Source organism: Mesorhizobium captivum, assembly GCF_033977165.1.
Taxonomy (GTDB): domain Bacteria; phylum Pseudomonadota; class Alphaproteobacteria; order Rhizobiales; family Rhizobiaceae; genus Mesorhizobium; species Mesorhizobium captivum.
Genome location: NZ_JAVIJB010000040.1, coordinates 1 through 57,671, shown reverse-complemented (window position 1 = coordinate 57,671; position 57,671 = coordinate 1). Strand labels below are relative to the sequence as shown.

The following is a 57,671-nucleotide window of genomic DNA, read 5'->3' as shown; positions in this document are numbered from 1 at the left end:
ATGATGGGTTTTGAGGCCGACCGCATGCGCAACCTCGTCCTCACCGACGACGTCATCAAGACCGAGCGCGACGTGGTTCTCGAGGAGCGCCGCTCGCGCATTGAAAATAATCCGCAGGCGGTGCTCACAGAGGAGCTTGATGCGACGCTCTGGCAGAATCAGCCTTATCGCATCTCGGTGGTCGGCTGGATGCAGGAAATACAACAGCTCAACCGAGAGGACGCGAAGGCGTTTTACGACGCCTACTACCACCCAAATAACGCGGTGCTGGTGGTGGTGGGCGATGTCGATCCCGACGCCGTGAAGGCGATGGCCGAAAGGACCTACGGCAAGATCGCGCGTGGACCGGATCTGCCGCCGCGCATCCGTCCGGTCGAACCCGAGCAGAACACCAAGCGCACGGTGACGCTCGCCGACGCGCGGGTTTCGGTGCCGAGCTTTTCCACGCAATGGGTGGTGCCGTCCTATCACACGGCCAAGCCCGGCGAAGCGGAGGCGCTCGACCTGCTGGCCGAGATCCTGGGCGGCGACAACCACAGCCGGCTTTACCAGGAGCTCGTCGTCAAGCAGGGGATCGCCTCTGACGCGGCCGCCTACTTCCAGGGCACCATGCTCGATGCCACCAACTTCACCGTTTATGGCGCGCCGCGCGGCGACGCCAGGCTTGCCGATGTCGAGGCGGCCATCGATGCCGAGATCGCCCGCGTCGTCAAGGACGGCGTGACCGAAGACGAGCTGGAGCGGGCCAAGACCCGCTTTGTTCGTTCGATGATCTTCACCCGCGACAAGCAGGACGAAATGGCCAAGATGTACGGCTCGACGCTCGCCACCGGCGGCAATGTGAAGGATGTGCAGGAATGGCCCGACCGCATCCGCAAAGTGACAGCCGCAGAGGTCAAGGCGGTTGCCGCCCGCTACCTCGTGCTCGACCACTCGACCACCGGCTATCTTCTGCCGCAGCAACAGGCGGGGAACTGATGATGAGCCTGGTCCTTGAACGGATGAGCAGCGTTCTTTCCCCCGCAAGGGGAGAAGAAAAGGTGGCGCGCGCCATCGCCACTCTGTGCATTGCCCTGTTCTTCCTGTCGCTGCCGGCGCTTGACGCGCGCGCCGAGATGAACATCCAGGAGGTGAAGTCGAAGAAGGGCATCACCGCCTGGCTGGTGGAAGACCATTCGATCCCGCTGGCCGCCATCCGCTTTGTCTTCGACGGCGGCAGCGCGCAGGATCCCGCCGGCAAGGACGGTCTGGTCAATCTGATGACCGGCCTGTTCGACGAAGGCGCCGGCGACCTCGACAGCGATGCCTTCCAGCTGAAGCTCGACGATGCCGGCGCCGAGATGAGTTTTGAGGCGGCGCGCGACGGCACCTATGGCTCGATGCGCATGCTGTCCGACCAGATGGACGAGGCGTTCGGCCTGCTGAAGCTGGCGGTGAACAGCCCGCGCTTCGACCAGGCGCCGATCGATCGCATCCGCGCCCAGGTGCTCTCCGGCATCCTCGCCAACGAGCGCGACCCCCACACGGTGGCGCAGCAGCGCTGGCTGCGCGCGATCTATGGCGGGCATCCCTATGCGCGGCCGTACCAGGGCACCAAGGAGAGCCTCGCCACCATCACCGCTGACGACCTCAAGGCCTTCCGCAAGGCGACTTTCGCCCGCAGCGGCCTGCATGTGGCGGTGGTGGGCGATATCGACGCCGCGACGCTGAGCGGCAAGCTGGACGAGGTGTTTGGCGACCTGCCGGACAAGCAGACGCTGGCTCCCGTGGCCGACGTCAAACCCAAGCTCGGCCAGCAGCTCGAGATCAATTATGACCTGCCGCAGACCTCGCTGCAGCTTGCCTGGCCCGGCGTGAAACTGAACGCGCCAGATTTCTTCGCTGCCGCGCTGCTGAATGAGATCCTCGGCGGCTCGACCTTCACCTCACGTCTCTTCGAGGAGGTGCGCGAGAAGCGCGGCCTTGCCTATGGCGTCAGCTCGAAGCTCGTCGATCATGAGCATTCCAACGCGCTGCTGGTGACGACCGCGACGCGCTCCGATCGGGCCGCCGAGACGCTTTCGATCGTGCGCAAGGTGGTGAAGGAGATGGCTAAGAACGGGCCGACCGAGGAGGAGCTCGCGACGACCAAGAAATACCTGATCGGCTCGTTTGCGATTAAGTACCTCAAGTCTTCGGATTCGATTGCGGCGACACTGGTCAGGCTGCAGCGCGGCAATCTGGGCATTGACTATATCAAGCGCCGAGCCGCGCTGATCGACGCGGTGACTCTGGAGGATGTCAGCACGGAGGCGAGGAAGCTTCTGTCGGCTGATCCGACCGTCATGATCGTCGGGCCGCCGCTCAACCGATATTAAAGGATGAGCGGCAGCTTCCTTGCTGGTTAGCAAGGCATCGCTTCAGCTTGCATCACCTGCCTCCTGGCGCTAATGCCGCCCTCTTGCTGCGGCGTATGCCTACGACAAAAAATGCGGGCGCACGCGATCCGCGCGGCCCGCAATGATAAATCGAGCTGGGGCGTCTAAGCTGACGCCTCAACATCGTAGATCGGCCACTTCCCATTGCTAGGAACCGAGGCACAGCCGTCCCGGCGTCGGCTTGCCGCGCCAGCATTGACTGACTTTGAGATTCTGAGCGCGCTGATTCCTCCCCGGCCAGCCGCGCCAGCTTCTACGATCCCGAGATCAATCGCAGCTACGGCATGATGGCATCCCATTATGGCGTCGGCGTTCTTCCAGCACGGCCGCATTAACGCGACCCAGGATCAGACCGAAACTGGCCGCTTTCAAATCGGAACGGCGGCCGGAATGAAATCGGAATGACTGGCCGGCTTCAAATCGGAATCGATGGCCGGCTTCGTCGGAATACGCATCCAGGCCTGCCTTCGGCCCCATTTGGTCGATGAGCTTCAGCGCCGAATTGATTGTCAATTCCGGCAGGGACGACTCCTAGGCCGCTTTTTTGGATACCCACGATCGCGCGACGCCGCAGTGAGCCGCGCGACGTCGCGGTGTGCAAGGAGAGTTGGTCGGCGGGAGTGGATGCGTTGCTCTGGAATCAACCGCTCTCGATTGTTGTGCTCTTATGAATCTCAGACATAGACGCGTGGAACGTGGTCCCGGAGCTGAGCATACAGCCCGACGATGTCGGTGCCCCACCAGGTGGCGACCTCATGCTGTGTGATGGTCTGGTCTCCCTGCTGCCCGAGCAAGAGCACCTGATCGCCGAAACAAGCATCGGGGATGTCCGTGAGGTCGATACGGAGATGTTCTAAATGAACCGGCGGCAGCAGAGGCGCACGCCGGCCTCTCACCAGTGCCTCAGCGCCGGGCGGGAGCTGACGTGGCAGCCCGTCTCCCCAACCGATACCGAGCACTCCGACGACCATTCCTTGCTGGTAGCCAGGCAGGCTCGGCGCCGTCCCGAGCGAGGAGTCGGTCCGCTTGATTGAAACCAGAGAGCTCGAAATGGCTTTAAGAGCCGGCCGCAGGGCGACAGGCCGGGTGGAGTGATCCGTGTCGGAGACACCAATGAACAAGGCGCCGGGATCGACAGCATCGAAATCCATCTCAGGGTATCGAAGCACACCCACCGTGCTCGCCACCATCGCAATGGGAGGTCGTGTCCCAGAAGCATTGGCCGATTGAAGAATCTGCTGCAAACGGGAGCGCTGTTCGCTTACATGGAAGGGCGTCTCCGAAGGCAGTTCGCTGAGATGCGCATAAAGCCCTTCGACATCGACATCGTCATAAGCATGGCCGGCCGCGAGCAATGCGCTGACAGCCGACGGCGCTGCCCCCGACCTGTAAAAGCCAAGATCAACCTTTACAAAGACCCGCGTGCTGTCCATTGCGGCACGCCAGCGTTCCAGTTCCTCGAGGCTGGAGATCGTGACTGTAAGCCCGAGCCGTTCGATGATGTCGGCCGATGACGGCAGAGGTCCTGGATAGAGCAGGATTGGAAGCTCGACTCCCATATGCCTTATCGCGACCGCATCCGGCAGCGCAGCGACGCCGAAGCCGTCAACCCCCTCTGCAGCCAGAGCTGAAGCCACCGGTCCGGCGCCGCACCCATAACCGTTGCGCTTCAGGCACGCGAAAATCCGTACTGCCGCGGGCAGGTGTGCGCGAAGCTGGCGATAATTGTGCCTGATCGCGTCTAGGTCGATCTCGTACCAGCTGCCGCGCAGCGGCGTGCGGTGGGGGTCAGAGGCGGCGGGTGGACCGCAATTTGTCAGTGTCTGATAGTCAAGCTGCATGACAAAAAAACAATGAAAACAATCCCGAGAACCGTCGATTTATCAAGTTTTCCGATACCGTCCAAGTGTTGGTGATAGGTGGGTTCCTAACCGCGTTCGGGAGCATTCCACCCTCAAGGAGGCAATTTAACCATCAGAGGGCAAGGCCATCAGTGTTGGCAAGCCCGCATGCCCTCAGGGAGCTTGCGGGCCTCTCTTAGCGAGCGCCGCTTTTGCTTGTCAGGTAGCCTTGCGGCCAAGTCCCATTGACTTGGCAAGCGAAGAACGGGCGGCGGCGTAGTTCGGGGCCACCATCGGATAGTCAGCCGGCAGGCCCCATTTGGCGCGGTATTCGTCCGGCGTCAGGCCATAGTGAACGGAAAGATGCCGCTTCAGCGACTTGAACTTCTTCCCGTCCTCCAAGCTGATGATGTAGTCCGGCGTGACGGACTTCCTGATGGGCACCGCTGGCGTGAGAGCTTCCGGCTTTTCCGCCGCGTCGCCGCCGGCGCTCTTCAACGCTCCATGCACTCGATCGATCAGGGCCGGGAGATCTCCGACCGGGACTGGATTGTTCGAGACATAGGCTGAGACCACCTCGGCGGTCAGCTCGATAAGGGCGCTGGTGTTGTCGTCGGTTTCTTCCATCGCGGTGCACTCCTTGCCTGAAGCAATGTCGCCGAAGCTCTCGTTTTTAATGGTGGCGTGGCGTGAACGCAACGAAGTCCGCGGGTAACGGGGTCAAGTTGAAAGTCCACGGAGGCTTTTTGCCACCGACAGGTCCCGGAATCGCGGGACTATCGCCGCCCTCGCGGGCTCAACAAGGCCATGAAGTTTATCCGACCTCTAGGTCCGCTTGATCATGGTGTCGGGTTGCGCGATTGTCGGCGCTGTGGACACAGGTGAGCGATGCGCCAGACGAAGAAGGCATGCCTTTCGTGCCGAGCGAATTTCACACTTCGACAGTCAAGGATTCCACGTGATTGGCATTCTCTCGATTCACACCACGGAAGGCCTGTTGGATATCGCGCTCGACGCGCACGCTGCCTACGCGATCCTGAAGGCCATCCGTTCGAACCGGTCGAAACTGGGCCTGCATAAAAGGAGGCCCGGTCGTAAGCCGGGCCCAGGAGTTAAACGGGAACGTACCCGTGAAGTGGTTCCAACGGCACCAAGGGATTGGGATTTATCCAACCTGATAGCGGCGGCCATGACGTGTTTGTTCACATTTCCGCTGTCGGCGCAGGCCTAAAGAGCCTCATTGATGGCCAGAAGATCAACTATGAGATCGAGCAGGACCGCCGCACTATTCTTCGCGGAATGCGCGATTGATCTGGTCAGACAGTGGCTTGAGAAAATAGGAAAGCGCTGTCCGCTGGCCCGCCTGGATCATAGCTTCGGCCGGCATGCCTGGGATCAGTGTCAGATCCTTGATCTTCGTCAGTTCAACACGCGGAACTGACAGGCGCACCAGGTAGTAAGAAGTGCCGTTTTTTTCATTCGTCGTCAGATCGGCCGCTATCCAGCTTACATACCCGTTCAACTCAGGTGTGGTTCTCAAGTTGAAGGCCGACATCCGCAACACGGCTTGTTGACCAAGGCGTATCTGGTCGATGTCCTTCGGAGAGATCTGTACTTCCAGCAGAAGATCGTCGCCATCAGGAACAATCAGCATGATCGGATCGGCGGGTCTGATCACGCCACCAACCGTATGGACAGCAAGCTGTTGGATGATTCCTGAGTGCGGCGCGACGATATCGATTCGCCGAAGCTCATCCTCAGCAGCTACCTTGCGTTCTAGGAATTCCTCCACTTGGGCCTGGACCTGTGCGAGTTCCCTGCCGACTTCCGCCTTGAGATCTTGATCAATCTGCAGGATTTGCAGACGAGTTTCGGCAATACGGGCCGCCGTCTGTGCCTGGTTCGCGACCGTTTCACCACGTTGACCGCTTAAGGTGGCAACCTGCGACTTGAGGCTGTTTAAGCGTTGGTCCGAGACAATGCCTTGTTCGCGCAGCCTACTCAAAACAGCAATTTCATGTCCGAGAATGTCAATACCTTTCTCATATGCAATCTGCTGCGCTTTGAGGCCCTCGATCTCATGCTTGTATTGCGTGATCCGCTCGGCCAGCTGCGACTTTTTTCCTTCGCGGGATTGCCTGCGAAATTCGAATAACTTCCGCTCACCGAGTATCGCGGAGGCAGCCGATGGAATATCTCGGCGCTTGAGCAGCCATTCCGGCAAGACGATCTCTGCCAGATCGTCACGCTCGGCTTCGAGCCGTGTTAGCCGAGACGCCAACTCATCGAGTCGCTTAATGATGATGGCTAGATTGGCGCGTGGCTGAGTGGCATCAAGTCGCATGATAACGTCGCCTGTCTTGACTCTATCGCCCTCACGCACGAGGATTTCTTTCACCACCCCACCGGTCGGGTGCTGCACTTTTTTAATGTATGAATCGACGACAAAGTGTCCGGGCGCGACAACCGCACCAGACAGATTCGTCACTGAAGCCCAGGCTCCCGCCCCTCCGAGAACGGCGACGCTCAAAAAAAGTGCTGTCAGTAAGTTTCGGCGAATAGAACGGGAAGCGTCGGCTTTCGTGTCAATTTCGGACATCGCAATCCTCGAATCAGGGTAGCCCTAGGTCTTTTTATGTGGACACAGCGCCCTTGGACGCAGACTGGGCAATCCCCTGAGCAGACGTCTTCCCAACATCGATCGCAGACACATCCTTGGATTCAGCTCGTGGCGTCGTCGCTGCTCTCTGCAAGACAGTGGAAAGCACTTCATCACGCGGACCGAAGGCTCTCTGTCGCCCACCTTCGAGCATCAATATGCAATCGACGGCCGCGATGGCGCTGGGGCGATGTGCGACGACAACGGCAATGCCGTTGCGCTCACGAACGGAATTGATCGCCTCGACCACGGCGACCTCGCCTTCCGCATCGAGGTTGGCATTGGGTTCATCAAACACGACTAGGAAGGGATCGCGATAAAGAGCACGGGCAAGACCGATACGCTGACGCTGCCCGGCGGAAAGTGCCGAGCCAGCTTCACCGATCTGAGTTTCATAGCCATGTTCAAATCTGAGGATCAGTTCGTGTGCGCCCGCTGCTTTTGCCGCAGCCACGATAGCCTCAGAATCAGGATTGTCGTCAAAACGAGAGATGTTTTCGCCGATGGTTCCGTCAAACAATTCAACGCCCTGAGGCAAATAACCGAGATGGCGGCCCAGTGCTTCTCGGTTCCATTGATCGAGGCCCGCGCCGTCGATGCAAACCTTTCCGGCGGACGGCCCCCAGGCGCCGACGATGGCGCGTGCGAGAGTTGACTTGCCAGAACCCGATGGACCGATGACCCCGAGTGCGCTTCCCGCTCGAACGGCAAACGCAAGGCCCGCCACAGTCGGTTTCTTCTCGCCGGGTGGAACGATCATCACGCCTTCGACGCGCAGTTCGCGTTCAGGTGCGGGCAATGGCATGACTGGAGCGGTTTGAGGCATCTTGGCCATGAGGTCCTTCAGCCGTGCCCAACTCTGGCGCGCCAGAAACAAAGTTTTCCAGCTTGAAATCGCCAAATCGACTGGAGCCAAGGCACGGCCCATCATAATAGAGCTGGCAATCATCACCCCAGCGGTAGCTTCACGTGCGATCACGAGGTAGGCGGCAACGGCGAGGATCGCCGATTGCAGCATCATGCGTAGCGACTTTGAAATCCCGCCTAGCCCAGCTGCCACATCTCCGGCTTTGCGATTGGCAGCAAGATATTTGGTATTCACCTTGTGCCATCGGGACGCGATCTGGCTTCTGAGGCCGAGAGCCTCTATGATTTCGGCATTGCGGCGCGCTGCTTCCAGTAGGCCGTTGCGGACCATGTTGTGGTTGATGGCATCGCGTGTGGCCCGTCGGGAGCATGCGTTTGTTAGAGCCGTTAGGGAAACCAGGACGACCACCCCGACAAGCGCCGTCATGCCAATCCAGAAGTGAAAAAGGAAGCAAATGCCGAGATAAAGCGGCATCCATGGGAGATCGAAGAACGCCGTGGGGCCGTTTCCGGCTAGAAACCCGCGAATATTGTCGAGGTCGCGAAGCGGCTGCAAGCCGTCGCCCGGTCTGCGTGTTAAAAGGGGCAGGCGAACAATTGCCTCATGAACGCGTCCGGAAAACTCCCCGTCGAAACGCTCGCCGATCCGCAGCAGTACGCGTGCGCGCAGAATGTCGAGCAGGGATTGGAATGCATAAAGTCCCACAGTAAGCACGACGAGCCCCAGCAACGTCGGTACGCTGCCGCTCGCCAGAACGCGGTCATACACCTGCAGCATGAACAGTGGCGAAGTCAGCGCAAGCAAGTTGATCACGCCACTGATTGAGAAAATTGCCCAAATGGTGGCCGTTAGGGCGAAAGGCCTCGAGGGGGACTGCTCTTTGTTCGCTGAAATTTTCAAGAAGGGACCCCCTAGGAAAGGCCTTCGTTCATAAGCACCGTCGGGGCTGGGATCTGCCACTTTTTGGGCCCGCAAAACCGGCCTACGTCACCGGCGACACCAACTCCTGACACACGGCGACTGCTCAGCGCGGGAATGCTTAGTCCTGGCGTCTTGGAGGAGACGAAGGTGAAGTCGGACCCAGTCAGATGCGGCGCCTCAATGTCTGCTACACTGTTAACAGCGCTCGGTCGTCATGCTCCATGCGAAGTTCATTTCGACCGTCGCCGAAATGATAATTAAGCCCTCTCCACCGAAGACTTTGTCGTTGTCCGCGCCGCCGAAGGCTCGGTCGACGCCCCCATCGGCCGAGATGGAGTCTTTGCCAGCACGGCCGTCGATCCGAGTATTACCTTGGAGAAATCTAAGATTAAGTCGTCACCGCTACTGCCGTACGGGGTATTGGCTGCGGGCCCAGCTTCGATAGGCGTTGCCACCGCATATACTCCTCACGATTGATTTCATAGCACTCTTGTGTCGCTGCACGAATTTGTAAAATCGATTGATTGGATAGAATGCATTCACTCTCTGGATGTCCTCCGGGTAGCGCGCCGCATCACACCCTCGAAGCTGGATTGGCTCTACGCCCCGCTGCCCCGTGGGACACAACGGAACGGCAGCTTGTGATGAGCTTTGCCCCGAAAGCAGCCGCCCGCTTTCAGCCCTGGACTACGTCACTTAGCAATACCCACTTGTTTGCACTTTCATGATTCCTGCGCGAGGCGTCGTTTATCGATACCGCGCAAGAAATCGGCCGGGCATCCATGCGGACACCCGACCGAGTTGCCTGAGCTGATAAGCCCATTCGCAATCCAGGAAGCACAAAGCACTTTTCCCGGATCTGCTCTCCAGGGCTATTTCTTGACCGCTGCCGAGAGTTCCTGGTTTGCTCCAAGATCAAGGCAGCGACGACGACTCACTTCACGATTGGCCGCAACCAATATCGTCACTGATCCAAACAATCACGCCGCCTTGATAGCCAACACCGCATTGGTGCCCGCGAACGCAAAACTATTGGAAAGCGTCACCTTGACTTTCCGCTCCCGCGCCACGTTGGGGGTAACGTCTAGATCGCAATCTGGATCTGGTTCGTCATAGTTGGCGGTAGGCGGTACGATCCCATGCCGAATTGCCATCACGCAGGCGATCAGCTCCAGTGCACCCGAGGCCCCGAGGCAGTGGGCATGCATCGATTTGGTCGAGGATACCGACATTCGATAGGCGTGGTCGCCGAACGCTCGCTTGATTGCTGCGGTCTCGATCTGATCGTTTGGCTTAGTGCCGGTGCCGTGAGCGTTCAGGTAATCGACCTCCTCCGGGACCAGACCCGCGTCGGCTAGACAAGCGCGGATCGCCGCCTCGGGACCCTCAATGGTCTGTGCCGCGATGTCGAAAGCGTCGGCTGAAAGGCCCGCACCGGCCAATTCCGCCAATATTTCAGCGCCTCTAGCGCGGGCATGGTCGTAACTTTCCAAGACTATCATGCCTGCGCCTTCGCCGAGAACAGCGCCCTGCCTGTTCGCGGAAAAAGGCCGGCAAGTGTCGGGCGATAGCACTCGCATAGCCTCCCACGATTTCACTACTCCCCAAACCAATGGCGCATCGGCGCCACCTGCCACCATCACATCAGCGCGGCCCCACCTAATCTGGTCGACGGCGGAGGCAATGGCATGGTTAGAGGAGGAACAAGCCGAAGTGATGCCGTAGACGGGACCGCGCAGTCCAAGGTCCATGCTGACATGTCCAGCAGCGGCGCCCGGCATGACCTTGGGCGCGGTGAAGGCCCCGGTCCTCTTTCTGCCGTGGAGCAACATAGCCCGGTAATCTTGCTCAATCGCCTCCCATCCGCAGACGCCCACACCGACCGTCGCACCCAGGCGATAGCGGTTTTTGTCAGACGCGGTCAGCCCTGCTTGCTGGACTGCTTCGCGAGCGGCAAGCACTGCAAGCACGCTGAACCGATCCATCGAAAGAACTTGCTTACGCTCGATCTCATGCTGAGGAAGATTGCGGATGGCGCATCCCGTGCGCGCGGTGATGTCGTGCAGCGAGGGACCGCTCAACACGCCGATTGCTGAACGGCCGTCGCACATGGCGGCCCAAATATCGGCAGCACAGCTGCCGAGCCCACAAATCCCGCCTATGCCGGTGATAACAACGCGCTTGTTCATTGTCAGTGCTCATTAAGCGCACGGACGGCTTCGACCACGCTGCCCACGTTCTGCAAATCGCTCCAGGCCTCAGTAATGTCCGTTTCGATCTGGATCCCGTATTTCGTCTCAAGATCAAACAGGATGTCCGCCATTTCCAGCGGATGGATGCCCAAATCAGTCAGCTTCGTCTCAAGAGTGATCGGATTCCCATCCGGTTCAGCGTGCTTGCAGATCTCCGCCAGGATTTCGGCCGTAAGCTGGTTAGTCATGCCTTTCACCTCCCGTCTGGCGGCCGACCATGAATCTCGGTGACGCGAAAGATTCACCGATCAGCATTGTTGTGATGCAAAATTTCGCGCTATTGGGGAAATTGATATTTTGGATAAGAATCATTCAAGCAATGGATGGTGTGCCTATAGCCCAGAGGCGGACTCCGAACTATTTGTTTGCGACCGGCGTCGGGTTGGAATAGCCGCCCAGCATCACCGGAATACTCATTTTGAAGGGCGTCGTTCACAAATCGCATTTTTCCTGTACATAGTGATGTGCTAGAATTTCAGGACGCCGGAAATAGCATCGCTAGTCGATCCGGGTACACGCAGTCATATTGCGCTTTCGCTTGAGCCGCCTTTGCACCCGGCTCAACGTACCCTTATCGACGTCGCGGTCGACCCGAATGCACAGCGACCAACCAGCTCGATCTCGATTCCGGCCATCCCGCGCCGGCAGGCGTGCCGACGGCAGTTCCCCGATCTGCTCGTCGCTGGCCTCACAGGCAGCAACGGCAGCAGGACTGGCTCCATTCGGCGGGAGGGCTCTTACGCCAGCGAAACGGCTGGCTCGTACTGATCTGCGGCCCGCGCCGGGCAGGGAACCGGAGTGTCCAGTTGCGCCTCCTGGCGGAGATGACAGGCGGCCACTCGCCGCAAAGCACACCGCCGAAACGCTGAGCAGATCCAAAGTTGTGCAAATCATACCGCAGCCTTCGGCTATGGCACCAGGCGAGATGCCTCCTCCAACAAAATCTTCCGCATCCAGATGCTTGCCGGATCGCCATTCTGAAGCGCAGGCCACTGCATCGCCAGAGTGAACACCGGCAACGAGAGCGGAAGTTCGACGACGCGCAGCGGTAGTGTTTTTGCGAAATGCTCAACCAGCCTCAAGGGCATGGTCCCAATGCGACTGGTGCCCGGTAGCATCAGAGGGATCATGCTGAACCCCTGCACGACCACCTCGGCCCGCCTCTTGAGGCCATGCTCGATCAAAAACCACTCGTCAATGGATGGCTTGAGCGAACGTCCAAATCTGGCCATTACGTGACCCATTGACATATATTTTTCGAACGTGAGCTTTCTCGACAGTTCCTTGTTTGTCCGACAGCCCACACAGGCGAGTGTATCGTCGAAAAGCTTCGCTTTTGGATGCCCGCTTAACAGGAACATTTCAGGGAGTATCAGAAAATCGGCGTCACCGCGCCGGAAAATTTCTTCCATATCGTCAGCGAGAGGCAGGAGTTCGAAGCTGACGAAAGGGGCTTCTCGCGCAACACGGTCAATGACCCCCTGAAAGAAAACGATCGTCATGTAATCGGAAAGGATGACCCTAAAACAGCGATCGGATTTCCGCGGATTAAATTCCTCCCAGGAAATAACCGAGAGCTGTATATGCAGCAGCGCCTCGCGGACCGGCGAGGCGAGCGCCTCGGCTCGCGGTGTCGGGATGAGTTCACGGCCTTTCATTGTAAAAAGCTCATCACCAAAATAGCCGCGCAGCCGGGCGACAGCCGCGCTCATGGCTGGTTGGCTAAGGTGGATACTGCGAGCCGCCGCTGTGAGGTTACGCTCAATCATCAAAGCGTCGAGCGCGACGAGGAGATTCAGATCAAGGCCTTTAAACCGCATTTCAATTCCAATCTAGCGCATGGATGCATTTCATCCGAGCAATAGATTTCACCAATGTCACGAGACACCACATTTGAAAAGTGTCTTTATATGCAAATCGGGGAGGCAAAATGAAGCAGCCGACCGCCCGGGAGCTCATTAGCTCTGGCCCGAGATGTGCTGCAAGAGTCCTGCGCCCCAGCGGCCGCGTCAGGATCGGGACGGCACGTCTTTGAGCAAAGGGCTTTGAATCCAGGTTAACGAGCGAGTTCTCCGATGATTGAGGCGAGATAGTCGGGGTTCCATCCGGCGACTTTTCGTCGACGCTTGATGGATCGCTTGTCGGAGAGGGCTCTGACCAGATTGAGGGCGAAGTGGCGAACGACGGCGCTGTTGTGTGCGCCATGGCCTTTCGGAGCCGCGATTGATCGTCGTTGAAGACGACGTCGAGGGTCCAGTGCAGGGCGTTCTCGATCAGCCAGTGACCACCACGCACGGCCGAGGCGGCCTGCTCGGCGCCGAGCCGTGCTAAAGACATGAAGTATCTGGTCGTGGCGGCAGCGATCCTTAAGTTCGGTGCGGTTTTTCACGCGGATGATGGTTTTGGCCTCGGGCAAGCGCAGTTCGTCGGGAAAGCGGCGCGAGCCCGCCAGCCAGTCGGCCTCGCAAGAGACGGTGACGCGCCGTTCCTCGATGTCGGTGACGCGGTCGAGTTCAGCGGCAGGTGCATCAGCAAAGCAGGCTTCGACCTCAGCGCACAAGGTGGGCTGGTTAGCATTGATGGCGAGCAGATAGTCGGCGCCGACATTGCGGATTGCCGTGGCGATCGTTGCGTTGGTAGCGATGGCATCGATGGAGACGATCGCTCCCTTGAGGCCGTCATTTGCGCCCAGACGCTCCAGATGTGCCGCAAGTGCGGTGGTCTCGCCGCTCTTGTCGGGCACCGCCCCCTGGCCGGGCACCAGCCGAGACGTCGCGGCGAAGGCGGAGACTAGATGCAGCGGAGCCTTGTCGGCACTGCGGTCATGGCTGCGGCGCGAGGTGGCCACGAAGTCGGGCTTGTCCGGCGATGTCTGGCGCATCCAAGCGGTGAACGCATCGACAAACAGCGCAGGATTGATGCGGTTCATGAGGATGGTCGGCCATCCGCCGCAAATGCCCTCGTAGATAGCAGCGGTCAAAGCGCGGAGTTAGCCAGCGGTGCGTTTCAATCAAAATGCGGAAGCGAGCGGATTTGAAATCCGCGCTCAAGTAAAGCTGGGATTAGACGGGATACCGCCGTGACGGTCTGATCGCGCAGACCTGCACCAGATACGGCTAGCAACTCGTCGGGAGGAAACCCGTCATGCAAGCGGACGATTGCCCCGGGCTTGGCCGATTCCAGGACCGCATCGACGATCGTGTCCACCCCGGGGCGAGACCAGTCGCGCGGATCAACCGACCATTTGATAGCTGCCAGTTCAGCGATGGCGGACGCGGCAAAGACCTCTTCGGTCCAGTTCCCGTATGGCGCGCGCAAGTGCCGAACTGACGCTTGAGGGCAAGCCATCATAATAGCCGCATTAGCGTCAAATATTTCACGCTGCACCTCGTCGAACCCGCATCTAGACAGGTCCGGATGAGTCATCGTGTGGTTGCCTACCTCGTGCCCTTCCGCGACCATTCTTTGAATTAGCTCCGGCTGGCCCAAGGCATAGGCGCCAATGACGAAGAACGTCGCCGGGACCCGATGTTCCGCGAGCAGATTCAAGATCTGCGGTGTACAAAGCGGGTGAGGACCGTCGTCAAAAGTCAAATATATACTGCGGCGGCCGATGCAGTCGTCGCACTCACTGCGCAGGTCCCATAACCAGTCGGAATGTATCATTGGCTCTGGTCCGTTCCGGTCGATTGTCGCTCCGGCCGGCCAATCGGACGTTGAACATTCAACCGGTGTAACAGCGACAGCTGCGTTTTCCGTGCGCTTTGGGGCAAATCGGGTAGCGCATTGTGAAGGGTTGACCCCGACGTCGAATTGAGCGCCATCTTGTTCCAGGCGTGCCTGCATGGGGGTGCGATTATACTTCGGTCACAAGTGGGTCGAAGGCGCCAAACTTAGTGAAATGGCAAAGCAATCTGGTACATGTCAGTGTTGATGTGATTTGGCAAGGACTCTTAAGAGCCGCTTTTTTCCCAGGCTCCGGTTTGTACCTCGCTCAATTTGCGTTGATGTCCGATCATGAATGCAGGACTCAAGCAAATCAGTCAAATTGATTGATTGGATAAATCCCATCCGTATTGATACCACGCCCGGGGTCCAGTAAACCTCGCCTCGCACGGCGGTCGGCAGTTCTCCGAGACGTATTCCGGCGCGAGCGTAAACATCGGCGGCTCACTATTCTTGCGCGCTCCTGGGCTTGCGCGATAGCGGGTCGACCCGGTGCCTTTCACGGCAGAGACGCGGATCGGTTGAGAAGTCTTAGTCTAGCTTCCACCGCATAACCGCTCAGTGCTCGACCACCCCGGCAAAACCCAGGTCACGGCGTGTCACGGAGAGCAGGAACTCGTGTTCCGCCTCCTCATGGGACCACAACGGGCGCTCCTGCGGCCCCGGCACTGGAAGCCTCCTGTCGCATTTTCGGCGGGCGAGGCATGGATTCGCGAGCACAACGCACAGTGCCATCGGCATCGTGGCCATGCCCTCGGTGGCGGGGCTGAGCGTGTCGATTTCCACCGCCGGTTCAACGCGGTCTCGATCAAATCTGCTCTTCGCGCGCAGTCCTATTGGCTGCGGGGGAACCTGACCGCGACGGCGCACAGCACCAACTTCGGCCAGCCGATCATGAGCGGTCAGGACCCTTGGAACGCATAGATCCTAACATCCACCGATCGAATATCAACCATCCAAACAATCGATTTTACCAATCGATGGCGGTGCTGCATTAGGAACCCGAAATGAAGGGTTTGGCTCAGGAAGGACGGCAAGTTTGAGAGATCCCATCAGCGCTGGAACCCAGTCGTACGAGGTTCTGCCAGTTCAATTGGCTAGTATCGCGATCTCCGACGGCAGCGTCTGAACTCGCACCAGATCACGCGGCGTCGAACGCGTGATGCGTGCCCTCGGGAAGTATCAAAAAAGGAGTCTTTGTATGCGCTCTCAGGTGCGGTGGAAGCTGTGCTGGGAAAACGAGTTGCAACTTTCCGACCATATCGAACTCGCCGAATTCTTTCGAAGGACCTACGGACCGACCGGCGCCTTCAATGCCAAGCCGTTCGAAGGCAGCCGAAGTTGGGCCGGAGCTAGACCTGAGTTCCGTGCGATCGCGTATGACTCGAGCGGTATTGCGGCACACATGGGCATACTGCGTCGATTCATCAAAATCGATGGGGCTGATCTGCTAGTGGCTGAACTCGGATTGTACGGGATTCGTCGGGATCTCGAGGGGCTCGGAATCAGCAGTTCATTCCGCGTCGTGCTTCCCGTGTTGCAGGAACTCGCGGTTCCATTCGGCTTCGGCACGGTTCGGCCAGCGTTGCATAAACACGTTGCAAGATTGGGGCGAGGCGGTCTGCTGGTCGTCAAGTCGGGCGTTCGCGTGCGCTCCACCCTTAGAGACGCGCTTCTCGACAAACCGCCCACGCGCATAGACGACGCACTCGTCGTTGTCTTGCCAGTTGGGCGTCCGATAACCGATTGGCCCGCCGGCGAGATGATTGATCGGAACGGAGCAGAGCTTTGAGCCACCTCGACTGCTTGTCCGAAGTGTACAGCGAGTGCGCTAACGGTGCCGGCCAACCTAGCGTTTATTTGACGTTTGACGACGGCCCTCATCCGTTTTGCACACCGAAGGTGCTCGACGTGCTGGCGCAACACCGTGTGTCGGCGACTTTCTTCGTCATTGGCGCGTACGCGGCAGACCAGCCAGCACTAATCCAACGAATGATCACGGAAGGGCACGAGGTTGCTAACCATACGATGACCCACCCTGATCTGTCCGAATGCGAACCCGGCGTAGTGCAGCGTGAGATCTTCGAGGCGAACAGAGCCATCAAAGCGGCCTGCCCTGGAGCCTCGGTGCGGTACATGCGCGCTCCTTATGGCATCTGGACCGAACAAGTGATCGCCTCTGCGGCCAGTATTGGGCTGTCGGCTGTCCACTGGTCGGCAGATCCGCAAGACTGGTCTAGTCCCGGTGTCAATGCAATCGTCGATGCAGTGCTGGCCTCCGTCCGGCCGGGCGCAATCGTGCTCTTGCACGACGGGTGCCCTCCTAGCGAGATGAAGCCGGGCAGTGACGCCGGCTTGCGAAGCCAAACCATCCTGGCCCTCTCGCGCATAATTCCAGCATTGCACGACCGCGGCTTTGTAATGCGCTCGCTTCCCCAACAACACTAAACGAACCAAAGATCTCATGGACCTTCTTGGCACAGTCAGCACTGTCACCATCTCGTGTTATGCGCTGCTCTCGACCACATATAAGAGCATGCAAGCCGCTTATGCCGGCACGGCAAGCGTTTCATTGGTCTCGGACAACCTAGCCAGTCCCGATCTTTGGCCGAGCGTGGACGTCATCATTCCTTGCTACAACGAGGACCCCCGCACACTCTTCGAGTGCCTCACGTCGATTGCAAACCAGGACTACGCCGGAAGACTGCAAGTCTATGTAGTTGATGACGGTTCTGGAAACCGGGACGCCGTTGCGCCCGTTCACCAGAGCTTCGCGGGCCACCCGAACTTCAACTTCATTCTGCTCCCCAAAAATGCCGGAAAGCGCAAGGCACAGATCGCCGCGATACGCCGATCATCTGGAGATTTGGTGCTCAATGTCGACTCGGACACGATGCTAGCGTCCGATGTCGTCACAAAGCTTGCGCTGAAGATGCAAGATCCCGGGATCGGCGCAGCCATGGGTCAGTTGACAGCCAGCAACCGGAGCGACACTTGGCTGACCCGGTTGATCGATATGGAATACTGGCTGGCTTGCAACGAGGAACGCGCAGCGCAGGCTCGCTTCGGCGCCGTAATGTGCTGCTGCGGCCCGTGTGCCATGTACCGTCGATCCGCACTCCTTTTGCTGCTGGATCAGTATGAGACCCAAACATTTCGGGGAAAGCCAAGCGACTTCGGTGAAGATCGCCATCTTACGATCCTAATGCTGAAAGCAGGCCTTCGAACTGAGTACATCCCGGACGCCATCGCGGCAACAGTCGTTCCAGATAGCCTAGGGCCTTATCTGCGCCAACAACTCCGGTGGGCACGCAGCACTTTCCGGGACACCTGGCTTGCACTGAATCTGCTACCGGGCCTCAACCGCTTTCTAACATTGGACGTGGTGGGACAGAATCTCGGGCCGCTACTACTCGCCGTATCGGTGCTAACAGGCCTCGTGCAGTTCGCACTGATGGGCACCGTGCCATGGTGGACAATCCTGATGATTGTATTCATGACCATCGTTCGCTGCAGCGTGGTGGCGCTTCGTGCTCGCCAACTTCGATTTATAGGCTTCGCTGTCCACACATTCATCAACGTCTTTCTCTTGCTCCCCCTGAAAGCCTATGCGTTGTGTACGTTGAGCAACAGCGATTGGCTGTCGCGCAGCTTCGCTGCCACCGTGGCAGTCAATGATGGGAAACAGGCTCCCGTCCAGAACCTGACCACTGAATCAAGCACTACAAAATTGTCGGAAGATGCGGTGCCGAATCGTATGCGCCATCTTGCGCGGGACTGTTCGGTGCTGGTGACTTCCGATGAGTGATGGTTGCGTAATCGAGGTAGACGAATTTTGAAGTTGGACAATAATCATCGATTGTTGGATCGGGAATTGGCCGCCGACGATCCGTGGCTGCTCGATGCCAATTCGTTCGAGCGGGAGCGTCACACGCAAATGCTGCGGCTGTCGCTTTTGCATGGATCCATCACAAATGCACTTGAAGTCGGGTGTGCGGCAGGCGCGTTCACGGAAAGGCTAGCGCCCCATTGCCAACGGCTTACAGTAATCGATGTCGTGCCGCGCGCGATTGATCGAACGCGCAGACGGATGAAGGAGCTACCGCACATCACCTGGGTAGTCTCCGATGTTCAACAGTTCTCGACTGAGGAGCCGTTCGATCTGATCGTCGTGGCGGAGGTTCTTTATTACCTCAACGGCATAGCCGAGATGCGCGCTGCCATCCGCAACCTTGCGCGGATGCTTGCGCCAGGGGGGCACCTGGTATTCGGATCGGCGCGTGATGCCACTTGCCGGCGCTGGGGTCACGCCGCTGGTGCCGAGACTGTCATGGCAATGCTGAACGAGACGTTGATCGCTGTCGATCATCTGCAGTGCCAGGGTGAAACCCCCAACCAAGACTGCTTGCTCGCCCGTTTTCGGAGTCCGGTTCGGCCTCCGGATCTGTCGAATTGCCTGCGTTAGACGAGGAAAGTATTATGCGCATTTGTGGTATCAAGCTGACGCATGACGGGGCGGTCGCCCTTGTCGAGGACGGACAACTCGTCTTTTGCCTTGAACAGGAGAAGCGGGACAATAACCGACGATATCAAGCCATCGACCATCTGGAGTCAGTTGTCTCCGCCTTGGCGGAGCACGGTCTGGATCCGCGGGACGTAGATCAGTTCGTTATCGACGGCTGGGACGGTGATTTGGAGTCGCAGTTCCAGGTCCTTAGCGGGGCGGGTCCGATCACTCTCAAAGGGGCGCCCTACGTCGAACGCCATGCCGAGGGCCTCCTCACTTCGCTCGACGGCTCCGGCCTGATGCTCGGTGGCCGGCTTTTCTCTTATAGAAGCTACCCGCATGTTACCGGCCATGTGACCTCGGCGTACTGCACTAGCCCTTTCGCCAAAACCGGACAGCCCGCATTCTGCTTAATCTGGGACGGGTGCATCTTTCCACGCCTCTATTATGTAGAACGCCGCGGCGCCCGGTTCCTAGAATGCCTATTCCCAGTGATAGGCCATGTTTACGCAGCTGCGGGCCATCACTTCGGGCCTTATAAGCGGGCGGGTCGCGGCGACTGGGATCTAGGTGTTGCCGGCAAGCTGATGGCCTACATCGCACTCGGGTCGGTCGATGAAGACATCGTGGCAGTGTTTCAGGAACTCTACCAGGAGCGCTTTGCGGGCGACACAGAGCTAGCCAGGCATTACCGTGCGGATATCAACAGCGCGGAGCCCTTGCTTGCGCGCGTGCATGACTTCTTCGAAGCCAGTGCGCTCCGACTGGGGGATCAGGCACCCGAAGATGTGCTTGCATCCTTTCATCTTTTTCTCGAGCGTCTCCTTGTCAGCGAAACGGCGACCGCTGTGGAGCGGCACGCACATCTTTCCGGGGCGCGAAATTTGTGCATCGCCGGCGGCTGCGGTCTCAATATTAAATGGAACAGTGCCTTACGCGAGGCGGGTCTCTTCGATGCTGTCTGGGTGCCGCCATTTCCGAATGACAGCGGCTCGGCAATCGGTGCCGCTTGCAGCGCAATGGTTGTGCAAGATGGCTTCGTTCCTCTGGATTGGTCGGTTTACAGCGGCCCGGCCCTGCTAGATGGCCAACTGCCTTCGGGATGGAACTCCGAACCGTGCAGCATGCGAAAACTCGCTTCCATTCTCGCCAGCAATAAGCCCGTCATTTTCCTTACAGGGCGCGCCGAGCTCGGACCACGGGCACTGGGTGGCAGAAGCATTCTCGCGGCCGCGACTTCGCCCGAAATGAAGGATTATCTCAACGACGTCAAACTTCGCGAACACTTCCGCCCCGTGGCGCCGATCTGCCTTGAGGACCGCGCGCCGGAAATATTCAGCCCAGGAACGCCGGATCCTTACATGTTGTTCGACCATCAGACACGGGCGGAATGGCGGGACAAAGTCCCCGCTGTCGTGCATCTCGACGGTTCTGCGCGACTGCAGACCATTTCCAGAACCTCTGAGCACAAGGTGGCCGAGCTACTCATCGAATATGAAAAACTCACGGGCATTCCGCTGCTTTGCAATACGAGTGCCAACCACCATGGACGTGGGTTCTTTCCGGGTGCCGCCGCAGCCTGCGGCTGGGGAAAAATTGAACACATATGGTCCGATGGTGTGCTGTTGACCAAAATTCCCGAAACTGAACTATCGCCGGTCGACGGCGCCCTTACGCTGGTTTGAGTGCGCGACCATGGTGGCAATCGACTTTGTCGGCGTGACGAAATCATATGGCAAAAGGGTCGTTGTCGACGGCATGTCATTCACCGTTGCACCGGGAGAGTGCTTAGGGCTGCTGGGGCCGAACGGCGCGGGCAAAAGCACGATCACACGGCTGCTCCTCGGTATGGCAACGCCTAACGCAGGCAAGATCACGGTGTTCGGCGTGCCAGTGCCGGCACGTGCCCGTTTGGCACGTGGACGCATCGGCGTGGTCCCGCAGTTCGACAACCTTGATCATAGGTTCACGGTACGTGAAAACTTGCTGGTGTTCGGGCGATACTTTGGCATGAGCAAACGCGAGGTCGAAGCGGTCAGCCCATCGCTGCTCGAGTTCGCCCGCCTCGAGAACAAGGCGGATGCGCGCGTCGCCGAACTGTCCGGCGGCATGAAGCGACGCCTGACGATGGCCCGTGCGCTGATTAATGACCCGCAACTCTTGGTCATGGACGAGCCGACCACTGGCCTCGATCCACAGGCGCGCCACCTGATCTGGGAACGCCTGCGTTCCTTGTTGGCGCGGGGCAAGACGATACTTCTGACCACTCACTTCATGGAGGAGGCCGAGCGGTTGTGCGACCGGCTGTGTGTGCTCGAGCATGGGCGCAAGATCGCCGAAGGGCGACCACACGCGTTGATCGACGAGCAGATCGGCTGCCAGGTGGTCGAAGTCTATGGCGGCAATCCACAAGAACTGAGATCGCTGGTCAAGCCGTACGCGCAACGCATCGAGCTGAGCGGCGAAACCCTCTTTTGCTATGCGCCCGATCCCGAGCAGGTGCTCAGGCAGCTGCGTGGGGTTGCTGGTCTGCGCCTTTTGCAGCGTCCGCCGAATCTCGAGGATGTCTTCTTGCGGCTGACCGGGCGCGAGATGAAGGACTGAACAATGATCGAAGGTTATATGGCCGTTATGCCCGCCAATGCCTGGAATTGGGTTGCAGTGTGGCGCCGCAATTATTTGGCTTGGAAGAAAATTGCCCTTGCGGCGGTTCTCGGGAACCTCGCTGAGCCGATGATCTCGTTGTTCGCTCTCGGCTTTGGCCTCGGGATAATGATAGGTCGTGTTGAAGGCACTTCGTACGTAGCTTTTCTGGCGGCTGGCATGGCCGCGGTAAGCGCGATGACCTCGGCGACCTACGAAACGATCTACTCGACTTTTGCTCGCATGGGAGGCGAACGCACCTGGGAAGCGATGCTGTGCACTCAACTCACGCTCGGCGATATCGTACTTGGTGAACTAGCCTGGGCCGGCACCAAGTCTCTTCTGGCCGGTACGGCGATTACGCTAGTTGCTGCCACGCTCGGCTATGCCGCGTGGCCATCCCTTCTCTACGCGCTGCCAATCATCGCCCTAACTGGCCTTGCTTTCGCAAGTCTAGCCATGATCGTCACGGCGCTTGCGCCCAACTACGACTGTCTCGTATTTTATCAAACGCTTGTTCTCACGCCTATGCTGTTCCTGTCCGGGGCCGTCTTTCCGGTCAGCCAAATGCCAGGCGCTTTTCAGCAGGTATCGTCTCTCTTGCCTCTTGCTCACTCGGTCGACCTGATCCGCTCAGTCATGCTTGGCCGCCCGGCTGAAAGCCTCGGCCTGCATATTACGACACTTTGCGTCTACGCGGTTTTGCCGTTCTTCTTGTCGGCGGCGCTATTGCGTCGGCGCCTGATGCGCTGACGCTGCTGCGTCGGTGCCGAGGCTTTGGCACTCGCCCCCTGTCAGCGCAGACCGTGGTGCTATCCCTTCGATTGTACGGTTTGCTTGAGTGCGAGCTTAATCCGACCGGTTGCGAACATCGTCGAGCGAGGCAGTGTCGAAGATGGCAATCAGGCTTCTCGTCCGAAGCGCCACCCGAACTGCCGCGACTAATGCTGGTTAGGAACACACGCAATGACTGATAGCCACATACCGCCGCCTGCGCCATTCGTGATCCTGGCCATGCCAAGAACTGGGACGCACTACCTGGAAGAATTGCTGAACGCGCATCCGAATGTGCTGAGCAACGGTGAGCTGCTCAATCCATATGCCACGACTTGGCCCGATAAGCATCGTCTGCTTCGCAGCGATCGAGAGCTGCTTGAGCTTGCCTACTCGTGCTGTCCCGCGCAGAGCGACAAAAAGGCGACGCATGTCGGCTGCAAGGTCAACGAACCTCAATTTCATGATCGTCCGGGTTTTTTTGCCGAGCTGACACGCTGGCCGGGCCTCAGAGTCATCCTCGTGGTTCGCGAAAATACCTTGGAATCGCTGCGGTCACTGGTACAGGCGAGACAAACGCGCCAATGGCTGAAGTTCAGGTCGGACAATGATGCTCCGCCGCCGCAAGTTAGATTATCGACCGCCGACTGTGAGGCATACTTCAAGGCTGCCGACGATTTCCACGCTCGGGTCGCGCGATCCTTCACGAAGAGCAATATGCTTGAGATCGAGTACGAGTGCCTCCTGCGCGAACCTGCTACATGCTTGACAGCGATTTGGGAGTTCCTAGGCGTTCCGGCGCTTCGATTTTCCAGTACGGCGACACTTCAGCGCCAGGAAACGCGACCGCTAGAGCAAACGATCGAGAATTTTCATGAGTTGCGCCGCCACTTCTCGCACGGACCTTATGCGAGATTCTTTGACGTCGGCGAGAGGGGAAGGGCAGTGGCGATCGACTGACAGTCAAGGTTATCGAAAGATAAAGAAACTCACGCGAACACCGAAGGCCACATGCTGGGGAACGGATGGAGCGTATGGCCCGACCGGCATCGGCGTCCACATCAGACGTGTCGCCGACGTTTCCTGGCGCGCCTTCCCCCGCGCCCGCTCCTCGATGTGCGGCTCCGCGTAAGTCCGAAATCATTTTACCGGCTATTCACCGCCTCTGGCGCCTATGCTTTCAGGCAGACGCACTGGCTCGGCTATCCAGTCGCGGTCTAACCAGCTGAGCTTGGGGACCCCCAGCCCAAGACTCCCTGCGATGCGGACGGCGAAATCAGGTATGAGTGGGTAGGCCGCGACACAGAGTCCGACAAGCGCGAAGGTCACTGCGCGGGCCGCGGTCCTGTCAAGCGCCTCGTTTTCCTTCGCTGCAGCTGGAACGTGCAGCACTGAACATGAATAGCGGTCGATTGCGTCGACGAACGCCTCGATTGCATGTGTCAGCTGACGTACGTCCGGGTAATCCGCTTCGAAACGCGCTCGCACTTCTGCGTTGAAGCGTCTGCACTCCGCCAAGAACGCAATGTCGGTGGCTGACCACTGGCCAGGACAAGGGAGCTCGTCAGTTGCGACCCGCTCGATGACCTGGTTAGCCTTCCCGGTCGATCTTAACAGCCGTCCGTCCCAGAAATTCCGTTTCCAGCTTTCATAAGAACTCAGGGAGAAGTCCTCAACAGAACCGTCCGGCCGCCGGCGACACAGGTAGAAGCGAAGCGGCTCGCCCGTTTCTTTTGCAGTGATATCGTTCACCCAGATTGCGTGATTTCGTGATGTTGAGAACTTCTTCCCATCGAGAGTGAGCATCTGATTTACGAAGATCCGTCGAGGGAGCATCTCATGCAGATCAAGGGCCGAAAGTACGCCGGGAATGACCAACAAGCGTCCGAAGGCGTTGTCCGCCCCGAAAAGAATGTTCAGCTCCGGCATCTCGTCCCGCGGAATTTGGTACCACAAGGCAGGGCATCCGCTCTTTTCCCTTATCATTTCTAAGGCAAGCAAGTGCCGAGGCACGTGTTCGATGGTGATGTTGAACCGCTGACACTCAAATCCTGGGATTGGAATCCGGATTCCCTCTCGGTTTGGGTTAGAGATGCAGACTTCCGGAAGCCCCCGGCTCAGCCAGGATTCGATGTAGTGCTTGGCGTAAATGGGCAGGAAGGACCGCGAGGCGAAGGATTCGAGCGCGTCATGCATTGGAGCGAGGTTCAGGAAAAGGCGCTTCAGGGGGCGACGTTCCAGGGAACGCCCCTCGAGATCAACCGGATCCTGAAGTTCGGCATCGAGGACCAGCGCGCCGCAATCCTCGCATTCATGGCCGGAAGCATAGCCGCCGCAATAGGGACATTTGCCGTGGACGAAGGCGTCGACCCTGAAGCGCCCGCTTTCGACGTCATATGGGACCAAATGCTCTCTTTCAGCGATCAGGCCCTTGCTACAAAGTCGCTTGAAGACCTCGAGAACGACCGCCTTGCCGCGGCGGTCTGGCTCTGTCCCAAGGAAAATATCCGGGACTGCGTTGAGCCGATCCAGAGCCTCTTGGAAAGAAGCCGTATTTTTCTCCGCGAGCTGGTAGTATTCCAGTCCTGCAGCGTCGGCCGCAATTGCAATGTGCTCAAGATGACCGTGCGTGCCCTGCAGCACGAAGACCTCTCGGTCGCCTGTCTCAGCAATTCGGCGCAACACATCCGCGTGGAGGAACGGTCCTGAGGCATGACCTATGTGCATTTGCCCATTCGGGGTAAGCATGGCGGGGACCAGCAACAACGGTTTGTCTTTTGCTGTCGCTTCCTTCGTGGAAATCGCCTCTTCGAACGCTGCGCGGCTGTGCCACCACACCGTCTGCATGACTGCACCGCTGTCCAAAGCCTCAATTCTGTGCCTGCGCAGCGGGTCGATCCTAATGCTCTCTCCGCCAAGCAGCAGGAAGGTCTTTTCATCCAGGTGAATTCGAACGCCGCCAGAGATCACTGTCCAAAATTCGACTTCCCCGTGGTTGTGACGGCAAGTGGTCGCGCCTGAACTGAACTTCAACAGACGTACCGAAACGTTACCCCCTTCTGGGAAGGGATCATGCCTGACGATGCCGCCATCAATCGAGATAGGGACCGCACGTGCTTCATTTTTGAGATCTATTATTTGCGGATAGATCATTTCGTTTCCACTCTTGAATTTCGGGTTGGCCATGCCGCTGGCAAGGTCTCGGGGCGACCATGAGCAGGTTGAAGCACCTGCCAGTCTTGCAGCGCCTTCGCCACGACCGCCGCCCGCTCGGCCAGACCGCCGAGCGTGTGCTCCGTTGGGCCCCGAAGGCCAAAAGAGTGGTTCATGAGGAAAACGCGAGGTCGCGGACCGGAGCGGCGCAATGCCGTCTGACCGAGATCCACTTCGAACGACTCGTCGATAACGAGGGCGGCGTCTTCGATGACCGGTTGCAGCGGTTGGAGGAAGGATAAATGGCGACGGTTTGAAAAGCCCGTCGCGCAAACCAGAAGGTCGATTTCAAGCGTTGTCAGGTCTTGCCTGCTTCCGATTCCGCGAAGGTGAAGACGAAAGCTATCCTCAACACGCTCCGCCGCCGTGATTTCCGTATACGGAAACAGTCTGAGCCGATCGCGTCCACACACTTGGTCCTCGAAGCGAAGATCGTAGATGCTTTTGAGGACGTCCTTGGTGACGGTGGAGAAGTTCGTGTTCCTCGTGTCGGTAAGAAACCTATTGCGATCTTCGGGTGGCAGCTTCGCGAACTTTAGCGAGTGTGGATAGGTGTAGAAGTCATTTACAAACGGGTTGTCATCCGTCTGTTCAAAGAGGTGGCGCCGGCCAACGACGATAACCTCCGATACTTCCCGATGCTGAAGCAGGAATCTGACTATCTCGCCGGCGCTTTGCCCGGACCCGACGACTGCAACGCGAGCGTTCGCGTTGATCAGTCCCTCGTTCGCATGGGACAGGAAGAAGTTTGAATGCACCACGCGGCCGGGATCGACGGCCAGTTCTTCGGGAAGGTATGGTTCATGCCCAAGGCTCACGACCACGTCGTCAGCTTCGGTTTCCGAAACGTCCCCGCTCGACACATCCCGGACCGTGACGACAAGGGTTGGGATTCCCGATGGCCTCTCGCGGAACCTGACTTCCACCGCCTCCTTGCCGAAACGAATCTTATTCGCAAAAAACCCGCTTACCCAGACCAGATAGTCGGAGAACAGCTTCCTTGAGGGATATAGTTCGTTCGTATGAATAAAGTGATAGAGAAGCTCCCTGTCGTGCAAGAACGAGAAAAAAGTGAATGGGCTTGCCGGATTCCTCAGGAACGCCAGGTCCTTGAACAAGGAGACTTGGAGCCTTGAATCCTCGAAAGCAATGCCTGGGTGCCATTCTGCACTGTCGCGGCGCTCAAGGACTTCCAGCGTATCCAGAACTGAGGAACCCCATTCTTTCAGGCACGTCAGCAGTGCAAGGTTTGCTGGTCCGCTGCCCACGAGCAGTGTTTTCCGCTTTTGCATTACCGGCTCCAAAAATCGTGGTTGTTTCCAACAGCCCAGTTGCGCGCTCGGCTAAGACAGCCATCCGGCTTCCCCTCATTTTCCCGAGGGCCATCGAGGCGACTTCGGCGAGAGTGGCTTCACCGGGGTGGATGGCACCCCGCAACTGTTTGCGCATGACGCATTCCACGGCTGCGGCCACTGGAACCGCGGTCGCGATAGCCATGCTTGAGAAGCCTCGTTCCTGAAGTGCGGAGCGAAGGATGCACGTCCAGCGGCCAGGTTTGCGATGGCGATCCTCAATGGCCACATCAAGGATGACCTGGTCGTCATGTTCCTTTGGGCTCCGGCGAGTTAAAAGCGCTTCCGTGACGTGCTTGACCCGCAGGCGGGCGCTCCCGATCTCAACCTCCTCGTCGGACAGCAGCCCGAGGCGATGCAACATCCGAACGCCATCCGCAAAGCCCGGCCATCGCACAGTCAATTGCCGGATGGTCGGAATGCTTAGATGAGTGCTTGCGGCAGTCGACGGAACCATTGCGTCATCGTATGCCTCAAGAAGTCCGACACCCTCCACGAACAGCGAAGACACGCTTTCGAATCGATTTCGTGTTACGGCTCGGCCATTGACTCGAGCCAACGCGGGCCTCTGCCCTATGGGCAGCCGACGTCCAAAGGCGAGAGCATAGTTCAGTGGAGGTTCCGGAATTTTGGGAATCCCTCCGCAATGAGTTACGATGCTCTCTAAGCCGTCTAGTTCAGCTGCTGCCAGTGAGATTAACGATTCAACCAGTCCTGGTTCGAGACCCGCTCCCAAGACTACCGGCGGACCGTTAGGCGGCATCCGGGCGATGTCAGGATCCTCGGGGTCCGGCCTGCCCACGCAAATAATAGGGGTGTGTAGACCTGCCTCGTGCATTTGGTGCGCGAGTTTGCCGACCAGATTTCGGCAGTCATTCCAAGACGTAGCCATGATCAGCGATCGTGCTTGGATTGAGAGAGCGCATGGACCTAACGACCCGTCGAAGCGGACGTTTTTGAGGTCGCCCAGAAGCCCTTGCGCCGCAGCAAGCACAGAATGGCTCCTGTCAATCAGGACAACCAACGTGTCCGGCTGGCCCGCAAGTTGCAGGGCCACCGCCCGGCCGACTGGCCCGGCTCCGATGACGACGTGGGACCTCCCGCACATCGTGCTTTAGCCTTTGTTGCCGGCCACGGTCGAGGCGGGCTTGCGCCGGGTCATGCGATAGCCAAGAAGAGCAATAGCCGTTTGCAGCAGAGCCAAGCCGGCAATTAATAACGTCAGTGTATCGTACCCCAGGTGAACTGAGACGATGCCGGCAGCGAAAGGAAAGAAATACAAGCCGAGGAAATAGGAAAGACTGAAGATGATCTGCACCAAGGTTCGGGACTGCGGCGCAGTCACGCGGACAGCTTCTGCCTGCATCAGGGGATACGATAGCCCGTAGGTTATGCCGGTCGCTAGTGATCCCACCGCGTAAATAACAGGATGGCCCGGAGAGTAGTGGAAACCGAGAAGCGAAATAACCATCCCGCCCAGGAGTAGCGGCAAGATCCGATCGGCCGCACCGCGGCTCACGCGCGGACCAATTGCAAACCTAGAGCCGACTACTGCTATCGCCCAAGAGCCAAAAAATATTTCATACCGAAGACCTGAATTGTTCGCAAATGGAGCTTGGAAGTTTATCAACGTGGTGTAAATGCTTGCCGACAGCAGTACGAGTACAAAAAACATTGCAGAATTGCTAAAGAGGAGAGTGAAAAGGTCGCGTGCAAGCGAGGCGTTGTTGGGAATATCGGCGTTGCGGATGTTCGCCGCACGCTGCGCTGCCCAGGATGACAATGCGGAACCTGCCGTCGCCGCAAGCATTGCCAGAATGAACATGTCCAGCGTGCCCAAGCCGGTGAACCGGGTAAGGAGGCTGCTTAGCAGAGGTCCGCAGGTTACCCCTAAGGTTGAGAATGCAGAGTAGGCCATGAAGCTCGATGACCGGTCTGCATCGCTTGAGAGGGCGGCAATGCAGATCGAGCCCACGGTGAAGTGCAGCGCCCATCCACCCGATTGCAGCATGTAGCTCAGGAAGTAGGGGAGTGTCGCACGCACTCCCGAAAGCTCGTTTACGAGGATGGTCGCGCAGCCTGCTGCATAGAGAAGCCCGCCGATAGGTGCAAGCCTTCGCACGCCAAACCGCCGGGCGAGCGAAGGACTGATCAAGACTATTAAGATGGCGGTCGCCATGCCTGCTGCTGAGATCGAGCCAAAAAAGATCTCGTCTCGCCCAATCGACAACAGGTAAACTGGAAGCAGCGCAAAGATGCCCATCGAGAAGGAAATCAGGCATCTTTCAGCGATGAACATACGCCTATACCACAGAATACGAGTGCTGGCGATTGAAATAGCGGGGGCGTTCATTTCTCGTTCCATGAAGTTGTTCGCGGCTTCCGCGCGGAGCGATGTTGTATTTCAAGGCTAGTCGGCCGTTCTGTGCGCACATGTCTTAACGTGCTAAGAGCAACGCGTGCGCAACCGTAGAGCATCGCTTTGCTCCAACCCTCCATCGTTGCTACCCGTGACACTAACCACGACAGTCAGCTCCCGCCCGCCTGACAATGGAGATGCTCAAGATTCATGCCAGTTTGATCGATTGAGCCGAAGGAGGAATTTTGTGGTGTCTTTTCAGTCGATTAGCTGAAGAAAAGCTAGGGCTCGGCTAAAGAAGGCCCCTATCGTGAACTCGACAAACCCGACAGAAGATGTCGGGCGGCGCCGTGGAGACGGCTATGCCTGACTTCGGTGAGTCACAACTATCCTACAGGAGTTGAGAGGCGGGTAGGGCCTCAGGATGGCCGCCGCGAGGTGCGCTACGACACGATGCCGATGCTGCGGCGCGGCACGTGCCTGCGACCACGCCTTTATGTCGGTGGGGCGCAACAGCGATCGAACTCCCGAGGCTAAAAGCGGTCGGACGATACGCACGCTTCGACTACCGATCCAGAAGCGGGCCTCCACCGAAAAGCCAACTGCGCCGAGACTAGGCGCTGCCGCATCTGGGATGGGTGGTGGAGATCTGTAGCGGTTGCTCGATGCCGACCCGGTTTCAGCCGGGGCTCCCATCGCGGAGTGGCGGTGCCTTAACTAATAGAGCCTCGCCCCGTCTATCGGCAGGCGATCATGCCCGGAGCCGGAAGTCTGCGGTCCGAAAACTTTTATGGACGAAATGCGCTCGGTGCCGATGACACATCGCTGGCGCATTAACGAAGCCGGCCTGCATTGCGGTTATCTGGGCCGCAATGATCCGGCCGCTTTCATCTTCACCGCATGGGCATCAAAGGCGGTCGCCTTTCGTGTTCTGCGGCCGCCTCCTCTGCCGGTCAACATTCTTTACTGCCGCATTCTAAGGCCTCAGTTGAAGTCTAGGATGAACCGCCGATTAGGTGAACGGATAGGCCGTGCGTTCTGGGGATAGAGCGAGGTAAATCGAGCAATATCCGCAGCGTCGACCTCTACCGGTTCTTTTGCCAACATCCATTCAACGTTCTCGGTGCAGGGCGGCGTCGTCAATGATCCCTCATAGGTCCAGTAGCTGAGCGAGGCCGGGAGAAGCCCGCTGGGATCGATATCGGCGGCCATTGACGCGCCTGGCCACGCAGGGAAGACTGCTGCCAGGCTTGCAAAGCTGGCATTTGTCGCGCCTGGTATCAGAAAGACTCCCAGGACACCAAAGCTGTCGCTCTTTGTGTCCTTGTGGACGAAATGCACTTCCATCGGGAAACTCTTGCCAGCTATGCGATGCTCGCTTGGCGCATGAAAATGGAATTGGATCAATTCGAAAGTGCGATCGCCGCGGGTCAGCGTGCTGCCTTCCGGCATATTGATTTGAATGGTATGGCCGTTGTTCACCATCTTGCGGCGGCCCTTGTGCCAATCTACTGCGATACGCGGCATGTCGGCCTTGACGGCGTCGGTAATATCAACGGGTGATTGCTGCGTACCCGCCGAACAGACGAAATTCTTCCTGTCCAGATCGGCCCAGTGCTCGGGCCCCACCTGACCGGTGTATCCCCAATGGGCCCCATCCGCACGCGCGGCCGCGGCACAGATGAGGCAAGCGCCCTGTGCAACGAACCCTTTGATCAGGTGACGACGGTGCATATTGCTTTCCCTTCCTTACGCGAATTGATGCTTTTCCAATTGCAAAAAGGGGGCCGTTGCGAGGACAGACGCATTCGATCCAGCGAGTTGATCGGGTCCCGACATTGGGCCTAGCTTAGCTAACCAAGCTTCACCCTCCAGCTTTCGAATCATGGGACGAATCTGGCTGCTTCAAACCATCTCATCGGCTCTAACGAGCAGCCGCAATCAGCCTCTCGGCAAGTCTTGTCCGGCGAGCGATTATCTCTGATCCTTCATAGGAAAGGTGGCCGCTGTCCCGGTAAAGGAATTTGCCATCGATCTCCGTCTTGCATGCTGTGCCGTCGCACAGAAAGTCGTGATAAGAAATGACCTCTACGCCAGCCTTCAAGGCCACCTGGTTCAAGAGCTCGAGAGTGTCGGAATGGCTTCGACGGTACTGTGCGACGTATATTTTACAGTCACTGTAAAGCCCGACAATAACAATCCCACGTGCCTTCCTCTCAAGACATTCACCGATGTCGATATTCCCAACTGGTGGAGGAGCAAGAACGACCACTCGCTTGCCCAAGGCGCGGACGGCTTCGACGAGAGCCTTGATGCCATCAACGGCCTCATCAATAGAAAGATTGACCTCGGTGAAAGTATCTTTGGTCCTCTTAAGCAGCATGAATTCACCCGGCGCCGCGACGCCAAACGGGCTTGAAATGACAACGGTCTTTATTTCGGGTCGAGCTTTCAAGATACGCAAAACGCTGTCATTGAAGCGAATACAGCTCTCGCCGAAGGCGCGGGAATAGGGAGACGCTGTCGGCGGCTTCGAGAAACCAGCTATTCCGACAGCAGGGAGGCACGCGCTCATCGTGAGCTGAGCCAGTCCCGTTTCTCCGATTGTCTTGGCCAAGCCGGGAACCACCGCCATGGCAAATGAATCACCCCAGACCAGCAACTCGGGCTTGTCTGTCGTTTGGCAGTTCCGAGGGATTTCCTGAGGAGGCGATCCGGGCCTGAAATCACATGCTGGTCCCAAACCTTCGTTGATCCGTCGGATATAGGCAAAGTCAATGTTGCTCTGGGTCGCTGCAATGGCGAGCGAGGGCGAGAAGCCGAGCAGAACCGATACAGCAACAAGACCCGAAGCCAGCCGTACACGGGACGTCGCATATCCCCGCCGGAACGGCTCTTCCACGAAACGGTGAAGAACCCAGCTCGCGACAAATGAGAAAGCAACTGCCGCATAGATCGCAAGGGCAGGTGTATCTGCAAGCCAAGCGGCCCGCACAAAGACGAGCACCGGCCAATGGATCAGATAGAGCGAGTACGAGACATCTCCTATCCTCGCCATGCCTCGAACCGCCACATTATCTCTACTGGGCGCAAGCAGGAGGACCAGCGTTGCGAGACAAACCACAGCCGCATCCTCGACCGGATGAGGGGAGCCAGTGGGGACAACGGCAACAAAGAGAAGCAGTGTGAGCGCCGGGAGGCGCAGCCTCGAAACCTTGGCAGCCACGTTGGGGTTGATGGGAAGCAAGGCCCCGAATGACCCCAGGGCCATTTCCCAACATCGGGTCGGCAAAAGAAAAAATGCGGCGGATGGATCGCGGGAGGTTAAATAAAGGCATAGCGAGAAGCTGGCAACGAGGAGCACGCCTACTCCTGTCAGCCACCATCTCCTCGGAGCCAACGCCAAGAAGGCAGGGAGCAGCAAATAAAACTGCTCCTCGATAGCGAGCGACCAGAAATGCAGGAGGGGCTTCGTTTCGGCGGCGCCACCGAAGTAGTCGGACTGAAACCAGAGAACGATATTGCTGGTGAATGTGAGGGCCCCGAGAACCTGGTTTTGGAACCCTTTCAGCTCCACCTCCGACAGGAAGAAAGGCGCAGCGATCGTCGTGAGCGCAATGACGACATAGGCAGCCGGCAACAGGCGTTTAGCACGCCGGTAGTAGAACTCCCAAAAGCTGAACCGTGATTGTTCAACATGCGTCCTGACGAGGCCTGTGATCAGGAACCCCGAAATGACGAAAAAGATGTCAACGCCAAGATAAGCTGCGGCGCCCGGACCAAGACGGGCGTGATAAAGAACAACCAGAAGAACGGCCAAGCCTCGCAAGGCCTGAATATCGGTTCGCAAATATCGCGGCATAGACTACCTGATATAGAGGTGATTTTACTAAAGTGAGATGTCACAACAGTGACGAAGACGACCGTGGCCTTATCCTACCGGTTGAGTTCTTCGCGTCACCGAGTTCCCAAGTCTGGACGTCACTTCCATGCTTACGAGCGCCATTTGCATACGTGTGCTCGACGTGCTTTGAAACCAATCAGATCGAGATTTGCCTCATTTCAAAAAATTCGAAAAATCAATTGTTTCGATGGCACTTATCCACACCATGGATAGTAGGGCGGCTGCATAACGATTGAACGGCGACTTTTTCTCTCACCCATTGCAGAAGCGATTGCCTGGGCAGTTCGGAGGCTTTTGCATATCCAATCGTCTATTGCTGCATGCATTCGACCCCCCACCCGCCGAACCTCGGGTTGGGATCGTCTTTCTGATTTCCAGACAATCATATGGTCGTGGAGCGTCTTTGTGGGCAAGCTCCTCACATCAGCCTGGTGATGGGTCTGGTAGCGCAGTTATACGGCTCTCCAGTTTCATCTCGCAGAGGGTCATCGTCGAGACCGGAACGAGAAGAATACGGAAGCAGAGTCGATGAACGTTTTCCGGTGATGAGATAAATGGAATTCTGTCGTTATGCTCTGTCGTAGCGAACCGCTCAAAGAGAACGAATCTCGCCTCAAATGTTTTCCGGCAGATAAATCTCAAACGGCAAAAACGTCTGCCATGGCGCCTCCGCGGTGCCTGTCTCGATTGCCCTGGCCATCAGCGTCATCAACTCTTGGCAAAGCGGGCGCAGGGGCGTGGCAACCGCCATCGTAATGAGGTCGTCCGCGAGTGCTGCCCGCGACTCTGGCGTGATCTCGTTGACGATCGCGAGGAGATTCCGACCATCGCCCTCTTCCCGGAGCGCAGCGATGGCGCCCTCCGTGCCTCCGCCGGCGACATACAAGCCGACAAGTTCGGATTCGCGTTGTATGACATCGAGCGTGGCCTCGTAGGTGGTTTGCCGCGTATCGAGATTCACGCGCGTGTCCAGCACCTCGAACATCGGCGCTTTCTCACGAAAGTATGAGCGAAAGCCGGTTTCTCGCAATTCGGGACCCTGAAAACGGTGGCTAACGACCAAGACCGCCACCTTGCCCGGCCTTTTTGCAACCTTGGAAAACATCCAGGCGGCCGTCCGTCCAACCTTGCGGTTGTTGAGGCCCAGATAGCCCTCGCGCACGCCGGCGGCAAAATCGGAAAGCAGCGAAAAAACCGGGGTTCCGTTCGATTTGAGTTCTTCGACAGCTGCCGTGACGGTTGGATGATCCGGTGCCATCATCGCTATCGCGTGGCAGCGTGCACCCATGTCCTCGAGCAGCTCGACCAGGTCGCCAGGCCTATGCGACGGCGCGAATTCAACGACTGGAATGCCCCGGAAGGACTGTGCCGCGCTGACAGCAGCTTTGATCTCTCGCGCGAAATCCTGATAGAAATGCTCGGCCGGCATTCCGAGAATAAAGCCTAATCGGTACTCCGGCAAAATCCGCTGCGCGCGCTGCTGCATCAGACCAGCTGCGTTGTAGCCGATGACGCGGGCCGCCTCGCAGACCCGTCGTGCGGTCTGTTCCCTCACCAGTCGACGGCCGTTCAAAACCCGATCGACGGTCGCTACGCTAACCCCGGCTTCGCGGGCGAGATCTGCAATTGTGGGGCGCTTAGTCATGATTCGAGTCTAACAGGAAGTCATGGGGAACATACAGGACGGGGTCACGGAATTTGACAGAATGTGTCAGTCTGCGGTTGATGCCGCGATGTCGCAGTAGATCCCTTCTTCGCCGGATTCGGCGATTACGGTGCGTGCTCGTTGGCAGTTCGACGCAACTGCATCGACACGCATCGACCGAAAGAACACATATGCAGCACGAGGTCTTTCAGGTCTCGGAGCCAAAAAGGACTGATCCCAAACGGCCCGATCATCAGGCGCCCCCCCCCTCTCACGAGACGATCCGCACACCGCCAGAGCGCGCCCCTGACGTATCCGCACCGGAGAAGTGTATTGTTGGGTGCAAGCAGCTTTCATTTTCCCGGCGCCCACAAGCCCATAGCAGCCTTTCGGCGACGGGCGAGTTCAAGAAGATTTCGAACAATCGCGGCTGCTTCGATACGCGCCCGGAATTATTCCATAGCGTTTCAGCTTGTCGTAGAAGGTTTTGCGGGGCACCTGCAGAAACTCGGTCGTCCTCCTCACGTCGCCATCGCATTCCCGCAATGCGTTGCGGATAACGGTCGCCTCATAAAGACTAACCTTTTCGGAAAGAGAGAGACTTAATTCAGCGTCTCTTTTTCCAGGGGGCGAATTCGGCGCCCCTTCAAGTCCCAATGCAACCCGATCCGCGAAATGCGCAAGTTCGCGGACATTGCCGGGCCAATCATGGCCCATGAGATGATTACGCACGGCCGCGGTTATCTCCCACACTGGCTTGCCGAAGCGTTTGCACGCGCGTTCCAAGAAATGCGCAAAGAGGATCGGGATGTCCTCGCGCCGCTCGCGAAGAGGCGGAATATTGACCGTCACGACGTTCAGACGGAAATATAGATCTTCCCTGAAGTCACCGCGGGCGGCCGGATCGCTCAGATCGACCTTCGTCGCAGCCACGACACGAACATTGATGCTGCGGGTTTCGTTGGTTCCGAGTGGCGTGACCTGGCGGGTCTCGAGTACCCTTAGGAGTTTAATCTGGAGTGCAGGCGGCATGGACTCAATTTCGTCGAGGAATAGCGTGCCGCCATTCGCGTATTCGAGGCGACCGATCCTACGCCTGTGCGCACCGGTAAACGCGCCTGCTTCGTGGCCGAAAAGTTCGCTTTCGATGACACTTTCGGGCAGCGCCCCGCAGTTCAAGGCCACGAACGGCTTGGTACTTCGTCTGCTCCAGCGGTGAAGCAGATCCGCGACCACCTCCTTACCCGTGCCGGTTTCACCCTCCACAAGGACGTCCACATCCGTATCGGCGATCTGGCGAATCGTTTCTCGCAGCCATGTCATACTCGGCGCGTTCCCTAGGAGAGGCATATCGCCCGCGGATCGGACGACCGCATCCCTAAGGCGCCTGTTTTCCAGGACTAGGTGCCGGTTTTCGGAAGCGCGATTCAGCGTCACCAAAAGCCGGTCGGTCTCATATGGCTTGGAGATAAAATCGTAAGCGCCGTCCTTGATGGCGGCAACGGCGAGTTCGACGTCGCCGTGCCCAGTGATAAGGACAAAAGGGATGTCCGTATCGATTGCTTTCACCCGGTCAAAGAGCTGAAGCCCGTTCATTCTGGGCATGCGGATGTCGCTGACGACGGGACCATTGAAGTTCTCGTCGATTCTGGCGAGTGCGGCCTCGGCGGAATTGACGACGATAGGGCTAAAGCCGGCAAGTTCCAGCATCTGCCCTGCAGCGGGCAGCAGATCATCGTCGTCGTCAACGAAGATGACAGGCCCTTTTTCGCCACTCATTCGGCACGCCTCAATTCGATGGTGAAGGAAGTCCCCCTCTCGTGGCTGGTATCGAGCCGCAACGAGCCGCCGAGTTCGCGAGCGATTTCCTCTGAAATAAGCAGGCCAAGGCCGAGCCCCTTTTCCTTGCTTGTGGTGAACGGCATGAAGAGGCTCTTGCGAATTTCAGGGGCGAGGCCGGCACCGTTGTCTCGAACCGAAATGGTGACTGTTTCCTTGTTCTTGGCAAGTGCTATCTCGATCCGCGGCTCCGGCAGGCCCTTCAGGGCATCGAGCGAATTCTGCAAGAGATTGACCAGGATTTGCTCCAGCCGAACGAAACTTGCCATCACCGTCGGAGACGGATCTGTCCGTTGCCGTTCGATCGTCACGCCGCATTCGCGGATGCGGCCCGAAAGGAGCGAAAGCGCCCCGTCGATCGCCTCCTCCGCCGATATTGGCCCCACGGAACCGGTTGCGCGGCGAGAGAACGACCGCAGCGTTTCGGTGATCGCCCCGATACGTCCCGTTATAGCGATGATCGATTTCAAATTCCCGGCGGTTTCTCGCGGCCTGTCGCCTTGGAGAAGACGTGAAGCATTCTCGGCATAGGTGCGAATTGCGTTCACCGGCTGGTTAATCTCGTGAGCAACTCCGGCTGCGATCTGTCCAAGAATTGAGAGGCGATTCGCCTGAGAGAGTTCTTCACATAACCGGCGCACCTTTGCCTCGGCATTCTCGCGCTCGGCTATCTGAGCTGCGAGCGCTTCGTTCGAGCGGCGGAGCTCTGCCGTACGCAAGTTGACGCGATGTTCCAGTTCCGCGTTCATGTGCGCAAGCGCGTCCTGCCGTTGTCGGATCGCCCGGCGCCGTCGAACAATAACGGAAACGGCAAATGCCACGAGCACGAGGGCAAGCAGTGCTGTCGCGCGGGCTGTCATCATCGCCGCGGAAATCTCTGCATCGGCAGGAATGAGCAGTGACAGCCGCCAACCTGGGACCACTTTGCCGAGATCCTGCGAAACCGTGACAAAGCCGGCTGCCTTGTCGGCGGTACTTGCGGTGACCAGGTTGCCGCCGCGGTGCGAAAGCGGAACGGGCTCGAACGCCGCGCCAGGCAGCTGCAGATGATCGCGGGCGATTTTTGCCTCTTTTTTGGAAAGCGGAGAGAGAGTGCCAAAACGCCATTGAGGCACGCTGGTCGAAAGGACGACGCCGCGCTCGTCGCTCGTGAAGACTACGAAACCGCTCTCGCGCCAGCTCGACTCCACACGGTCGAGCTCGACCTTCACCACGACGACACCGAGTGGCCCCTCCGGTCCATCGATCCGGCTCGACAAGAAGAGGCCGGGGCGCTTGCTAACGGTACCGAGTGCGTATTGCGTGGCCATGCCGCTCGCCATCGCTTCAACGAAGTAGTGACGGAAACGGTAATCGCGGCCGACAAAACTGGTGGGCTCGCCGGCATTGCTCGCAGCAACCGTCGTTCCCTCACTGTTGATGACGTAGATGACTGAAGAGGCGGCGTCGCGCGCGATGGCTCGAAGCTTTTCATCCAGGGCAGCTTCCCCACCGGTGCCCGGACTGCGAAGCATCTCCTGGACCGCACCATCACGAGCCAAGACGCGCGGAATTAATCGCTGCTTCTCGACGTCTCCTTTCAAAGTGTCGGCTGCAAGTGGGCGCGCGGCAAGAGCACGGTCGCGTAGGTCTGACTCAGCTTTGGTGCCGGCAATACGGCCGGCTGCAAAAACAAAAAAACCGAGCCCCGGACCAAGAAGTGCAAACAAAACCACAAGCCAGAGAAACCTGCCGGTGCCCAATCTGCCAGGGAAGTTGAACGGGGCCTTATGCAAGCCACCCTCGCTGATGCCGTCGTTTGCTACCGCGTTCTCCAGACTCAACCTTAGTGCCGGATTTCGCCAAATGGAACCACAGAGTGCGGAAATTCACACATGTGCGTGGCGCAACCTCCCTGAAAACATCCGAAATTGCGCGATCCGCTCGGCCTCTCCGGTTGGCATATGTCTTGCGACGAACAGCGCAGCAGCGTCCGACCGGAGCGCAGCGATCGGGAATAACCCGGGGAGGAGAGGCACTGCCGAGATCCGGTCTGGGAGAGAGATTTATGTTGACCGCAAAGGGCCCCAACGCAAACGCCGCGCCTCGCAAGCCTTTCTATGCACGGCTTTACGTGCAGGTGATTGCCGCCATCGCCCTGGGCGTCGCGCTCGGCCATTTCAACCCCGAAATCGGCGAAAACATGAAGCCGCTTGGTGACGCCTTCATCAAGCTCGTCAAGATGATCATCGCACCGGTGATCTTTTTGACCGTCGCGACCGGCATCGCCGGCATGCACAGCCTTCAAAAGGTCGGCCGGGTAGCCAGCAAGGCGATGGTCTATTTCCTCACCTTCTCGACGCTGGCACTGATCGTCGGCCTCATCGTGTCCAATGTCGTTCAACCGGGCGCCGGCCTCAACATTGATCCGGCCTCGCTCGATATCCAAGCCGTCAATCCCTATGCCGCAAAGGCCCACGAGCAGTCCGTGACGGGCTTTCTGATGAACATCATTCCGACCACGATTGTGGCCGCCTTTGCAGACGGCGACATCCTTCAGGTCCTTTTCTTCTCGGTCCTGTTTGGCATTGCGCTTGCGATGGTTGGAGAGATGGGCAAGCCGATCAGTTCCTTCCTCCAGGCGCTCACCGTGCCGATCTTTGCGCTCGTTGGTATCCTGATGAAGGCTGCCCCGATCGGCGCGTTCGGCGCCATGGCCTTCACAATCGGCAAATACGGCATCGGCTCCGTCGTCAATCTCGCAATGCTGGTCGGGACGTTCTACCTCACGGCTTTTCTCTTCGTGTTTATCGTTCTCGGCGCGGTCTGCCGTTTCAATGGCTTCTCGATCGTTTCTCTCATCCGGTACATCAAGGAAGAGCTGCTATTGGTTCTTGGAACGTCCTCCTCGGAGGCCGCGCTGCCCACTCTTATGGAGAAGATGGAGAAGGCTGGCGCCAAGCGTTCAGTCGTGGGCCTGGTCATTCCGACGGGATATTCCTTCAATCTGGACGGCACCAACATCTATATGACGCTCGCGGCCCTCTTTATCGCCCAGGCGACGAATACGGATCTCTCGATCGGCGATCAGATCCTATTGCTACTCGTTGCTATGCTTTCCTCTAAGGGAGCGGCGGGGGTCACCGGCGCCGGATTCGTCACGCTGGCCGCTACTCTTTCTGCGGTGCCGTCCGTTCCGGTGGCTGGCATGGCATTGATCCTCGGTATCGACCGTTTCATGTCCGAGTGCCGGGCCCTTACGAACATCATCGGCAATGCCGTGGCAACGCTCGTGATCGCCCGTTGGGAAGGCGAATTGGATCAGGCGCAGTTGGAAGCCGCGTTTGCAGGGCATCATCTTGCCGAGACATTGGCCGGCCAGCCACCCGTCCCGCAGCCGCCAAGTGAGGCCGCCTCGTTGCGACCCGTCCCTTCGCCGGATCGGTCACCACCACAGCACGGGCAAGCCGCAGACACCAAGCGAGGACTCGCGGATTGATGAAAACAAACGCGGCGACAGCAGCCCGATCGCGCTTGAGCAAACAACGTTCATCACTATGCGGGTTTTTGCCTGGAGCGCTGTTCACCGGCGCCGTGTCGACCATAGAGATTCAAACGAATCGACCCCGGGAAATCCAGCACGAGGATCGGGCGGTCCTGGCCGGCTATTGACGCGAGCGGTAGAAATACTGTGGCGCCTCATTAGCCGTGGTCGAAAAGCAATCTGGCGCAGATCAACGCCGCTTCGCAACCAGCCTCCAATATGTCGATGAACAAACGGCGAGGCATGCATACGCGAAGCATAGCCTCAGAAATAGACGTTTCGTCATGCCCCTTTAAAACCATCGCACGGAGGCAGATGAAGTCGATGAGGCAGTGTTGTTAGAAATAGGAACGAACATTAATTGGCTCTTACGAGAAAGCTAATCTAAGTTTGAAATGACCTCAGACAAAAAGGATTATTAGCACTTATACAGGAAGTAGTGAAATTGGTGGGGAGCTAAACATGAGCAAGTTGAGGGTGGATGATTGAGCCCTCGAGTCGACTGGAGAGGATATGTCGGGAACAAAACTAAAAAGCGTGCTTTCGTCGTTTTCGCAGGTGCCAAGGGAACTAAAGCCTTTGCCCTCCGATCGCCATTCGCTGGACGATAGCTGCGTCCGGTTGAATACGAACGAGAATCCATTTCCGATGCCGGAAGTCGTAATGCAAAGTGCAATTGCCGCCCTTGAGCAGCAGTATCTATATCCAGAACACGACAACATCGGTTTGAGGGAAGCGGCGGCTGATGCCTACGGCCTCACCAAGGATCAAGTGATTGCCGGAAACGGATCCTCCGAGCTGCTGGGACTCATCTACAGAGCCTTCCTCGCCCCTGGCGACAGCGTGGCGATGCTATCGCCGGGCTTTTCGTTCAACCGCAAACTCGCCATGTTGCAGGGGGCTCAATTTCTTGAAATCGAATGCGGTCAATCTGATGTCCTGCCGGTAAAGGAATTGCTCTCTGGTCCCGCAGAAGGCGCCAAATTCATTCTTCTAGCTAATCCGAACAATCCAACTGGAACATTCGTTTCGGTGGCCGAGATCGAACGCCTCGCGGCGCAGTCGGATCGCCTGATTGTTCTGGATGAGGCCTATGTCGACTTCGCCCCGGATAATGGCCTGCGCCTTATCGATCATTATCCCAATATTCTGCTCCTACGGACATTTTCAAAAAGCTACGCCGCCGCCGGTATCCGTATCGGTTTTGGATTGGGGCACCCCGAAATCATTGGAAGGCTGCGCAACATCCAAAATGTTTTCAACATGAACGTGATCGGCCATGCGGTTGGCGTCAGCATCCTTGCGCATCGCGACGCCTATGAAGAGAACCACAGATACATCAAGCAGGAACGGGAGCGCGTGTCCTTCGCGCTCTCGCAACTGGGATTTTCCGTAACGCCTTCGCATGCAAATTTCTTGCTAGCCCGCGTGCCGCCAGGACAAGACGGTAGGTGGTGGCAAAAAACGTTGAAGCGGCGGAAAGTACTGGTCGCGGCTTTTTCCGAGTCATTTTTGAAAGAACACATAAGAGTAAGCATAGGCACAAGAGAACAAATGGACATACTGCTGTCTGAGATGTCTGATATACTAAGAGACTAAAGCAGCAAGTATAACCCATCTGCCTATAGAAATCATTTATATACCCCCGCGGACAGGGGTTGCTTCGCAAAAATATGCCGTTGCTCTGAGCGTTTCGAGCGTCGTTCGAAGCAAGGACCTTCCGCGTCAAAACTCCGGAGACAATAGAGTGAAAAACGTCTTGCCTTCGAAGCCGACCTTCGGAATCTTCGATCACTTGGATGAGGACGGTCGCGACATCGGCCTACAATGCGCCGATCGCCTCAAGCTGGCGGAGGCCTGCGATCACCTCGGCTTTTATGCATATCATCTCGCAGAGCACCACTGCACCCCCCATGGGAGAGGTGTGTCGCCAAATCTCTTCTTATCGAGGGTCGCACAGCGCACCCGCCAGCTGCGTGTGGGTCCGCTTGTGATGCTCCTTACCCTTTACCATCCGCTTCGGGCGTTCGAAGAGATCTGTATGCTCGACCGGTTGAGCGGTGGTAGGGTGGAGCTCGGTATAGGGCGAGGCTCTCTCTCAGCCGAATTGGGTTATTTTGGGATTGGCGCGGACGCAGTGCCAGGCCGTTATTCGGAAGCCAGCGAAATCGTAATCGCCGCCCTGAAGGGCGGGAAGTTATCCTATCGGGGCCGCCACTTTGAGCTGAATAGCGTTCCCTTGACGCTTAGACCCCGTCAGCGCCCGCGTCCTCCGACATGGGTCGCCACCAATCGACCCGAATCGGCAGGTTGGGCAGCCGCGAATGGCGCAAATCTCGCGTGCGTGGGGCATAGCTCCTCCGTACGCAAAGTTACCGACGCCTTCCGCGCCAAGCGGGAGGAAACCACTGACAAAGGTAATCCGTCGCCGTTGCTAGGATTGCTGCGCATGATCGTGATTGGGCGTTCTGACACGCATGCCTATTCGATCGCGGCACCTGCTTATGAAACATGGCTCAAGAGCTTCAAGTTTCTTTACGACCTCAATGGCATTCCAACTCCACCAAACCTGCCGCTGACCCTCGAAGCGGCGATTGAAAGTGAACTGTGCATAGCGGGAACGGCAGCTTTTGTGCGGGACGCTCTTCTTGGTCAGTTGGAAGTGGCTGGGGCCAACTATCTTCTTTGCCAGCTCGCGTTTGGGGATTTGCCATTGGAAGCGTCTCTGTACACTGCAGTGACGATTCATTCTGAAATCATGACCCGATTTGACTGACCATGAATACGTGGCGTAGGGCGGCTCGAAGGAGTCGCCCGCGGCGTCTACCAGCAACCAGCCCGCTGCCAGACCATAGCCTTGCAGCGCGTGGCCGACGTGGGATTCCATCGCTATGCCTGCCTAGGTCGGACGCCGTTTCCGGACGATGGTTAGAACTGGTTTTCTGGACGCGACACTTCACGGGACCACATTGCCCCACGTTCCCAGCCCCTCGCTCAACGTCGCTGTTCACACGGACCGTTTGCCACTGCCCGTCTTGCAGGCGGCAATCCACTGCATCGCCGAGGTTGAATCTTCCAATATGGCGGCCCGTTTCGCAAAGCCGTAAAAGGCAGCGCGGGCTGCGCTTAAGGGCTTGTTCCCATCATAAGCGTCAAAACATGCTTTAAAGGCAGTCTCGTGAATCAGGTCCCTGCGATCTTCGGGCCACTCATCGAGAAAATCGATGGCGTCCTCGAGGTCCGCAATCTCTTGCACGACGGCGGCACGCTTCACGAAAATCGGACTGCCGAAGGCCTGCGCCTTCATTTCGTTTCCTCCCGACCTGCTGACAGCCGACTTGCGAGGCGGCGTCATCGACACCCGCCGACCATTGCAGAATGTGTTGTCAGCCCGATGACGCTTCAAGAGAAAAGTCGGCAATTCATCCTCGGAAGGAAATGGATCGATCACCAGTCTACTGCCGCAAAATTGGCCACGTCGACAATGTCGATCGTTCTGGCCGCCGCCGATGAACGGTGAACCCAGTCACCCAACCCGGTCGTTCACCGCAACGCAGCGAAAGACAGCACGACATCGCCTTGGCAGCGCGCCGATATGGGAAGCCGCAAGCTCAGGCTGAATTAATCCAGCCCAAGCCTTTTCTTCAGTTCCGTATTTTCCTTGCGCAGACGATCCGCAAGCAGGCTCTTCAGCCGCTTGTTTTCTTCCTCGAGCGCGACGAGATCCTTCAGCTCGTCGCTGTCCGCTGCAGGCGTCGCCGCTTTCTTCCAAAGATAATATGTCTGTTCCGAGATGCCGGCCTGCTTCACCGCGCTCTTGAGAGTGGCGCCGCCGCCGATCAACGTCTCGATCTGAGCGAGCTTCTGGCCGCGCTCCTTTACGGAGTAGACCTTGCGGCCTGTCCGTGCCGATGGCGGTGCTTCAGTGGTCGCGGATGTCGGCTTGGCGCCGTTCTTACGGCCAGGCGCGCTCGGCTCAGCCTTTGGCTTCCTCGACCGCGGTGTTCTCGCCCTCGATTTTGACTTCTCCGCTTCGGCTGCCGGTTCGGTAGGAATTACTGCTGTTTCGGTTTCCAGGCGATTTGCCATGAAATTCTCCATTTGCGGTTTGTGCAAAGGTTCAGCATCAAGGGCCGCGACAGTAGAGTCAACAAGCTGACGATTGGACAGTTGAACCTTCTGGAGTTCCTCTGAAGTTTCGCCCATCGCCGCAGCGATGTCGAAATCGCCCCAGATGGAACGGGCGGCTTTTTTATAACGGCGCTTCTGTTTGACTTCCACGGTGAATGGTCGCGTTTGCCGCCTCATAGTTCCTTCCTGATGAGAAACGATTAGAAGAATGAAGTCGCCGCTCGGAACTCCTGGCGCTTCCTGGTTCGCGCGGAGCTTTATCGTAAAAGTCCCTCGACGAGCAAGTGATACCGGTCGCGCCAGTGTTCGCAAGCGGGCCGAGCGCAGGCCTCCGCGCGAGGAGAATGGAATGCAACGCTACGGGAGTGGGTGCATTCGGCTCGGAAACGCTTGAGCGTCCGAAGCTGCAGGGCGGTGCAGTATCGGATCAGATGTCGCATCTTGCCGTCGGGGAACTCGGGAACTCTTCTTGAAATTGAAAAACTGCTGCATCTCGATTGTGTTCAGTGCGCATGAAGAACTCGCCAGCAGATGATAACGGCCGATCTCGCCAGCGGTTTAGCGTCAGCCCACAACTATCTGCCTGGGTTAGCAGGCGCGCTCACTGTGGCAGCTTGGCTTGGGCCGCGAGGCCGTGGTTGAGTGAGCTGAAGAGATCCAGCCTCGCGGTCGATTCCGAAGCTTCCCACAATGGCGAAGAGAACATCTCCACTCGTACCCTTTCAGCACAAGACATTCCGTTCTCTGTGGTCGGCGGCCCTTGTTTCGAATCTTGGGACGCTAGTTGAAGGTGTGGCGGCTGCGTGGCTGATGACGAGTATTGCCAGCTCCCATGGAATGGTGGCGCTCGTACAGGCATCGACCACCTTGCCCTACATGATCTTCTCGCTCGCAGCCGGAGCGCTTGCGGATAACTTTGACCGTCGCCGGATCATGCTAATGGCGCAACTGCTGATGGTTTGCGTATCAGCGTCCCTGGCGCTCTTGACCTACGCCGGGGAAATCACACCCTGGACCCTTTTGGGTCTCACGTTCCTGATCGGCTGTGGTTGGGCATTGCACGATCCGTCGTGGCAAGCCTCGATGGGAGATATCCTGCCTCGCGAAGACCTCCCAAGCGCAGTTGCGCTCAACGGCATGAGCTACAACCTCATGCGCAGCATCGGACCGGCGATTGGCGGCATAATCGTGGCGACCGCCGGGGCGGCCTTCGCGTTTCTCTTCAATGTATTTTGCTACGTCGCCCTGATCGCCGCGCTGTTACGCTGGAAAACTGTACCGGCGCGACGAGCGCTGCCGCGGGAGGCTTTCGGAAGCGCGATAGCGGCAGGATTCCGCTATGTGCTTTTGTCGCCAAACCTTCTCAAACTGATGTGCCGGAGTTTCATTTTCGGCCTCACGGCAGTCGTCATTTTGGCTCTGCTGCCGTTGGTTGTTCGCGAACAGGTTAAGGGCACTGCGGTCACCTACGGGGTCATGCTTGGCTTTTTCGGTTTGGGAGCGATCTGTGGCGCGCTCCTCATCGGACGCGCCCGCGAGATTCTCTCCAACGAATGGGTCGTTCGCGGCGCGTTTTTTACACTGGCGATCAGCTGCTTGCTTCTGTCGTGGAGCGAGCACGTTTGGCTTAGCTGCCTCCTCGTCATGCCAGCCGGTGCGGCATGGATCCAGTCATTCTCGCTGTTTAACGTCACAGTTCAGCTTTCGGCGCCTCGGTGGGTGGTGGGACGAGCCCTCTCTCTCTATCAGACGGCCGCATATGGCGGCATGGCAGCGGGAAGCTGGCTCTGGGGCCAGTTAGCGGATCTGCAAGGCGTTTCGGGAGCCTTGCTCGTCGCAAGCTTGGTTCTTGTATTTGGCGGACTGCTCGGCTTTATTTTGCGTCTTCCGGATCTTGAAACGCTCAAACTCGATCCGACCAACACGTTCTGCGAGCCAACCCTGCAGCTTGACCTGCGACCACGAAGCGGTCCGATCATGATAATGGTCGATTATCGTATTCACCAGAAAGACGTTCCAGAATTTCTCAATGTGATGGCATCATGGCGAAAAGCCCGACTGCGAGATGGAGCCAGGCAATGGGCGCTGCTGCGTGACCTCGAAAAGCCCGAACTGTGGACCGAGTGTTATCATGTGCCAACTTGGGTCGAGTATGTTCGCCACAACAAGAGGCAGACCCAAGATGACGCCGAAATCGTTGCGCGCCTTGAAGCCCTGCACTGTGGCGACTGCCCGCCCAAAATTCACCACAAGATCGAACGGCAAACCGTGAGCGTACATGACGATATGCCGCTCCGGCCTCATTTGGACAGGACTTGAACGAAACCGCAAACCAATAACTTGGCTCAAGAGAAGGCGGCGTCGTCCGGAAGCCCGTTTACTCAAAACTTGGGGCAGATCTTGGGCCAGCTGTGCGCCAAGCGCGTAGCGTTTGCATCTTCGCCCATTGAGGCTAACGCCACGTCAGATTTCGGCGATCTATGCTACGACAATGAATAACCGATCCTCGTCGGGCTTCAGCCAGTCCATGACGCGTGCTTTGGGAGACGCTGCGAGGCTTGGACAAAAAGTCACGGGACCTATCGCGAGCTTTTCGTGAAATCAAATGCTCGTCATGGGTGGTGGCGATCTCGGCATCGCACAGGCGCTTGATCTGCTTGTGTAAAGCCGGCGACGCGTCGGCTATCACCGCTCGGCAAAGCGCTTGCACGAATGCGCTGGCTCCTCGGAGCTTCGCGCCTCAGATCTGTAGTCCGCTGCTTCGGAGGTCGAGTTGCTCATCGGGCGTGTCGTCGAACGAGGCGTGGTTGAGCCTGTAGAGTTTGGAATAGAGACCGCCTCTGGCGATCAACTGGTCGTGCTTGCCGGTTTCGGCGACTTTGCCATTCTGGAGAACGATGAGACGGTCGGCGCCTCGGACCGTGACAAGGCGATGGGCGATGACGAGGCCCGTGCGGCCTTCGAGGAGCCTTACCAGTGCCTTTTGGATTAGCATTTCCGTGTAGCTGTCGACATTGGCCGTTGCCTCGTCGAGGACGAGGATCTTGGCATTTGCCACGAGAGCGCGCGCGAAGCTGATAAGCTGGCGTTGGCCCAGCGAGAGATTGCCACCGCGTTCACCTAGAGCGGCATCGTATGCACCAGGAAGGCGCACGATGAAGCCATGCGCGCCGACCGCCATGGCGGCCTCGATTACCTCTTCGCGCGTGGCTTCAGCCTTGTGGTAGCGGATGTTTTCGAAAACCGTGCCGGTAAAAAGGAACGGCTCCTGCAGCACCATGGCGACCTGACGGCCAAGCGATTCCTGGGTGAGATCGCGCACATCATATCCGCCGACCAGCACTTGGCCCTCCTGGACATCGTAGAAGCGGCGGACGAGGGCCACTGCGCTCGATTTACCTGAACCGGTCGGGCCGACCAGGGCGACGGTTTCGCCGGGATTGACCCGAAACGACACGTCCTTCAATACCGGATGCTTGGCATCATAGCCGAAAGTAACGTTCCTGAACTCGATCGAGCCGTCCATCTCGGGCGAAAGCACCCTGGCGTTCGGTTTGTCCTGGACCTCAATCTTGACGTCAAGCACGTCGGTCAGGCGCTTTCCCGACGCCATCGCGCGTTGCATAATCGAATATTGCAAGGTGAGCGAGCGGATCGGATCGAAGAAGCGTTGGATGTAGAAGAGGAAAGCGACCATCGCACCCACGTCAATGCGGTCGTTCATGACCATCGAGCCGCCGATGACGATGACGACAGCCATGGCAACGCCCATAAGGCTATCGACGATCGGCACCATGATCTGAGCGTATTTGGCGGCGGTCAGATGTGTCATGAGACTGGCGTGAGCCTTGTCATCGTAAAGAATTAAGTTGACCTGCTGGCGGTCCATCGACTGCACTGCCCGTACGCCGTGAATGGCTTCAGCCAGCGCGCCATTGGAAACCGAATTGGCCTCATTGGCGGCCATGAAGGCGTCCCGGGCGCGCGGCAGCCAGAAGATGCGCACGATGAGGAGAACCGGCAGCACTGAGAGCGTAAGGAGCCCCAAGCGAACGTCGAGCCACAGCATGACGAAGATGATGCCAAAGAGAAGAGTGATGTCGCCCAGCGAAAAGACTGACGTCTCAAGGAATTCCTGCATAGAATTAACGTCGCCCTGCAGACGCGACATCAGCCGTCCCACCTCTGTCTTGTCCATGAAAGAAAGCGCCACGTCCTGCAGATGGCCGAACGTGGCGCGGCGCATATCGAACAGAACATTCTGCGCCATTTTGTAGACCACGATCTCTTGCGTATAGCTGACGGCAAAATTGACCGAAATGGTGAGAAGGAAGGCGCAGGCGGCTGCAAGCAGGGCCGACCGATCGCCACTTTCCGGGTGCAGGCCGTGGTCGATCGCAAAGCGGATGGTCAGCGGGACGAGAAGCTGCGTGCCGGTCAGGATCAACATCGCAGCAACCGAGATGATCAGTTTTGTGCGGTAGGGCCGGACGAACACCCAAATGCGTCGTACGATATTCTTATCAAACGCCCGCCCGAATATCTCCTCTTCGATGTGGTGCGAGCCGACGACCGCATGCGGCGGACGCCGGTCGTGGTCGCGGGCGTCGTTGCGTTCCGTCTCGACTTGTCCGGTTTGGAGCATCAGCTCGCCCCCTCTTGTTCGGGCAGCATGTCATCAAGTGGGCGCACCTGGAGATCGTAAAGGGCCTTATAGCGTCCACCCTTCGCCAGAAGGTCTTCATGAGTGCCACGCTCGACAATCTCGCCGTTCTCGATAAACAGGATGTGGTCGGCATGCATGAGCGAACTCAGCCGGTGGCCGATGATGATCGTCACGCGATCCTTGGCAAAGAGTCGCACGGCGCGCCGAATGCGCTGCTCTGTGGCTGCATCGATCGCGGCAGTCGAGTCGTCGAAGATGATGACCGACGGGCGCAGCATCATCGTGCGAGCGATCGCCAGGCGCTGACGCTGGCCGCCCGAAAGGGAAACGCCGCGCTCGCGCACCACCGTTTTGTAGCCGGCCGGCAGGTCGAGAATATAGTCGTGAAGCTGAGCTGACTCGCTCGCTCGCTCGATCCACTGTTCCTTGGCCCAGGGATCGCCATAGGCGATATTGTTTTCGATCGTCGTAGTGAAAAGGAATGCATCCTGCTGCACGACCGCGACCGCCCTGCGAAGCGTGGCGAGGGTGACCTCGCGGATATCCTGGCCGTCAAGCGTGATGACGCCGCCGGTAACGTCGTAAAAACGAGGGACCAGATGAGCCATCGTCGACTTGCCGGAGCCGGGCGGGCCGACAATAGCGATCGTTTCGCTCTTGCGGGCCTCGAAACTAATATTCTTCAGAAATGGGCGGTTCTCGGCGTCGGGATAGGCGAATGAAACATTGTCGAGGCGCAGGGTGCCTTCTCTAATTTCGAGCGGTTTAGCGTCTGCTGTGTCCTTGATCGCGATATCCAGATCGAGCAACCCGAACAGGCGCGAACCGCACGTCGAGGCGCGGGCGAAGCCGTCGACCATCAAGCCTATCTGGCGAACCGGCATCTGTAAGATGGTCATAAAGGTCAGGAACGTCGCAAGTTTGCCCACGCTGATTTCGCCCGCAATGACTTTGTTCCCGCCGATCCACAGGACCAGTCCCATCGCTAAAAAGAAGGAGAAATTCATCGCGGAAATGTTGCGCACGTAAATCTCAACACGTTCGTGCATGAGGCCAAGCGCACTCTTTGATGCGCGGTCGAACTTCAGCATCTCGTAGGCCTGCGCCGCAAAGGCGCGAACAACCCGGATGCCGCCGAAATTCTCTTCCATGACGCGGCTGAGGACCGAAAGCCGCTCCTGCAGGTCAAGCCAGGTGGCGCGCAGCTTGAGCTGGGTGATTGATGAGAGCCACCCGACGAAGGGCACGAAGCTCAGCGCGAGGAGGCCAAGAACCACGTTGGTGGAAATCAACATATAGGCGCCGATCCCGATCAACATGACGAGCAGGACGGCTCGAACCAGAGCGGTAGAAAGATACGTCCGCACGCCGTCCACATCGAGCATGCCGATCGTAATCAGATCGCCCGAGTGCGCCTGGTCATGAAAAGAAAAGCTGAGCCGCTGGATCTTCTCATAACAAGCTACCCGCAGTTCATACGCGACGTGATGTCCGACCGCTTCGGCAAAATAGTTCTGAGCCAGCGTGAAAAGGCCGCGCAGCACGCTGACGGCAAGCAGCACGAAAGCCGAGGTCCGCAGCGCCTCTTGCGCTGCCGCCCCGCTGGCACCCCCGCTGAGGGCGGTCTGGGTCTGGTCGATGGCCTGGCCGAGGAGCTCGGGGATTAGCAATTGGAGCGATGCCGCGACGAGTGTCGAGCCGATAGCGACGGCGACCTGCCAAGAATGCCGCAAATTCATCCGGGTAAGGCGCGCTATCGTGCTCAAGCCCCGGTCCGAAGCGGCCGCCTTTCCGTGCGCGAGCGAATTCCTGGGCTTCGTCACGCCCCGAATATCCTTACCGTTCGAGGGTGCATTCCAGATTGATCTTGGGGGGCCTTGAGCTGGATGACTCTCCCGTCAAATGAACCCTGATATGCAAAGCTGGCCACTCTGCTAGACGCCTGTCCCAACCAGTTGAGCCGCGGCTTCGCCTGCCGGCATGTCTATGACCGTGATTGCGTTTGCTGCAAGGAAGCGGCGTTCGTTTTTGGTCAGCGTTGCCGAATCCATAGCCGCGAAGTGCGGGCCGCTTGAGCGCTTAATGACCTGTCTGGCGTAGGTGCGCAGCATCTGGTCGTCGAACCGGCAGCCGAAGAAGAAGAAGCCGCGCTTGGTGCGCCGTTCCTTCACGGCTCGAGGGATCGGAGTCTGGATATCGATTTCAGTTAGGGCCTCGACGTAATCCGAATCTGCGATAAGGAAGTTTGCCGCCGGCTTGACGCTGCCGTGCGGCGTATAGAGGACCGTCGTTGCCGCCGAGTCTGGTTGGAGTTCCGTTCCAGACAAATCGTACGTTTTCGTCCAAACGTCGCCAATTGCGTGCGCCCGCGTGACGCCTTGAATTTCGACGACATCAGTGCGGCCGGTGTCTATGAGGGCCGCGCGCATGGCGCCGTCGTACCAGGTATCGACGATCAGCGAGAGGGGAAGTGTCGCGAGCCAGGCATGGAAAACGGTCGGCGCCACCGGCCCTGCGAATATCTCAGCCATCCAGGCTTGGAGCGTCCGCCGATGCCGGCGCTGCTCGATGAATTGAGCGACCGACCACATATTGGTGCGAATCTTGGAAGGAGCGGGCGCCCGCGCGTTGAATGCGGCGGCAACGGCTTGCGGCGTGTGCGGTACCGGTGGTTCCCCGTACCTAAGCCGAAGCAGGTCGGGACCCAGATACGGGATGATCTCATCGGCGCAGAGAGCCTTCTTCAGCAGGTTAAGCTGCTTTGCGGCATGACTGTCCCGATTGATCACAAGATGGCCCAAGGCCAGAATCTTATTCATGCTCGTTTCCCGTTGACGCTCTCAGGTTGCCGACCTGCGGCATCAATCCTCGTCGGAAATCTTTCTTGCCTCGACGGTGATTGGCAAAGGTGTATCTCGCGGAAGGTCGGGCAGAACGAGCCGCCAGCCGTTCCTGAGCGTTATAGACCCTCCCCATAGCTCTTCATTCTCGACGCCGATGATCGGCTCTTCGAGATCCTTCTTGGGCACATACGCCGATAGGCCGGCGTCGGTCTTGCGGATCATAACCTTCATCGGGCTGTTCCCTTGTTAGTGACCACAAGTGATTTCGGCACAAGGATCCCCGGATTTGTCGAGGCTGATGAGTTCGTGGGCGCGCATGCCAACGACGGTGCCACGATCGAACCATTCGACCGCATAGATGTAGAACTGCTGGAGAAAGGTGCCGATGTCGCGCACATAGCCTTCATCGCCCTTCCGCACGAGGTTTGCGCCTATCTCGCTACCGGGATAGGTGCCGTCATTCTTTATGTGGCGTGTGGCACGGACCCGCTCGCCCGGCATAAATCGTGGAGGCTTGCGGATCTCGACCTCCTGTTCGCGTCCGAGGCCCATCCCCTTCCTTCCTTTCTCGCGGCTGCAGTTCGTTAACAAAGGAGGTCATGGCGTGCCCCGGAAGCGACCCCGACCGTGCCGCTGACCCGATTGGAGGTTAGGCGGGAATGCAGGTCCCCGGCACCGGGCATACCGAGGCGCATTGCTGGGTATCGAAGGCCTCGTTGCATTCGGTGCACTGCTCCGGATCGATCACGTAGGTCTCGCCCTTGAATTTGATCGCACTCGATGGACATTCGAACTCGCAGGCACCGCATTGCGTGCATTGCGAGGCGATGATCTTGAAGGCCATTTCTCAACTCCTGATTCGGTTGGGACGAGACACTCAAGCCGTCGCCGCCAGTGGTTCGCTCCCAAACTCGGCGGCGTAAAGCGCGCTGATAGCGGTCTCGATGTAGCCGTAGCCATAAACATCCATTGCCCGGATTCCAGCTTCTGCGAGCTGATCTTTGGGGCAATCTCCGATTTTGGCGCACAGCACGATATCGATGCCTTTGAGCGCAGCTATGATGCTGTCGAGGGTGGCGTCCGCGCCTCGACCGCCGAGGCAATACTGCTCGACCTTGCGATGCCCGATAAAGCTGATCCCCCTCTGAGAGGCCTCATAAACCTGGAATTCCGTCGTATGGCCGAAATGTTCGTTGATCCGGCCGCCGCCCTTGGTCGCCACAGCAATGAGGAGCGATTTGCTGGAACCCGCTGCCTTGACCGTCGCGACCGCTTCGCTCTTGGCTACCACGTGATCGCCGCGCTCGCGCGCGACCACCTCCCGATAGGCCTCGCGCTTGCTGGCGTCGTAGGTGATTTCGTCCGAAATCTGGTCGATCGTGAACTCCTTGCCACGATCCTCGCCAAGCAGGCCGACAGCATCGGCCCGGCACTGCCGGCAATGGCGCATCAGCTTGGCGCCACCTTCGAGGCGATCCTGAAGCGTCTTCAGTTCCAACGCCGTTGGGCCGCGCTGCCCGGTCAGGCCGAAATGCGTACCGTGCGCCGGGTCGGAAATCAGTGGCATGACATTGTGCAGGAACGCGCCGCGCTCCTTTACCCATTTATTGACCTCGATCAGGTGTTCGTCGTTGACGCTGGGGATCATCACCGAATTGATCTTGGTGAGGATGCCGCGCGCGGTCAGCATCTCCAGGCCCAACATCTGCCGCTTGTGCAGGATCCTGGCAGCGTCGATGCCGGTGTGGCGGCGATGGTTGTAAAAGATCCAAGGATAGATCTTTGCGCCGATTTCGGGGTCGACCATGTTGATGGTGATTGTCACGTGATCGACATTCATGTCGGCAAGCTCGGCAACATGATCCGCCAGCGCGAGCCCGTTGGTGGAGATGCACAGCTTGATGTCGCGGATTTCACTGGCGACGCGTTCGAAAGTTGCCTTTGTCTTCTTCCAGTCGTAACAGGCGTCGCCCGGTCCGGCGATCCCGAGCACGGAAAGCTGGGGCACTTCGTTGGCGACCGCGATTACCTTGCGTCGTGCCTGGTCTGGGGTCAGCTTTTCCGAGACGACCCCGGGCCGGCTTTCATTGGCACAGTCATATTTGCGATTGCAGTAGTTGCACTGGATGTTGCAGGCTGGCGCGACCGCCACATGCAGGCGCGCGAAATAATGGTGCGCCTCTTCGGAATAGCATGGATGGTCCTTGATCTTCTCCCAGACCGCGGAGTCCATCTCGTCCGGCTTTGCGGACGAGCCGCAGGATGAAGATGCGCAGCCGGCGGATTTCGCGATCGTCAGCAACTTGTCGAAGGATTTTCTGCTGACCAAACTCTCAAGCGAAATCGTCGGTAAAGACATGAACGGCTCCGTTCCTGGGGTGGACGTTGCAGTTCAAAGCGCAAAAGTTGTGCCAGCTCAAAAAGGGGTTTTAGTTCAATATGTTGGCTTTCATGCGCGATTCCACCTGTTCGTTACGTCACATTTTTGTCGGACTTGCGACTTGAACAGGTCGGCTCGCTCGGCATCGGCCGGGTTCCAGCGATGCTCGTCGAGCGCCACCTCATGGTCGCCGAGATTGGGCGCGGTCTTCCCAAGCAGATAGTGCCTTGAAGCGGCCGGTGTGCCGGAAGCTCGGCCGGATGCGGTAGAGCCAGGAACGCTTTTGGTGCCACGCGCCGCGGTGAAGGGCGAGCCCGAAAGCTGCTCGGCATAGAGGCCGTAGGCCGGCCGCTGCGGCGAGTTGCGCCCCTGGGGCAGCGAGCCGGGCAGATGGGTATTCGGCTTGCGCAGGAGCGGATTTGCGAGCTCGTCGAAGGCATGCCCGATCTCGAAGAGATCATGGAGGCTGCTTGCCGCCCGGCGGTAGTGCGCGCCGAATTGGCTCGCCTGCACAAAAAGTGCTCACGATAACCAGGAATAACGCGACCTGCCGGTGCTTGATGACGGTTCTCGGTGTTGGCGACGTGGTGGCGCTCGCCTATGCCGCGACGACCGACATTCTGCAGCGATTCAGAAGCTCCAAGGCGGTGGGGCCTATCCTGGGACTGACGCCGAAGCTCGACGAGTCCGGTGCGGGAAAGGCATGATGCGGACCTTCATCTATGAGCGTGGAAACGCTGATGACTCGCGTAACGAAATGGTCGTGATACAAGCACACGCTTTCTGCCGAAATGGAGAAAGGCGCACCCGAATATGCCACAAAGGGAGGGCGCGGTCCCAGGCATTTCGTCAGCGTCCGGCAGTGCCACGATGATGCTTTTGCACTCACTGCGTCGCAAGCCACTCAGTCCCTGCAGGCATGGTGTCCCGCCGATAGGGTAATCTGAAGCCCAGTTCTCCGTCGGAGCGGTATTAGAACGCCCTGCCGATCTCGCCGAGGACAGCTTCCAATATCGCTTTACTAACTCGAAAGCGGTCTGCTCATTCGGATTGATGACGGAGACGGCGGACTCATTGGAAGGCGTCAATTTATGCATCTTTCATGCAAAATTGCTTTTGCCGAAAAATATATCGTTATATCAAGTGTTTGCCGTTGCGATTTATGCAGGAGGCCTACGGTCCAACGTGTGCGCCTCCGCCGGGTTTCACCCTGTGATATTTTTCGACAAGGTCAGGCGCAACACCGTATGCGACGCAGTTCAACTCATTGATAGCCGCGATGATGTCCGCGAAGGACTGAACTATGACATCCAGGTCTTCTCCCTCGAGTTCCCTGAATGCGTCTCTCGCGAAATCGCTTGGCATCAAATCGGGACTGGCGACTGCCTGGCTGAGATACTCCGCGACGGCGTCGTCAAGGCGCCGTCGCATTCTGATCTCCACTGAGCGGGGCACTCTCTTGGTGGTGGTTGCCACAAGATAGGACGGCGCTGTGATTGCATAGCCTTCGGCGATCGCTTTACCGAGGTGGCTTGTATCAGCCAGTTCGTACCATGTCGTCATGCCGATCCCGTAAGCGGCTCTACCCACTCCGATGAAGGAGATGGGAGGCAGTCCTGCTTTCAGTAGCGGGATGTTGCTGAGCAGTCGCCCGGTCCTCTTGTTGCCGTCGATGAAGGGCTGCAGGTAAGCGATGCCTGCAAGCAAAGCGAAGGAGGCCTCGAACGGGTCTTTCGCTGTGGACGCCTTCCAGCAGAGCTCCGAAAGTCCCATTGATAACTCGGTGTGGTCGGACGACGGAACATATGAACTGGTCGTGATGCTAACCGGGTCGCGTCGAATCGCGCCGAGATTGTTCTGCCTGACCAGAGTGCGCATGAGCATCGCGTGCAGTCTCATCACCGTCTCCGGAGCAATCTCCACTGTCGCAATGTTGTCGATAACCCAGCCAATCGCCTGCTTGTGGTTCAAGATCATTTGGACTTCGATTTCAGACTTTCCGCCCGCGACCTCCGCGTATTTGATGAGCGCCTCAGTCTCAGGCAGGGAATAAGTATTTCCTTCAAGCGCCGAAGAAGCCCAGGACATCTCGATCAAGAATCTTTCGGCAATTTCACGCGTGTAGGTGGAAGGGTCGAGCTCTAGGCTACCCTTTCCGACGGACTCGGACATGAGCGCATGCGAAGCAGGATCAAGCCAGGGTGCAACGTTAGGGTCGTAGGATCCAAAGCGGTCTGGATCGTATTTCACCTGGGGTCGAATGTGGCCTGGAATCGCAAACCACTTCGCTTCCGCCGTTAGGCTGAACGACGCATCTCTCGTGGTTCCAGACTTCTCGACGAGCCCGGCTGCGCCGAGTTTGGCAAGAGCTCTTGAAACCGAAGACTGACTGGACGGGGCAAGCTCTAACAACTGGATTATCTTCGCCTGCGAAAGCCCATTGCCGCCACGCCGAACGAGGGTCTCATAGATTTTCTTTTCCAAGCCCTGGAGTTCCGGGACGCGAAGTACGGGATGCATAATAGCACTGCCTCTCATCATTTCATGCAATATATGCATAAAAGCTGCATAATTTCAAGCACCGTGTCCTAGAAAGGGCGCTGAATGCCGGTTATGTTCCACAGTGGTTCGAGCGTCGGCCGCGATATCTCAAGGCTGCGTTTCATGGCGGAGAAAACGGTGGAGACAGCACAGGTACTCGCGCTCGACCGGGAGCAGATACTGGAGCAGCGCCATCATCAAATTGATCAGGTCAGCGAGCTAATGAGGACCCGGTCCTGCATGCGCACCGCGATCTCGGAATATTTTCAGGGGCCGAAGATCGCCCGGCGCCCAAGCCTTTCGGTCAAGGTTCTGGATTGGGCGTTCAGCAGGGGGTAAGGCTCGACGCTTTCGGGCCTGCTGCGACCATTGCAACCAAGCAGAGATCAAACGCCGTGGAATGTCGGGGTACGTCGCCCGCGTCATTGCTGGCTAGGTTTACGGAGCCGATGCGGGATCTGCAATTTTGGTGGGGTGAGGCGCTCTGCGGCCGAACAATTCAGAAAGGAAAAGAGATTCGCCATGATGAGCTCGCCGCACACTTGGTCATAGATGCAGCTTCACTCCGGAGAAAGTCACGTCCCCTCTGAGGATAGGAGTCTGGCGTTCCAAGCAGCTGGATTCCGTATGCCTTACGCGCCGCCGGTCTAACGTACTCGCGTCGTCA

General features: G+C 58.1%; 46 protein-coding genes and 4 pseudogenes (1 of these 50 running past the window's edge). 17 read left to right on the top strand and 33 right to left on the bottom strand.

The features are described from left to right. Nucleotides 1–978, top strand: the 3' portion of a protein-coding gene (locus RFM40_RS26805; protein ID WP_430691586.1) for a M16 family metallopeptidase. The gene continues 393 nt to the left of window position 1, outside the view; the window shows 978 of its 1,371 coding nt (coding positions 394–1,371); its start codon lies off the left edge, out of view; the stop codon is at nt 976–978. Beyond that, a complete protein-coding gene (locus RFM40_RS26800; RefSeq protein WP_430691587.1) occupies nt 978–2,357 on the top strand; it encodes a M16 family metallopeptidase in 1,380 nt (459 codons plus the stop codon). The genes RFM40_RS26805 and RFM40_RS26800 overlap by 1 nt, the downstream gene beginning before the upstream one ends. A 327-nt stretch (nt 2,358–2,684) precedes the next feature. Here the strand turns inward: RFM40_RS26800 and RFM40_RS26795 are convergent, their stop codons facing one another. The 3 genes from RFM40_RS26795 to RFM40_RS26785 all read right to left on the bottom strand — a co-directional run bounded on the left by RFM40_RS26795 (nt 2,685) and on the right by RFM40_RS26785 (nt 4,885). Beyond that, nucleotides 2,685–2,930: a hypothetical protein gene (locus tag RFM40_RS26795; RefSeq protein WP_320265573.1), complete on the bottom strand. Its 246-nt coding sequence runs from the start codon at nt 2,928–2,930 to the stop codon at nt 2,685–2,687. Between the two features lie 161 nt (nt 2,931–3,091). After that, nucleotides 3,092–4,258 (bottom strand): alanine racemase, encoded by a 1,167-nt coding sequence (gene alr, locus RFM40_RS26790; protein ID WP_320229394.1) that lies wholly within the window; start codon nt 4,256–4,258, stop codon nt 3,092–3,094. A gap of 219 nt (nt 4,259–4,477) precedes the next feature. After that, entirely contained in the window at nt 4,478–4,885 is a 408-nt protein-coding gene (locus RFM40_RS26785; RefSeq protein WP_320229393.1) for a Ros/MucR family transcriptional regulator, read from the bottom strand. Between the two features lie 503 nt (nt 4,886–5,388). Here RFM40_RS26785 and RFM40_RS26775 point away from each other — a divergent pair. After that, a pseudogene (locus tag RFM40_RS26775) lies at nt 5,389–5,569 on the top strand (cold-shock protein). Here the strand turns inward: RFM40_RS26775 and RFM40_RS26770 are convergent. The 10 genes and pseudogenes from RFM40_RS26770 to RFM40_RS26730 all read right to left on the bottom strand — a co-directional run bounded on the left by RFM40_RS26770 (nt 5,544) and on the right by RFM40_RS26730 (nt 15,470). After that, the gene (locus RFM40_RS26770; protein WP_320229391.1) at nt 5,544–6,857 is read right to left on the bottom strand and encodes an HlyD family type I secretion periplasmic adaptor subunit; all 1,314 of its coding nucleotides are present in this window, start codon (nt 6,855–6,857) and stop codon (nt 5,544–5,546) included. The pseudogene RFM40_RS26775 and the gene RFM40_RS26770 sit on opposite strands and share 26 nt — an antisense overlap. A gap of 34 nt (nt 6,858–6,891) precedes the next feature. After that, a complete protein-coding gene (locus RFM40_RS26765) occupies nt 6,892–8,625 on the bottom strand; it encodes a type I secretion system permease/ATPase (protein ID WP_320229403.1) in 1,734 nt (577 codons plus the stop codon). A 276-nt stretch (nt 8,626–8,901) separates the two neighbouring features. Continuing rightward, on the bottom strand, nt 8,902–9,066 hold the full coding sequence (locus RFM40_RS26760; protein WP_320253123.1) for a hypothetical protein: 165 nt from the start codon (nt 9,064–9,066) through the stop codon (nt 8,902–8,904). Between the two features lie 620 nt (nt 9,067–9,686). Continuing rightward, a complete protein-coding gene (locus RFM40_RS26755) occupies nt 9,687–10,895 on the bottom strand; it encodes a beta-ketoacyl-[acyl-carrier-protein] synthase family protein (RefSeq protein WP_320229390.1) in 1,209 nt (402 codons plus the stop codon). Nucleotides 10,896–10,897: 2 nt separating this feature from the next. Continuing rightward, the gene (locus tag RFM40_RS26750; protein ID WP_320216525.1) at nt 10,898–11,146 is read right to left on the bottom strand and encodes an acyl carrier protein; all 249 of its coding nucleotides are present in this window, start codon (nt 11,144–11,146) and stop codon (nt 10,898–10,900) included. Nucleotides 11,147–11,866: 720 nt separating this feature from the next. Beyond that, on the bottom strand, nt 11,867–12,778 hold the full coding sequence (locus RFM40_RS26745) for a LysR family transcriptional regulator (RefSeq protein WP_320229389.1): 912 nt from the start codon (nt 12,776–12,778) through the stop codon (nt 11,867–11,869). A gap of 236 nt (nt 12,779–13,014) precedes the next feature. Continuing rightward, on the bottom strand, nt 13,015–13,887 hold the full coding sequence (locus RFM40_RS26740; RefSeq protein ID WP_320229388.1) for an ISAs1 family transposase: 873 nt from the start codon (nt 13,885–13,887) through the stop codon (nt 13,015–13,017). 77 nt (nt 13,888–13,964) lie between these two features. Then, complete coding sequence (nodB, locus tag RFM40_RS26735; RefSeq protein ID WP_320229387.1) at nt 13,965–14,624, bottom strand: chitooligosaccharide deacetylase NodB; 660 nt, start codon at nt 14,622–14,624, stop codon at nt 13,965–13,967. A 15-nt stretch (nt 14,625–14,639) separates the two neighbouring features. Then, nucleotides 14,640–14,804: pseudogene (locus tag RFM40_RS33790) on the bottom strand (hypothetical protein); the annotation flags it as partial. Between the two features lie 438 nt (nt 14,805–15,242). Beyond that, nucleotides 15,243–15,470, bottom strand: coding sequence for a hypothetical protein (locus tag RFM40_RS26730; protein ID WP_320253115.1), 228 nt, complete (start codon nt 15,468–15,470; stop codon nt 15,243–15,245). Nucleotides 15,471–15,885: 415 nt separating this feature from the next. Here RFM40_RS26730 and RFM40_RS26725 point away from each other — a divergent pair, with 415 nt between their 5' ends. From RFM40_RS26725 to RFM40_RS26690, 8 genes are all read left to right on the top strand, one after another. Further along, nucleotides 15,886–16,476 carry a NodA family N-acyltransferase gene (locus tag RFM40_RS26725; protein ID WP_320216521.1) on the top strand — a complete coding sequence of 197 codons (591 nt, stop codon included), beginning with the start codon at nt 15,886–15,888 and terminating at the stop codon, nt 16,474–16,476. Next, the gene (gene nodB, locus RFM40_RS26720; RefSeq protein WP_320229386.1) at nt 16,473–17,132 is read left to right on the top strand and encodes a chitooligosaccharide deacetylase NodB; all 660 of its coding nucleotides are present in this window, start codon (nt 16,473–16,475) and stop codon (nt 17,130–17,132) included. The genes RFM40_RS26725 and nodB (RFM40_RS26720) overlap by 4 nt, the downstream gene beginning before the upstream one ends. Before the next feature lie 16 nt (nt 17,133–17,148). Beyond that, the gene (nodC, locus tag RFM40_RS26715; RefSeq protein WP_320229385.1) at nt 17,149–18,492 is read left to right on the top strand and encodes a chitooligosaccharide synthase NodC; all 1,344 of its coding nucleotides are present in this window, start codon (nt 17,149–17,151) and stop codon (nt 18,490–18,492) included. 3 nt (nt 18,493–18,495) lie between these two features. Then, entirely contained in the window at nt 18,496–19,149 is a 654-nt protein-coding gene (nodS, locus tag RFM40_RS26710) for a nodulation methyltransferase NodS (RefSeq protein WP_320229384.1), read from the top strand. 14 nt (nt 19,150–19,163) lie between these two features. Then, entirely contained in the window at nt 19,164–20,876 is a 1,713-nt protein-coding gene (gene nodU, locus RFM40_RS26705) for a nodulation protein NodU (RefSeq protein ID WP_320229383.1), read from the top strand. Nucleotides 20,877–20,886: 10 nt separating this feature from the next. Then, entirely contained in the window at nt 20,887–21,795 is a 909-nt protein-coding gene (nodI, locus tag RFM40_RS26700; protein WP_320229382.1) for a nodulation factor ABC transporter ATP-binding protein NodI, read from the top strand. A 3-nt stretch (nt 21,796–21,798) separates the two neighbouring features. Beyond that, nucleotides 21,799–22,587 (top strand): ABC transporter permease, encoded by a 789-nt coding sequence (locus RFM40_RS26695; protein ID WP_320216515.1) that lies wholly within the window; start codon nt 21,799–21,801, stop codon nt 22,585–22,587. 213 nt (nt 22,588–22,800) lie between these two features. Beyond that, nucleotides 22,801–23,568: a sulfotransferase gene (locus tag RFM40_RS26690; RefSeq protein ID WP_320216514.1), complete on the top strand. Its 768-nt coding sequence runs from the start codon at nt 22,801–22,803 to the stop codon at nt 23,566–23,568. Nucleotides 23,569–23,760: 192 nt separating this feature from the next. On the opposite strand, the gene RFM40_RS26685 is transcribed toward RFM40_RS26690, so the two are convergent. The 9 genes from RFM40_RS26685 to RFM40_RS26650 all read right to left on the bottom strand — a co-directional run bounded on the left by RFM40_RS26685 (nt 23,761) and on the right by RFM40_RS26650 (nt 38,743). Then, on the bottom strand, nt 23,761–25,761 hold the full coding sequence (locus RFM40_RS26685; protein ID WP_320216513.1) for a class I tRNA ligase family protein: 2,001 nt from the start codon (nt 25,759–25,761) through the stop codon (nt 23,761–23,763). Continuing rightward, entirely contained in the window at nt 25,758–27,113 is a 1,356-nt protein-coding gene (locus RFM40_RS26680; RefSeq protein ID WP_320229381.1) for a SidA/IucD/PvdA family monooxygenase, read from the bottom strand. Before RFM40_RS26680 ends, RFM40_RS26685 begins: the two co-directional genes overlap by 4 nt. Next, the gene (locus RFM40_RS33785; RefSeq protein WP_320318912.1) at nt 27,004–27,936 is read right to left on the bottom strand and encodes a saccharopine dehydrogenase family protein; all 933 of its coding nucleotides are present in this window, start codon (nt 27,934–27,936) and stop codon (nt 27,004–27,006) included. Before RFM40_RS33785 ends, RFM40_RS26680 begins: the two co-directional genes overlap by 110 nt. 351 nt (nt 27,937–28,287) lie before the next feature. Further along, nucleotides 28,288–29,526, bottom strand: a complete 1,239-nt coding sequence (locus tag RFM40_RS26675; RefSeq protein WP_320216511.1) for an MFS transporter — start codon at nt 29,524–29,526, stop codon at nt 28,288–28,290. Between the two features lie 990 nt (nt 29,527–30,516). Then, a complete protein-coding gene (locus RFM40_RS26670) occupies nt 30,517–31,266 on the bottom strand; it encodes a carbonic anhydrase (protein WP_320216510.1) in 750 nt (249 codons plus the stop codon). A gap of 190 nt (nt 31,267–31,456) precedes the next feature. Further along, entirely contained in the window at nt 31,457–33,394 is a 1,938-nt protein-coding gene (locus RFM40_RS26665; protein ID WP_320216509.1) for an acyltransferase family protein, read from the bottom strand. Between the two features lie 655 nt (nt 33,395–34,049). Next, nucleotides 34,050–35,081, bottom strand: coding sequence for a LacI family DNA-binding transcriptional regulator (locus RFM40_RS26660; protein ID WP_320216508.1), 1,032 nt, complete (start codon nt 35,079–35,081; stop codon nt 34,050–34,052). Between the two features lie 405 nt (nt 35,082–35,486). Further along, nucleotides 35,487–36,860, bottom strand: coding sequence for a sigma-54-dependent transcriptional regulator (locus RFM40_RS26655; protein ID WP_320265580.1), 1,374 nt, complete (start codon nt 36,858–36,860; stop codon nt 35,487–35,489). Then, nucleotides 36,857–38,743, bottom strand: coding sequence for a sensor histidine kinase (locus tag RFM40_RS26650; RefSeq protein WP_320216506.1), 1,887 nt, complete (start codon nt 38,741–38,743; stop codon nt 36,857–36,859). The genes RFM40_RS26655 and RFM40_RS26650 overlap by 4 nt, the downstream gene beginning before the upstream one ends. Before the next feature lie 224 nt (nt 38,744–38,967). Here RFM40_RS26650 and RFM40_RS26645 point away from each other — a divergent pair, with 224 nt between their 5' ends. The 3 genes from RFM40_RS26645 (at nt 38,968) to RFM40_RS26635 (ending at nt 43,219) form a co-directional block, all read left to right on the top strand. Further along, the gene (locus RFM40_RS26645) at nt 38,968–40,398 is read left to right on the top strand and encodes a dicarboxylate/amino acid:cation symporter (RefSeq protein WP_320216505.1); all 1,431 of its coding nucleotides are present in this window, start codon (nt 38,968–38,970) and stop codon (nt 40,396–40,398) included. A gap of 558 nt (nt 40,399–40,956) precedes the next feature. Beyond that, on the top strand, nt 40,957–42,042 hold the full coding sequence (gene hisC, locus RFM40_RS26640; protein ID WP_320278591.1) for a histidinol-phosphate transaminase: 1,086 nt from the start codon (nt 40,957–40,959) through the stop codon (nt 42,040–42,042). Nucleotides 42,043–42,190: 148 nt separating this feature from the next. Continuing rightward, nucleotides 42,191–43,219, top strand: a complete 1,029-nt coding sequence (locus RFM40_RS26635; protein WP_320278590.1) for an LLM class flavin-dependent oxidoreductase — start codon at nt 42,191–42,193, stop codon at nt 43,217–43,219. Between the two features lie 231 nt (nt 43,220–43,450). Here RFM40_RS26635 and RFM40_RS26630 read toward each other — a convergent pair whose 3' ends face one another. Both RFM40_RS26630 and RFM40_RS26625 read right to left on the bottom strand, forming a co-directional pair. Next, nucleotides 43,451–43,750, bottom strand: coding sequence for a DUF982 domain-containing protein (locus RFM40_RS26630; RefSeq protein ID WP_320278589.1), 300 nt, complete (start codon nt 43,748–43,750; stop codon nt 43,451–43,453). A gap of 314 nt (nt 43,751–44,064) precedes the next feature. Next, nucleotides 44,065–44,751, bottom strand: a complete 687-nt coding sequence (locus RFM40_RS26625) for a transposase (RefSeq protein ID WP_320216501.1) — start codon at nt 44,749–44,751, stop codon at nt 44,065–44,067. Between the two features lie 513 nt (nt 44,752–45,264). Between RFM40_RS26625 and RFM40_RS26620 the strand changes: the two genes are divergently transcribed. Continuing rightward, entirely contained in the window at nt 45,265–46,893 is a 1,629-nt protein-coding gene (locus RFM40_RS26620; protein ID WP_320278588.1) for an MFS transporter, read from the top strand. Between the two features lie 421 nt (nt 46,894–47,314). Here the strand turns inward: RFM40_RS26620 and RFM40_RS26615 are convergent, their stop codons facing one another. From RFM40_RS26615 to RFM40_RS26580, 8 genes and pseudogenes are all read right to left on the bottom strand, one after another. Further along, nucleotides 47,315–49,219 (bottom strand): ABC transporter ATP-binding protein, encoded by a 1,905-nt coding sequence (locus RFM40_RS26615; RefSeq protein ID WP_320253118.1) that lies wholly within the window; start codon nt 49,217–49,219, stop codon nt 47,315–47,317. Continuing rightward, on the bottom strand, nt 49,219–50,979 hold the full coding sequence (locus RFM40_RS26610) for an ABC transporter ATP-binding protein (RefSeq protein WP_320278593.1): 1,761 nt from the start codon (nt 50,977–50,979) through the stop codon (nt 49,219–49,221). The genes RFM40_RS26615 and RFM40_RS26610 overlap by 1 nt, the downstream gene beginning before the upstream one ends. Nucleotides 50,980–51,174: 195 nt before the next feature. Next, complete coding sequence (locus RFM40_RS26605) at nt 51,175–52,059, bottom strand: SIR2 family protein (protein WP_320229377.1); 885 nt, start codon at nt 52,057–52,059, stop codon at nt 51,175–51,177. Between the two features lie 42 nt (nt 52,060–52,101). Next, on the bottom strand, nt 52,102–52,314 hold the full coding sequence (gene nifT / locus RFM40_RS26600; protein ID WP_040971429.1) for a putative nitrogen fixation protein NifT: 213 nt from the start codon (nt 52,312–52,314) through the stop codon (nt 52,102–52,104). Beyond that, nucleotides 52,311–52,635, bottom strand: a pseudogene (locus RFM40_RS26595) (nitrogen fixation protein NifZ). Before RFM40_RS26595 ends, nifT begins: the two are co-directional and overlap by 4 nt. 97 nt (nt 52,636–52,732) lie before the next feature. Then, nucleotides 52,733–52,927 carry a 4Fe-4S binding protein gene (locus RFM40_RS26590; protein ID WP_320278587.1) on the bottom strand — a complete coding sequence of 65 codons (195 nt, stop codon included), beginning with the start codon at nt 52,925–52,927 and terminating at the stop codon, nt 52,733–52,735. 33 nt (nt 52,928–52,960) lie between these two features. Further along, nucleotides 52,961–54,442, bottom strand: coding sequence for a nitrogenase cofactor biosynthesis protein NifB (gene nifB, locus RFM40_RS26585; protein ID WP_320278586.1), 1,482 nt, complete (start codon nt 54,440–54,442; stop codon nt 52,961–52,963). Between the two features lie 90 nt (nt 54,443–54,532). Next, the gene (locus tag RFM40_RS26580; protein WP_320216492.1) at nt 54,533–54,976 is read right to left on the bottom strand and encodes a homogentisate 1,2-dioxygenase; all 444 of its coding nucleotides are present in this window, start codon (nt 54,974–54,976) and stop codon (nt 54,533–54,535) included. A 14-nt stretch (nt 54,977–54,990) separates the two neighbouring features. Here RFM40_RS26580 and RFM40_RS33780 point away from each other — a divergent pair. Continuing rightward, nucleotides 54,991–55,227: pseudogene (locus tag RFM40_RS33780) on the top strand (transposase); the annotation flags it as partial. A gap of 409 nt (nt 55,228–55,636) precedes the next feature. Here the strand turns inward: RFM40_RS33780 and RFM40_RS26570 are convergent. After that, nucleotides 55,637–56,947, bottom strand: coding sequence for a Fic family protein (locus RFM40_RS26570; protein WP_320278584.1), 1,311 nt, complete (start codon nt 56,945–56,947; stop codon nt 55,637–55,639). A 120-nt stretch (nt 56,948–57,067) separates the two neighbouring features. Between RFM40_RS26570 and RFM40_RS26565 the strand changes: the two genes are divergently transcribed. Next, a complete protein-coding gene (locus RFM40_RS26565; RefSeq protein ID WP_320253122.1) occupies nt 57,068–57,343 on the top strand; it encodes a hypothetical protein in 276 nt (91 codons plus the stop codon). Nucleotides 57,344–57,671: the final 328 nt, after the last annotated feature.

Coding starts and splice junctions, on each gene's coding strand:
- RFM40_RS26800 (WP_430691587.1), top strand. CDS start 978: ATGATGAGCCTGGTCCTTGAACGGATGAGCAGCGTTCTTTCCCCCGCA.
- alr (WP_320229394.1), bottom strand. CDS start 4,258: ATGCAGCTTGACTATCAGACACTGACAAATTGCGGTCCACCCGCCGCC.
- RFM40_RS26785 (WP_320229393.1), bottom strand. CDS start 4,885: ATGGAAGAAACCGACGACAACACCAGCGCCCTTATCGAGCTGACCGCC.
- RFM40_RS26770 (WP_320229391.1), bottom strand. CDS start 6,857: ATGTCCGAAATTGACACGAAAGCCGACGCTTCCCGTTCTATTCGCCGA.
- RFM40_RS26755 (WP_320229390.1), bottom strand. CDS start 10,895: ATGAACAAGCGCGTTGTTATCACCGGCATAGGCGGGATTTGTGGGCTC.
- RFM40_RS26750 (WP_320216525.1), bottom strand. CDS start 11,146: ATGACTAACCAGCTTACGGCCGAAATCCTGGCGGAGATCTGCAAGCAC.
- RFM40_RS26745 (WP_320229389.1), bottom strand. CDS start 12,778: ATGCGGTTTAAAGGCCTTGATCTGAATCTCCTCGTCGCGCTCGACGCT.
- RFM40_RS26740 (WP_320229388.1), bottom strand. CDS start 13,887: ATGAACCGCATCAATCCTGCGCTGTTTGTCGATGCGTTCACCGCTTGG.
- nodB (WP_320229387.1), bottom strand. CDS start 14,624: ATGATACATTCCGACTGGTTATGGGACCTGCGCAGTGAGTGCGACGAC.
- RFM40_RS26725 (WP_320216521.1), top strand. CDS start 15,886: ATGCGCTCTCAGGTGCGGTGGAAGCTGTGCTGGGAAAACGAGTTGCAA.
- nodC (WP_320229385.1), top strand. CDS start 17,149: ATGGACCTTCTTGGCACAGTCAGCACTGTCACCATCTCGTGTTATGCG.
- nodU (WP_320229383.1), top strand. CDS start 19,164: ATGCGCATTTGTGGTATCAAGCTGACGCATGACGGGGCGGTCGCCCTT.
- nodI (WP_320229382.1), top strand. CDS start 20,887: ATGGTGGCAATCGACTTTGTCGGCGTGACGAAATCATATGGCAAAAGG.
- RFM40_RS26695 (WP_320216515.1), top strand. CDS start 21,799: ATGATCGAAGGTTATATGGCCGTTATGCCCGCCAATGCCTGGAATTGG.
- RFM40_RS26690 (WP_320216514.1), top strand. CDS start 22,801: ATGACTGATAGCCACATACCGCCGCCTGCGCCATTCGTGATCCTGGCC.
- RFM40_RS26685 (WP_320216513.1), bottom strand. CDS start 25,761: ATGATCTATCCGCAAATAATAGATCTCAAAAATGAAGCACGTGCGGTC.
- RFM40_RS26680 (WP_320229381.1), bottom strand. CDS start 27,113: ATGCAAAAGCGGAAAACACTGCTCGTGGGCAGCGGACCAGCAAACCTT.
- RFM40_RS33785 (WP_320318912.1), bottom strand. CDS start 27,936: ATGCCGCCTAACGGTCCGCCGGTAGTCTTGGGAGCGGGTCTCGAACCA.
- RFM40_RS26675 (WP_320216511.1), bottom strand. CDS start 29,526: ATGAACGCCCCCGCTATTTCAATCGCCAGCACTCGTATTCTGTGGTAT.
- RFM40_RS26670 (WP_320216510.1), bottom strand. CDS start 31,266: ATGCACCGTCGTCACCTGATCAAAGGGTTCGTTGCACAGGGCGCTTGC.
- RFM40_RS26665 (WP_320216509.1), bottom strand. CDS start 33,394: ATGCCGCGATATTTGCGAACCGATATTCAGGCCTTGCGAGGCTTGGCC.
- RFM40_RS26660 (WP_320216508.1), bottom strand. CDS start 35,081: ATGACTAAGCGCCCCACAATTGCAGATCTCGCCCGCGAAGCCGGGGTT.
- RFM40_RS26655 (WP_320265580.1), bottom strand. CDS start 36,860: ATGAGTGGCGAAAAAGGGCCTGTCATCTTCGTTGACGACGACGATGAT.
- RFM40_RS26645 (WP_320216505.1), top strand. CDS start 38,968: ATGTTGACCGCAAAGGGCCCCAACGCAAACGCCGCGCCTCGCAAGCCT.
- hisC (WP_320278591.1), top strand. CDS start 40,957: ATGTCGGGAACAAAACTAAAAAGCGTGCTTTCGTCGTTTTCGCAGGTG.
- RFM40_RS26630 (WP_320278589.1), bottom strand. CDS start 43,750: ATGAAGGCGCAGGCCTTCGGCAGTCCGATTTTCGTGAAGCGTGCCGCC.
- RFM40_RS26625 (WP_320216501.1), bottom strand. CDS start 44,751: ATGAGGCGGCAAACGCGACCATTCACCGTGGAAGTCAAACAGAAGCGC.
- RFM40_RS26620 (WP_320278588.1), top strand. CDS start 45,265: ATGGCGAAGAGAACATCTCCACTCGTACCCTTTCAGCACAAGACATTC.
- RFM40_RS26615 (WP_320253118.1), bottom strand. CDS start 49,219: ATGCTCCAAACCGGACAAGTCGAGACGGAACGCAACGACGCCCGCGAC.
- RFM40_RS26610 (WP_320278593.1), bottom strand. CDS start 50,979: ATGAATTTGCGGCATTCTTGGCAGGTCGCCGTCGCTATCGGCTCGACA.
- RFM40_RS26605 (WP_320229377.1), bottom strand. CDS start 52,059: ATGAATAAGATTCTGGCCTTGGGCCATCTTGTGATCAATCGGGACAGT.
- nifT (WP_040971429.1), bottom strand. CDS start 52,314: ATGAAGGTTATGATCCGCAAGACCGACGCCGGCCTATCGGCGTATGTG.
- RFM40_RS26590 (WP_320278587.1), bottom strand. CDS start 52,927: ATGGCCTTCAAGATCATCGCCTCGCAATGCACGCAATGCGGTGCCTGC.
- nifB (WP_320278586.1), bottom strand. CDS start 54,442: ATGTCTTTACCGACGATTTCGCTTGAGAGTTTGGTCAGCAGAAAATCC.
- RFM40_RS26565 (WP_320253122.1), top strand. CDS start 57,068: ATGCCGGTTATGTTCCACAGTGGTTCGAGCGTCGGCCGCGATATCTCA.